Origin of the sequence: Kitasatospora sp. LaBMicrA B282, from assembly GCF_050325825.1 — a bacterium.
In the GTDB taxonomy this organism is placed as follows: domain Bacteria; phylum Actinomycetota; class Actinomycetes; order Streptomycetales; family Streptomycetaceae; genus Kitasatospora.
In genome coordinates this window covers 1-47,708 of the sequence record NZ_JBNQTI010000052.1, presented here as the reverse complement: position 1 = coordinate 47,708, position 47,708 = coordinate 1, and the positions used below count along the sequence as shown (strand labels likewise).

General features: G+C 72.3%; 39 protein-coding genes, 2 tRNA genes and 1 pseudogene. 34 read left to right on the top strand and 8 right to left on the bottom strand.

Annotated features, from left to right (window positions below):
• Positions 1-42: 42 nt before the first annotated feature.
• Together pepN and ACQRUO_RS16995 are read right to left on the bottom strand one after the other, a co-directional pair.
• The gene (gene pepN, locus ACQRUO_RS17000; RefSeq protein ID WP_428316763.1) at positions 43-2,613 is read right to left on the bottom strand and encodes an aminopeptidase N; all 2,571 of its coding nucleotides are present in this window, start codon (positions 2,611-2,613) and stop codon (positions 43-45) included.
• A 151-nt stretch (positions 2,614-2,764) separates the two neighbouring features.
• Positions 2,765-4,174 carry an amino acid permease gene (locus ACQRUO_RS16995; RefSeq protein WP_428316762.1) on the bottom strand — a complete coding sequence of 470 codons (1,410 nt, stop codon included), beginning with the start codon at positions 4,172-4,174 and terminating at the stop codon, positions 2,765-2,767.
• Positions 4,175-4,367: 193 nt separating this feature from the next.
• On the opposite strand from ACQRUO_RS16995, the gene ACQRUO_RS16990 reads away from it, so the two are divergent.
• Positions 4,368-4,967, top strand: a complete 600-nt coding sequence (locus ACQRUO_RS16990) for a biotin transporter BioY (RefSeq protein ID WP_428316761.1) — start codon at positions 4,368-4,370, stop codon at positions 4,965-4,967.
• Positions 4,968-5,077: 110 nt separating this feature from the next.
• Entirely contained in the window at positions 5,078-5,566 is a 489-nt protein-coding gene (locus tag ACQRUO_RS16985; protein WP_428316760.1) for a ribose-5-phosphate isomerase, read from the top strand.
• Positions 5,567-5,645: 79 nt separating this feature from the next.
• Here the strand turns inward: ACQRUO_RS16985 and ACQRUO_RS16980 are convergent, their stop codons facing one another.
• Positions 5,646-6,935 carry a GNAT family N-acetyltransferase gene (locus ACQRUO_RS16980; protein WP_428316759.1) on the bottom strand — a complete coding sequence of 430 codons (1,290 nt, stop codon included), beginning with the start codon at positions 6,933-6,935 and terminating at the stop codon, positions 5,646-5,648.
• Between the two features lie 231 nt (positions 6,936-7,166).
• Between ACQRUO_RS16980 and ACQRUO_RS16975 the strand changes: the two genes are divergently transcribed.
• Both ACQRUO_RS16975 and ACQRUO_RS16970 read left to right on the top strand, forming a co-directional pair.
• The gene (locus ACQRUO_RS16975; protein WP_428316758.1) at positions 7,167-8,399 is read left to right on the top strand and encodes a PP2C family protein-serine/threonine phosphatase; all 1,233 of its coding nucleotides are present in this window, start codon (positions 7,167-7,169) and stop codon (positions 8,397-8,399) included.
• 358 nt (positions 8,400-8,757) lie between these two features.
• Positions 8,758-8,952, top strand: a complete 195-nt coding sequence (locus ACQRUO_RS16970) for a hypothetical protein (RefSeq protein ID WP_428316757.1) — start codon at positions 8,758-8,760, stop codon at positions 8,950-8,952.
• A 58-nt stretch (positions 8,953-9,010) separates the two neighbouring features.
• Here ACQRUO_RS16970 and ACQRUO_RS16965 read toward each other — a convergent pair whose 3' ends face one another.
• Both ACQRUO_RS16965 and ACQRUO_RS16960 read right to left on the bottom strand, forming a co-directional pair.
• Complete coding sequence (locus ACQRUO_RS16965; protein WP_428316756.1) at positions 9,011-9,883, bottom strand: DUF6348 family protein; 873 nt, start codon at positions 9,881-9,883, stop codon at positions 9,011-9,013.
• Positions 9,884-10,053: 170 nt separating this feature from the next.
• Positions 10,054-10,124: transfer RNA gene (locus tag ACQRUO_RS16960), tRNA-Gly, on the bottom strand.
• A gap of 184 nt (positions 10,125-10,308) precedes the next feature.
• Here ACQRUO_RS16960 and ACQRUO_RS16955 point away from each other — a divergent pair.
• The 5 genes from ACQRUO_RS16955 to clpX all read left to right on the top strand — a co-directional run bounded on the left by ACQRUO_RS16955 (position 10,309) and on the right by clpX (position 15,292).
• Positions 10,309-10,385, top strand: a tRNA-Pro gene (locus ACQRUO_RS16955).
• Between the two features lie 294 nt (positions 10,386-10,679).
• On the top strand, positions 10,680-12,071 hold the full coding sequence (gene tig, locus ACQRUO_RS16950) for a trigger factor (RefSeq protein ID WP_428316755.1): 1,392 nt from the start codon (positions 10,680-10,682) through the stop codon (positions 12,069-12,071).
• A gap of 352 nt (positions 12,072-12,423) precedes the next feature.
• Entirely contained in the window at positions 12,424-13,041 is a 618-nt protein-coding gene (locus tag ACQRUO_RS16945) for an ATP-dependent Clp protease proteolytic subunit (RefSeq protein ID WP_428316765.1), read from the top strand.
• A 50-nt stretch (positions 13,042-13,091) separates the two neighbouring features.
• A complete protein-coding gene (locus ACQRUO_RS16940) occupies positions 13,092-13,748 on the top strand; it encodes an ATP-dependent Clp protease proteolytic subunit (RefSeq protein WP_428316754.1) in 657 nt (218 codons plus the stop codon).
• Positions 13,749-14,008: 260 nt separating this feature from the next.
• Positions 14,009-15,292, top strand: coding sequence for an ATP-dependent Clp protease ATP-binding subunit ClpX (gene clpX / locus ACQRUO_RS16935; protein ID WP_428316753.1), 1,284 nt, complete (start codon positions 14,009-14,011; stop codon positions 15,290-15,292).
• An 81-nt stretch (positions 15,293-15,373) separates the two neighbouring features.
• Here clpX and ACQRUO_RS16930 read toward each other — a convergent pair whose 3' ends face one another.
• Positions 15,374-16,159, bottom strand: coding sequence for a hypothetical protein (locus tag ACQRUO_RS16930; RefSeq protein ID WP_428316752.1), 786 nt, complete (start codon positions 16,157-16,159; stop codon positions 15,374-15,376).
• Positions 16,160-16,179: 20 nt separating this feature from the next.
• The gene (locus ACQRUO_RS16925; RefSeq protein ID WP_428316751.1) at positions 16,180-17,037 is read right to left on the bottom strand and encodes a hypothetical protein; all 858 of its coding nucleotides are present in this window, start codon (positions 17,035-17,037) and stop codon (positions 16,180-16,182) included.
• A 159-nt stretch (positions 17,038-17,196) separates the two neighbouring features.
• On the opposite strand from ACQRUO_RS16925, the gene ACQRUO_RS16920 reads away from it, so the two are divergent.
• The 21 genes from ACQRUO_RS16920 to ACQRUO_RS16820 all read left to right on the top strand — a co-directional run bounded on the left by ACQRUO_RS16920 (position 17,197) and on the right by ACQRUO_RS16820 (position 44,555).
• Positions 17,197-19,827, top strand: a complete 2,631-nt coding sequence (locus ACQRUO_RS16920) for a valine--tRNA ligase (protein ID WP_428316764.1) — start codon at positions 17,197-17,199, stop codon at positions 19,825-19,827.
• Positions 19,828-20,081: 254 nt separating this feature from the next.
• Positions 20,082-20,588, top strand: a complete 507-nt coding sequence (locus ACQRUO_RS16915) for a hypothetical protein (RefSeq protein ID WP_428316750.1) — start codon at positions 20,082-20,084, stop codon at positions 20,586-20,588.
• Positions 20,589-20,697: 109 nt separating this feature from the next.
• Positions 20,698-22,098 carry a bifunctional tetrahydrofolate synthase/dihydrofolate synthase gene (gene folC, locus ACQRUO_RS16910; RefSeq protein WP_428316749.1) on the top strand — a complete coding sequence of 467 codons (1,401 nt, stop codon included), beginning with the start codon at positions 20,698-20,700 and terminating at the stop codon, positions 22,096-22,098.
• Between the two features lie 2 nt (positions 22,099-22,100).
• On the top strand, positions 22,101-22,442 hold the full coding sequence (locus ACQRUO_RS16905) for a DUF4233 domain-containing protein (protein WP_428316748.1): 342 nt from the start codon (positions 22,101-22,103) through the stop codon (positions 22,440-22,442).
• Between the two features lie 85 nt (positions 22,443-22,527).
• Complete coding sequence (gene ndk, locus ACQRUO_RS16900) at positions 22,528-22,941, top strand: nucleoside-diphosphate kinase (RefSeq protein ID WP_428316747.1); 414 nt, start codon at positions 22,528-22,530, stop codon at positions 22,939-22,941.
• Between the two features lie 346 nt (positions 22,942-23,287).
• The gene (locus ACQRUO_RS16895) at positions 23,288-24,313 is read left to right on the top strand and encodes a rod shape-determining protein (protein WP_110671334.1); all 1,026 of its coding nucleotides are present in this window, start codon (positions 23,288-23,290) and stop codon (positions 24,311-24,313) included.
• A 47-nt stretch (positions 24,314-24,360) separates the two neighbouring features.
• Complete coding sequence (gene mreC / locus ACQRUO_RS16890) at positions 24,361-25,344, top strand: rod shape-determining protein MreC (protein ID WP_428316746.1); 984 nt, start codon at positions 24,361-24,363, stop codon at positions 25,342-25,344.
• A gap of 4 nt (positions 25,345-25,348) precedes the next feature.
• Positions 25,349-25,963, top strand: a complete 615-nt coding sequence (mreD, locus tag ACQRUO_RS16885) for a rod shape-determining protein MreD (protein ID WP_428316745.1) — start codon at positions 25,349-25,351, stop codon at positions 25,961-25,963.
• Positions 25,964-25,996: 33 nt separating this feature from the next.
• Complete coding sequence (gene mrdA, locus ACQRUO_RS16880) at positions 25,997-28,204, top strand: penicillin-binding protein 2 (RefSeq protein ID WP_428316744.1); 2,208 nt, start codon at positions 25,997-25,999, stop codon at positions 28,202-28,204.
• Complete coding sequence (gene rodA, locus ACQRUO_RS16875) at positions 28,201-29,406, top strand: rod shape-determining protein RodA (RefSeq protein ID WP_428316743.1); 1,206 nt, start codon at positions 28,201-28,203, stop codon at positions 29,404-29,406. Before mrdA ends, rodA begins: the two co-directional genes overlap by 4 nt.
• A 157-nt stretch (positions 29,407-29,563) precedes the next feature.
• Positions 29,564-31,522, top strand: coding sequence for a TIGR03960 family B12-binding radical SAM protein (locus tag ACQRUO_RS16870; RefSeq protein WP_428316742.1), 1,959 nt, complete (start codon positions 29,564-29,566; stop codon positions 31,520-31,522).
• Between the two features lie 890 nt (positions 31,523-32,412).
• Complete coding sequence (locus ACQRUO_RS16865; protein WP_428316741.1) at positions 32,413-33,216, top strand: TIGR03936 family radical SAM-associated protein; 804 nt, start codon at positions 32,413-32,415, stop codon at positions 33,214-33,216.
• 341 nt (positions 33,217-33,557) lie between these two features.
• Entirely contained in the window at positions 33,558-36,989 is a 3,432-nt protein-coding gene (locus ACQRUO_RS16860) for an Rne/Rng family ribonuclease (RefSeq protein ID WP_428316740.1), read from the top strand.
• A 243-nt stretch (positions 36,990-37,232) separates the two neighbouring features.
• Complete coding sequence (rplU, locus tag ACQRUO_RS16855; protein ID WP_145906222.1) at positions 37,233-37,547, top strand: 50S ribosomal protein L21; 315 nt, start codon at positions 37,233-37,235, stop codon at positions 37,545-37,547.
• A gap of 16 nt (positions 37,548-37,563) precedes the next feature.
• Positions 37,564-37,821, top strand: a complete 258-nt coding sequence (gene rpmA, locus ACQRUO_RS16850) for a 50S ribosomal protein L27 (RefSeq protein ID WP_030058248.1) — start codon at positions 37,564-37,566, stop codon at positions 37,819-37,821.
• Between the two features lie 97 nt (positions 37,822-37,918).
• Positions 37,919-39,397 (top strand): GTPase ObgE, encoded by a 1,479-nt coding sequence (obgE, locus tag ACQRUO_RS16845; RefSeq protein WP_428316739.1) that lies wholly within the window; start codon positions 37,919-37,921, stop codon positions 39,395-39,397.
• Positions 39,398-39,486: 89 nt separating this feature from the next.
• The gene (gene proB / locus ACQRUO_RS16840) at positions 39,487-40,623 is read left to right on the top strand and encodes a glutamate 5-kinase (RefSeq protein ID WP_428316738.1); all 1,137 of its coding nucleotides are present in this window, start codon (positions 39,487-39,489) and stop codon (positions 40,621-40,623) included.
• 55 nt (positions 40,624-40,678) lie between these two features.
• The gene (locus tag ACQRUO_RS16835) at positions 40,679-41,137 is read left to right on the top strand and encodes a hypothetical protein (RefSeq protein ID WP_428316737.1); all 459 of its coding nucleotides are present in this window, start codon (positions 40,679-40,681) and stop codon (positions 41,135-41,137) included.
• A 100-nt stretch (positions 41,138-41,237) separates the two neighbouring features.
• On the top strand, positions 41,238-42,506 hold the full coding sequence (locus ACQRUO_RS16830) for a glutamate-5-semialdehyde dehydrogenase (protein ID WP_428316736.1): 1,269 nt from the start codon (positions 41,238-41,240) through the stop codon (positions 42,504-42,506).
• A gap of 286 nt (positions 42,507-42,792) precedes the next feature.
• Positions 42,793-43,383: a hypothetical protein gene (locus tag ACQRUO_RS16825; protein WP_428316735.1), complete on the top strand. Its 591-nt coding sequence runs from the start codon at positions 42,793-42,795 to the stop codon at positions 43,381-43,383.
• Positions 43,384-43,478: 95 nt separating this feature from the next.
• Positions 43,479-44,555: a hypothetical protein gene (locus tag ACQRUO_RS16820; RefSeq protein WP_428316734.1), complete on the top strand. Its 1,077-nt coding sequence runs from the start codon at positions 43,479-43,481 to the stop codon at positions 44,553-44,555.
• A gap of 67 nt (positions 44,556-44,622) precedes the next feature.
• Here the strand turns inward: ACQRUO_RS16820 and ACQRUO_RS16815 are convergent, their stop codons facing one another.
• Positions 44,623-45,759: a M48 family metallopeptidase gene (locus tag ACQRUO_RS16815; protein ID WP_428316733.1), complete on the bottom strand. Its 1,137-nt coding sequence runs from the start codon at positions 45,757-45,759 to the stop codon at positions 44,623-44,625.
• Between the two features lie 210 nt (positions 45,760-45,969).
• Between ACQRUO_RS16815 and ACQRUO_RS16810 the strand changes: the two genes are divergently transcribed.
• From ACQRUO_RS16810 to ACQRUO_RS16795, 4 genes and pseudogenes are all read left to right on the top strand, one after another.
• Positions 45,970-46,113 (top strand): hypothetical protein, encoded by a 144-nt coding sequence (locus ACQRUO_RS16810; RefSeq protein ID WP_428316732.1) that lies wholly within the window; start codon positions 45,970-45,972, stop codon positions 46,111-46,113.
• A gap of 136 nt (positions 46,114-46,249) precedes the next feature.
• Positions 46,250-46,396 carry a hypothetical protein gene (locus ACQRUO_RS16805; RefSeq protein ID WP_428316731.1) on the top strand — a complete coding sequence of 49 codons (147 nt, stop codon included), beginning with the start codon at positions 46,250-46,252 and terminating at the stop codon, positions 46,394-46,396.
• A gap of 116 nt (positions 46,397-46,512) precedes the next feature.
• Complete coding sequence (nadD, locus tag ACQRUO_RS16800; protein WP_428316730.1) at positions 46,513-47,136, top strand: nicotinate-nucleotide adenylyltransferase; 624 nt, start codon at positions 46,513-46,515, stop codon at positions 47,134-47,136.
• 26 nt (positions 47,137-47,162) lie between these two features.
• Positions 47,163-47,708: pseudogene (locus tag ACQRUO_RS16795) on the top strand (hypothetical protein); the annotation flags it as partial.

Sequence of the window (47,708 nt, the reverse complement as noted above, 5' to 3'; positions counted from 1 at the left end):
GGTCCCGCGGCGGACCGCGGGACCGGCAGCGCCCCGGCGGCGTCAGCCCCGGTCGGCCGCCTGGGCGCGCAGCGCCCGGGCCAGCTCGTCGCGGCACTCCAGCACCAGCCGGCGCAGCGCCGGGGCCGCCTGCGGGCGGTCGGCCAGCCAGGCGTCGGTCGCGGCCAGGGTGGCGTCGTCGGTCTGCAGGCGGGGGAAGAAGCCGCCGACGAAGCGGATCGCGATCTCGATGCTGCGCTCGGCCCAGACGGTCTCCAGCAGCTCGAAGTACCGCGCGGTGTAGGGCGCGGTCAGCTCCCGCTGGTCGGGCTGGGCGAAGCCGGCGGTCTGCGCGCCGACCATCGCGTTGGGCAGCGAGTCGTCGTCCACCACCGCGGACCAGGCGGCGGCCTTGGCCTCGGCGGTCGGCCGGGCGGCCAGCGCCTGGGTGGCCTTCTGGCTGCCGCTGGCGGTGTTGTCCCGCTTGAGCTCGGCGTCCAGCTGCTCGACGGTGGCCCGGCCGGCGGCGGCCAGCGCGGTCCACAGCACCCAGCGCAGGTCCTGGTCCACGTCGAGGCCGTCGATCCTGGCGGTGCCGGCCAGCAGCCCCTCCAGCAGCTGGAGCTCCGAGTCCTGCACCGCGGTGTGGGCCAGGAAGCGGGCCCAGGCCAGCTGGTGGTCGCTGCCCGGGGCGGCCACCAGCAGCTCGCGCAGCGCGCAGTCGGCCAGCAGCCGCGCGCCCTCGGCCCGGTAGTCGGGGTCGACGAAGACGTCGAGGGCGCCCTTGGCCTGGGTGTGCAGGGTCTGCAGCACGCCGATGTCCGACTCCCGGCCGGCGAACTGCAGCACCAGGTCCAGGTAGTCGCGGGCGGGCAGCAGCCCGTCCCGGGTGAGGTTCCAGCAGGCCGACCAGACCAGCGCCCGGGCCAGGGTGTCCTCGATGTCGCCGAGCGAGCTGCGCAGGGTGGCCAGCGAGTCGGCGTCGAAGCGGATCTTGCAGTACGTCAGGTCGTCGTCGTTGACCAGGACCAGGGCCGGGCGGGGCCGGCCGGCCAGCTCGGCGACCGGGGTGCGGGCACCGGTGACGTCCAGCTCGGCCCGGGCGGTGCGCACCAGGGCGCCGTCGGGCTGCCGGTCGTAGAGGCCGACCGCGACCCGGTGCGGGCGCAATGTCTCCCCGTCCTGGAGGACGGCGAGTTCGGTGATCCGGCCCTCGGCGTCCACGGTCAGCTGCGGGGTGAGCGCGTTGACGCCCGCGGTCTGCAGCCAGGCCCGGGACCAGTCGGCCATCGCCTGCTCGCCGCGCCCGGAGGTGACCGCCAGCACCTCCAGCAGGTCGCCGAGCACGGTGTTGCCGAAGGCGTGCGCCTTGAAGTACCGGCGGGCGCCCTCGAAGAAGGCCTCCCGGCCGGCGTAGGCCACCAGCTGCTTGAGCACCGAGGCGCCCTTGGCGTAGGTGATGCCGTCGAAGTTGAGCTTGGCGTCCTCGACGTCGCGGATGTCCGCGGTGATCGGGTGGGTGGTGGGGTACTGGTCCTGGCGGTAGGCCCAGGCCTTGCGCTGGTTGGCGAAGGTCACCCAGGAGGCCTGGTACTTGGTGGCCTCGGCCAGCGCGAAGGAGCCCATGAAGTCGGCGAAGGACTCCTTGAGCCACAGGTCGTCCCACCACTTCATGGTGACCAGGTCGCCGAACCACATGTGCGCCATCTCGTGCAGGATGACGTTGGCCCGCGCCTCGTAGGCGGCCTCGGTGACCTTCGAGCGGAAGACGTACTCCTCGCGGAAGGTGACGCAGCCCGGGTTCTCCATGGCGCCGATGTTGTACTCCGGCACGAAGCACTGGTCGTACTTGCCGAACGGGTACGGGAAGTCGAACTCGTCGTGGAAGAAGTCCAGGCCCTGCTTGGTGACCGTGAAGATCTCGTCCGCGTCGAAGTACGGCGCCAGCGACTTGCGGCAGGTGGCGGCGAGCGGGATCTCCAGGGTGGAGCCGTCGGCCAGCTTGCGGCTCCACTGGTCCCGGGCCACGTGGTAGGGGCCGGCCACCACGGCGGTCAGGTAGGTGGAGATCGGCTTGGTCTCCAGGAAGCGCCAGACCTTGGCGGCGCCGTTCTCGGTCACCGAGTCGGTCGCCCCGTTGGCGTACACGTCCCAGGCCGCCGGGGCGGTCACGGTGAAGCGGTAGGGCGCCTTGAGGTCGGGCTGCTCGAAGTTGGCGAACACCCGGCGGGCCTCGGCGGGCTCGTAGTGGGTGTAGAGGTAGGTCTCGCCGTCCGCCGGGTCGGTGAACCGGTGCAGGCCCTCGCCGGTGCGGCTGTAGGCACAGTCGGCGTCCACCACCAGCAGGTTCTCGGCGGCCAGGTCGGGCAGGGCCACCCGGGCTCCGTCGAAGACCACGGCCGGGTCGAGCTCCCGGCCGTTCAGGGTGACCGCCCGCACGCCGGTCGCGAGCAGGTCGGCGAAGCTCGTCGCGCCGGGCTCGGTGCAGCGGAAGCGGATCGTGGTGGTGGAGCGGAAGGTCGGCTCGGCTGCATCCGGGGCGCCGGTGACGTCGAGGTGCACCTCGTAGGCGTCGACGCTGAGGATGCCGGCGCGTTCCTGCGCCTCGTCCCGGCTGAGGTTCTTGCCCGGCACGGCGGTACTCCTTTGTCCGGCTCGCACGGCGCTGTGCAGTTGGCTGTGCGGTGCGTGGGTCGGGGCAGGTCCTTGCCCCGGGGCATCCTTTCACGGAGACCCCGGGGCGTACCGGGCCACCTGCCCGTGTGCCGCTTACCGGTGCGACCGGTCAGCGGTCGTCGCGCACCGCCGAGCGGCGCTGGCGCCAGTAGCCGGCGCCGCTCAGCGCCGCGACAAGCACCCCGGCCGCGTACAGCTGGTCCCGGTTGGCCGGGGTGGTGGTCATCAGCCCCAGCACCACCACCACGCCGGCCAGCGCGACCCAGGTCAGGTACGGGAAGCCCCACATCCGCACGGTCAGCAGCTCGGGCGCCTCGCGCTCCAGCCGGCGCCGCATCCGCAGCTGGGCGGCGGCGATGAAGAGCCAGACCACCAGGATCGCCACGCCGGTGGTTTTCATCAGCCAGGTGAAGACGGTGTCCGGCCACCAGTAGCCGGCCAGCACCGCGGCGAAGCCGAAGCCGCAGGAGGCCAGCACCGCGAGCCGCGGCACCCCGCCGCTCACCTTGGCCAGCGCCCGCGGGCCCTGGCCGCGGGCGACCAGCGAGAAGGCCATCCGGGAGGAGCCGTAGATGTTCGCGTTCATCGCGCTGAGCAGCGCGATCAGCACCACGGCCTGCATCACCTGGGCGGCGCCGGGCACGTGCAGCAGCTGCAGCACCGTCACGTAGGGGCCCAGCTTGACCACGTCGGGGTCGTTCCACGGCACCAGGGTGACCACCAGGGCCATCGAGCCGATGTAGAAGACGGCGATCCGCCAGACCGCGGTGCGCACCGCGTTGGCCACGTTGCGGCGCGGGTCGTCGGACTCGGCGGCGGCGATGGTGACCGTCTCCAGGCCGCCGTAGGCGAAGACCGAGGCGAGCAGGCCGGTCGCCAGGCCGCTGCCGCCGTGCGGCAGGAAGCCGCCGTGGCCGGTCAGGTTGGCGGTGCCGGGCGCGTGGCCGACCAGGCCGAGGACCCCGAGCAGGCCGAGGGCCAGGAAGGCGACGATCGCGGCGATCTTGATCGCGGCGAACCAGAACTCGAACTCGCCGAAGTTCTTCACCGCGGTCAGGTTGCTGGCGCAGAAGAAGGCCATGAAGACGCCGACCCAGGCCCAGCCGGGCACCGAGGGCAGCCAGGAGTTCATGATCGAGCCGGCCGCGGTGGCCTCGGCGGCCACCCCGCAGCAGAGCATCACCCAGTACATCCAGCCCGCGGTCACCCCGGCCCAGGGGCCGATCTCGCGTTCGGCGTGCACCGAGAAGGAGCCGGAGGCGGGGTGCGCGGCGGACATCTCGCCGAGCATCCGCATGATCAGCATGACCAGCAGGCCGGAGAGGGTGAAGGCGAGGATCACCCCGGGGCCGGCGGCCGCGATCCCGGCGCCGGAGCCGACGAAGAGGCCGGCGCCGATCACGCCGCCGAGCGCGATCATCGACAGGTGACGCTGCTTCAGGCCGTGGGTCAGCTGCGGGCCGGCGGTGGCCGTCGCCTCGGAGTCGGCGCCTTGCGCCGACGGGGCGGTGGTGGTCATCGGGGGTGATCCAGTCGTTCGGGCGGACCGAGAACCGCTGTTCGGTGATCGGACTACCCGTCTCACTATCCGGTGCCCGACGAGCGGGCATCAACGGGTCGGCCGCTGGGCTCACCATCCGGAACGACTCGTGACGCACCGTGATGATATACGTTCGTCCCCGTAGATATTCGTCATACTTTCTGGAGCTTTCATGGCACTGGCCACCCCGCTTCCCACTTGGGCCGTGCTGGCCGACCTGCTGCCGGCCGCGGACAGCAGGCTCGGCGCCGCGCTGCGCGAACTCGCCCTGGTCGCCGGCGGTGCCGCACTGACCGGGCTGGCCGCACAGCTCTCGCTGCCGGTGCCGGGCTCCCCGGTGCCGGTCACCGGCCAGACCTTCGCCGCGCTGCTGGTCGGCACCGCGCTCGGGGCCCGCCGCGGTGCCGCCGCGCTCGGCCTCTACCTGCTGGCCGGGGCATCCGGCCTGCCCTGGTTCGCCGAGCACAGCTCCGGCTGGGCGCTGCCCACCCTGGGCTACGTGCTGGGCTTCGTGCTGGCCGCGGCGCTCACCGGCCTGCTGGCCCGCCGCGGCGGTGACCGCACCCCGCTGCGCACCGCCGGCGTGATGGTGCTGGGCAACCTGGCGATCTACGCGGTCGGCGTGCCCTACCTGGCCGCCTCGCTGCACGTCCCGCTGGCCCGGGCCGCCGACCTCGGCCTCTACCCCTACCTGCTGGGCGACGCGCTCAAGGTGCTGCTGGCGATGGGCGCCCTGCCGCTCGCCTGGAAGCTGCTGCGCGGCCGGTCCTGACCGCGCGTCGGCTGCTGTAGGCCTGAGGCCCCGCACCTGGCCGGACACCGCTCCGGCCGGGCGCGGGGCCTTCGCCGGTGCCGGGGCACCCGCATGCCAGACTTCTCCCCATGCGCGTCTACCTGGGATCCGACCATGCCGGATTCGAACTGAAGAACCACCTCGTCGAGTGGCTCACGTCGGCCGGCCACGAGCCGATCGACTGCGGCCCGCACATCTACGACGCGGTCGACGACTACCCGCCCTTCTGCCTGCGGGCCGCCGAGCGCACCGCCGCGGACCCCGAGGCGCTCGGCATCGTGATCGGCGGCTCGGGCAACGGCGAGCAGATCGCCGCCAACAAGGTCAAGGGCGTGCGCGCCGTGCTGGCCTGGAGCGAGCAGACCGCTGCGCTCGGCCGCGAGCACAACAACGCCAACGTGATCAGCGTCGGCGGGCGGATGCACACCCAGGAGGAGGCCACCAAGTTCGTCGAGGTCTTCCTCAACACCCCGTACAGCAACGAGGAGCGGCACACCCGCCGGATCGAGATGCTGAGCGCCTACGAGACCACCGGTGAGCTGCCGCCCATCCCGGCGCACCACCCGCAGCAGGGCTGACCCGCCCGCTCCTGCGCACGACGCCTCCCGGCCCTCGGCCGGGAGGCGTCCGCATGCCCGCCGGCTGCCGCGCCCGGTCTCAGAACTCGTGCGGCAGCCAGGGCGCCACCGGCCAGCCGAACGCGTGCGCCGCCTCCGCCAGCGCCCCCGCGCGCAGCTCGCGCACCAGCCCGGCACCCGCCAGCGCGGCCAGCGAGGACCCGCCGAGGTAGGCCGAGCCCAACTCTCGCACCGACAGTGCGAGGTCGGCCGGCGCGTCGGTCGGCTCGCAGGCCGCCGCCGCGTTCGGCCCGGCGGCGTGCAGGTGCCAGCGCCCGGTGTTCCACGGGCAGAACTCGTCCGCCACCTCCAGCACCAGGTCCACCGGCGCCGCGTAGTGCCGCGAGCGCAGCGCGTCGCCCACCTCCACCAGCCGCACGAAGAGCGCGTCCGAGACCCGCGGGCGCAGCCGGCGCGGGTCGGAGACCAGGTGCAGCAGCGGATCGTCCACCGGCAGGTTCTCCGCCACCACGGTGTCGGTCAGGTCCAGGTCCAGCAGGTAGGCCCAGAGCGCGGCGCAGCTCTCCGGATCGGCCGCCGTCACCTCCCGCACCCGCACCTCGCCGGCCGCCCCGCCCTCCCGCCAGACCACCTTGGTCGAGTAGCGCGCGTACCCGAGCAGTTCCCCGTCCCGCCGGTCCTCGGCCAGTACGCACTGCAGCGCGCCGTGCCCCTTGCGCTCGGCCGGCGGGTCCAGCAGCGGCAGCCGCTCCCAGCCGGGGCGCCGGGCCAGCATCCCGGGGCGCAGCGGCACCCGCCGGGCGTACAGCCGCTCGCAGGCGGCCGCGGCTCGCGCCGGGTCGGCCAGCCGCAGCCGGACCCGGTCCAGCTCCGTGCCGCGCTCCCGCTCCGCCGCCGAGCGCCGCACCGTCACCCGGGACCGCTCCACCCGCACCCCGAGCTGCCAGCTGGCCAGCCCGTAGCCGTACCGGCCGTAGATCGCCGGCTCCGAGGCGACCAGCACGGCCAGCGCCTCGCCGCGCTCGTGCACCTCGTCCAGCTGGTGGCGCATCAGCGCGGTGAGCACCCCGCGCCGCCGGTGGGTGGGCGCCACCCCGACCATGGTCACCCCGGCGGTGGGCAGCACCGCACCGCCCGGCACCGCCATCCGGAACGAGAAGGCGCCGGCCGAGCCGACCGGCACCGCGCCGTCCCAGACCCCCAGCGAACGGTCCACCTCGGTCAGGCCGCGCCACAGCGAGCGCCGCTCGGGCGCCTCCTGCTCGCCGAAGGCCACCTCCAGCGCGTCGTACCAGGCGTCCCAGTCCGCCGCCGCGAGCGGGCGCAGGCTCAGCGCGTCCTGGGGAGGGGTGTCGGCAGGCTGTGTCATATGCCACAGCTACCACCCGCGGCGCCACCGGGCGACCCGGTGGCGCCGGGCGGTCCGGCACGCGCCCGCGACAGGCGGCGCACGCTGCACGGACGCGCCCCGGGCTGCCTCGAGTGCGGCGACGGAGCGCCCCGGGCGCGGCTCTCCGCCCGGCCGAAATCGAGCGCCCGCGCCACGGGCCGGTGGACGCCCGTCGACGTGAACCGCCCGCGGTGGATAAGGTCGGGCCCCATGGCTGGCCGCACGCCGGGCTCACCGCCCCAGACGAGCGCGACGGGGACCGCCGCCACAGCGGCCGCGGATCCCCTGACGGCCCGGTTGCGCAAGCGCCTCTACCGGGCCCGGCGGACCCTGCGCCGGACCGGGGTGGACTACTTCCGCGGCGACGCGGCGGACTGGCTGGCCTTCGCGGTGCTGCTGATGCTGGTGCCGCTGCTGGTCGCGCTGAACGTCTGGATCCCGGCCTGGGTGCCGCCGACCGCGCTGGTGCTGCCGATCCTGGTCGGCTCGCTGCTGCTGCGCCCGGTCTCGCTGGTGCTGCTCTACGCCACCTCCGCGCTCGGCCTGTCCACCGAGTCGGTGATCCACACCGGCGAGCGGGCGGCCAGCGACCATCCGGCCGAGTACGTCTACGGGGTCACGCCCGGCGCGGCCCTGGTGGTCGGCGCGGTCGGGGTGGCCGGCCTGCTGCTCGCCCAGTTCCGCAGCCGGGTCGGGGTGCCCTGGCGCGGCGGCGGCTCGATGCTCTTCGACCTGCGCGAGCGGCTGAAGGTGCAGAGCCGGCTGCCGCAGCTGCCCGACGGCTGGCACGCCGACATGGCGCTGCGGCCGGCCGGCGGCCAGTCCTTCTCCGGCGACTTCGTGGTGGCCGCCCGCACCGGGCCGGGCCGGCGGATGCTGGAGGTGGTGCTGGCCGACGTCTCGGGCAAGGGCATGGACGCCGGCTCCCGGGCGCTGCTGCTCTCCGGCGCCTTCGGCGGGCTGCTCGGCTCGCTGCCGCCGCACGACTTCCTGCCGGCCGCCAACGGCTACCTGCTGCGCCAGGACTGGGACGAGGGCTTCGCCAGCTCGGTGCACCTCGCGCTGGACCTGGACACCGGCGAGTACGAGCTGCTCTCGGCCGGCCACCTGCCCGGGATGCAGCGGCTGGCCGGGGCCGGGTGCTGGGAGGTCAAGGAGGCCGCCGAGGGCCCGCTGCTGGGTCTCTACGACGGCGCCAAGTTCGAGGGCGTGCGCGGCCGGCTGGGCCCGGGCGACGTGCTGCTGCTCTGCACCGACGGGATGGTCGAGGCGCCCGGGCGGGACCTGTCCGAGGGGATGGACCGGCTGATGGGGGAGGCCGACCGGCTGGTGGCCGGCGCCCAGTTGGGCAAGGGCAGTTCGGGGGCGGCGGTGCGGCTGATCGAGACGGTGGCCAAGGACATCAACGACGACCGCGCGGTGCTGCTGCTCTGGCGGGCCTGACGGCGCCCCGGCGACCGGGGACCTGCCGGGCCGGGCTGTCAACGTCTGCGGAGATCTTCAGCCAATTCCCGCCGCCGGGCCCGGCGGGTCTTCGGTAGACGAACGGCCCAGCTGGGAGCCCCCGCCGACGCTCCGTCAACTCCAGTGGGCTATCGTCTCGTCCGGCGGAAACTCGTCTCACATCGCAGGATGTTCGGCACGGGTCAGCGGCAAGTCCTTTACGCACTCGGCACGGTCGACCACACTGAGTCGGGGCGGGACTGGCCGGATCTCGGGGGCACGGGGGTGGCGGGTTGCGCCTTGGGACCGTCGGACACGCCGGGGTCCGTACCGCCACGACACGAGGAAGTGAGTCCGGGTGGCCCTCTCCGTCTCCGCGCTGGTCCTGTTCGGCATCATTCTCATCATCTTCATCCGCAACAAGCAGATCAAGGTGCCGCACGCGATCCTGGCCGCACTGTTCGGCTTCATGCTGAACCAGTCCACTGCGGCCAAGCCGATCCAGGACTTCCTGACCCAGGTGGCCAAGACCCTCTCCAACATCGGGACCTGACCGGCCGACAGCAGATCCCGACCGCCCGGCGGCGCACCGCCGGACCCCTGGTGACGGCCTACTGGCCGGCCTGTCTGGTCCGCCACCAGCGGCCCAGTGCTGCCTTCCGCCGGCCGAGGGCCGCCCGTGCCGCTCGCCGGCGCGCCGCCGGCCAGGCGGCTGCGGCCGCCCGCGCGCCGTCCTGCTCGGGGGTCGACCGTGCTGCGCCGGGATATGCCGCCGGCAACGGCCGGATGCTCTCGCTCCGGCGCGCGGCCCCGGCCAGGTCCGCCTGCTCGGCCGCCAGCAGCACGAACAGCCGCGCCCAGCAGAACCGTTCGCCGCGCGGCCAGTCCAGCGCGCGCAGCGCCGCCGAGGCGGCGGGTGCCACCGTGCCGTTCACCCGGACCTCGGCCACCTCGTCACCGGCCCGGCCGCCGAAGAAGAGCTTGACGCCGTTCAGCCGCGCATCGGGCAGCTCCGCGGCCAGCGGCCCGGCGAGCTCGGCCATCAGCTCGCGCTCGCCCAGCCAGCCGGACAGCTGCGCGCTCCGGAAGCCGAAGACGGTGGCCGGCCCCTGCACCGCCTGCCAGCCGGGCAGTGCGGGCAGCCGGAGGTGGTCGCCGTGCCGGCCGGCCCCCTCCAGGAACTCCACCACCGCGGCCGCCGTGGTGCCCGCCCACATCCGCACGGCACTGTCCAGCTTCTCCTCCTCGGTGGTGCCGAGGCCGGCCGTGCAGTCCCAGAGCACCGGCGCCTCGTCGCTGCCCAGGGTGAGCACGTACCCCAGGTCGACGTGGCCGCCGTCCGGCCCCGGGTGCTCGCGCACCGCCACCGCGGTGCGGCCCGGCCCGCGCACCACGGCGCCGTCGAGGGAGAACTCGCGTCCGTAACGGGCCATTTCCCGCACCACCGCGCGCTGGATGACCGCCAGTCTCTGCTCGGGGTCCACCCGTCTGTCCTCCGCCCTGTGCCGGCCGCCGGCAGCGCACCCGCACCGGCCGTCCGTGTCCGAACCCGTGGCCCGGCCGGGGTGGCCGGGCATAGCGCCGGAGCTGCCGCCGAACAGACCACCGGACATACCAAAGGCCCCGGCTCGAAGAAGCCGGGGCCCTGGGACGGAGCGGGCGACGAGAATCGAACTCGCGTGACTAGTTTGGAAGACTAGGGCTCTACCATTGAGCTACGCCCGCGTGCGTGCCCGTACCCGGCCGCCGCCTGTGGGCACCGGCCGGTGTGGACGGGGATCAGCGTACCTGGTCGGGCCGTCGGCGCGCACGCGCCCTTTCCACCGGGGCCGCTCGGCGGGTCCGGTGGCATGTCCTGAATATCGGCGAGCCGTGCGGGCGCGGCGTGTACGCTTCCTCTCGCAAAGTGCGGGGTGTGGCGCAGTTTGGTAGCGCGTCCGCTTTGGGAGCGGAAGGCCGTCGGTTCGAATCCGGTCACCCCGACCACGATGAGCCCCATGAATTTTCGGGCGGGGCCCGGTGCGGTGCCGCGCCGGTGGTCCCCGGCGGGGCGACCGGCACGGCCGGAGCGATCGCGGCTTTGTGGTACCCGGTAGGATGGGCCGCTGGCGGAAGAGCCACCGCCCACACCCCGCGACCGGGGAACGGGCCGCTCGCCGTCCACCCCACACGGGAGATGCCGCACCAGGTGGCTCATCACCCGTCTGTCCGGCCCGCGGCCCGCAAGGGACACGGTTCGTTGGCAGACCAGCCGACCGCAAGCCCATAGGAGACCAAACCGTGAAGAGCGCCGTCGAGACTCTGAACCCGACCCGGGTTCGACTCACCGTCGAGGTGCCCTTCGAGGAGCTCAAGCCCAGCCTCGACGCGGCGTACCAGAAGATCAACCAGCAGGTCACGGTTCCCGGCTTCCGCAAGGGCAAGATCCCGGCCCGGGTCATCGACCAGCGCTTCGGCCGTGCCGCCGTGCTGGAGGAGACCGTCAACGACGCGCTGCCGCGCTTCTACACGCAGGCGGTCGACGAGAGCAAGATCGACGTCCTCGGCCAGCCGGACATCACCGACATCAAGGGCGTCGAGGACCTCGACAAGAACGGCCTGACCTTCATCGCCGAGGTCGACGTCCGCCCGGAGATCGTGCTGCCCTCGTTCGAGGACATCGAGGTCGAGGTCGACCCGATCGAGGTCACCGACGAGGACGTCGAGAAGTCGCTGGAGCAGCTGCGCGAGCGCTTCGCCTCGGTCAAGGACGTCGAGCGCGCCGCGGCCGCCGGCGACATCGTGGTGATCGACCTGGAGGCCAAGGTCGACGGCGAGGTCCCCGAGGACGGCACCGCCTCCGGCGTGAGCTACGAGATCGGCTCCGGCCGCCTGCTGGACGGCATCGACGAGGCCGTCGTCGGCCTGTCCGCCGGTGAGTCGAAGGCCTTCACCACCGAGCTCAAGGGCGGCACCCAGGCCGGCCAGAGCGCCGAGGTGACCGCCACCGTCACCACCGTCCAGGAGAAGGAGCTGCCCGCGCTGGACGACGAGTTCGCCCAGCTCGCCAGCGAGTTCGACACCCTGGACGCGCTCCGCGAGGACTCCCGCGGCCGCCTCGGCCGGATGAAGGAGTTCGACCAGGCCACCCAGGCCCAGGAGCGGGTGCTGGACGCGCTGCTCGCCAAGGTCGAGATCGAGTACCCGGAGAAGCTCCTCAAGGACGAGATCGAGACCCGCAAGCACAACCTGGAGCACCACCAGCTGCAGCCGATCGGTCAGACCCTCGAGACCTACCTCGCCGCCCAGGGCAAGTCCCGCGAGGAGTTCGACCAGGAGACCGAGGACGCGGCCAAGAAGGGCATCAAGACCCAGTTCGTGCTCGACGCGATCGTCGGCAAGGAGGAGGTCGGCGTCAGCCAGGAGGAGCTCACCGAGCACCTGATCCGCCGCGCCGCCGGTTCCGGCCTCACCCCGGACCAGTTCGCCCAGCAGCTCGTCCAGGGCGGCCAGGTGCCGATGCTGGTCGGCGAGGTCGCCCGCGGCAAGGCGCTGGCCCTGGTCGTCGAGGCCGCCACGGTCAAGGACACCACCGGCAAGGAGATCAACTTCGACGAGGAGGACGAGACGGCCGAGACCGTCGAGGCCGCCACGGAGGAGACCGTCGCCGAGACCGCCACCGACGAGGCCTGAGCCTCCCGGTAGCACCGCACCACCGAGCAGGCCCGGACGCGCACCGCGTCCGGGCCTGCGCGCGTTCCGGGCCCCGCCGTGGCCCCGTACGGGGCCCGTCGCGGCGACGTCCCGACGGGGTGCCGCCACCCTGCGCTCACAGCGAACAGTTCAGCGTGGGGGATGGTCGGGCCGGGCCTGCGCGTTAGGGTCGACGAAAGCAAGCTTTCAACAGCGTGGGCGGGGCGGCCCGATCACCGGCGCGTGTCCGGGAAGCCCGCCCCGGTCCCCGTATGTGACGTAGCGACGGTCAACCAGAGGGACCGTCCGAATCGACTGAGCAGGTGGCTAAGTGACGTTCCCGCAGATGCAGATGCCTGGCCTGATGACGCCGCGCGCCGCCGGTGGTGACGTGCTCGGCGGGCTTGGCGACCAGGTCTACAACCGGCTGCTCAACGAGCGCATCATCTTCCTCGGCCAGCAGGTCGACGACGACATCGCCAACAAGATCACCGCCCAGCTCCTCCTCCTGGCCGCCGAGCCGGAGAAGGACATCTTCCTGTACATCAACTCGCCGGGCGGCTCGATCACCGCGGGCATGGCGATCTACGACACCATGCAGTACATCAAGAACGACGTCGTCACCATCGCGATGGGCATGGCGGCCTCGATGGGCCAGTTCCTGCTGACCGCGGGCACCCCCGGCAAGCGCTTCGCGCTGCCGAACGCCGAGATCCTGATGCACCAGCCGTCCGCCGGCCTCGGCGGCTCGGCCACCGACATCCGGATCCAGGCGGAGCAGCTGCTCCGGATGAAGAAGCGGATGTCGGAGCTGATCTCGCACCACAGCGGCCAGACCTTCGAGCAGATCACTAAGGACTCCGACCGCGACCGCTGGTTCACCGCGGAGGAGGCCAAGAACTACGGCCTGATCGACGCCATCATGCACAGCGCCGCGGACGTCCCCGGCGGCGGTGGCACCGGCGCCTGAGCGCCGAGCCCCGCATCCCACCACAGGACAGCTTCCGGAGGACAACCGCAATGAACCTTCCCAACACCCCGCTGGGTGAGTACCTGGGCGCCCGGGCCGAGGGCCGCTACATCGTCCCGCGCTTCGTCGAGCGCACCTCCCAGGGCATCCGCGAGTACGACCCGTACGCCAAGCTGTTCGAGGAGCGGATCATCTTCCTGGGTTCCCAGGTGGACGACGTCTCGGCGAACGACATCATGGCCCAGCTGCTCTGCCTGGAGTCGATGGACCCGGACCGCGACATCCAGGTCTACATCAACTCGCCCGGCGGCTCGTTCACCGCGCTCACCGCGATCTACGACACGATGCAGTTCGTGAAGCCGGACATCCAGACCGTCTGCATGGGCCAGGCCGCCTCCGCGGCCGCCGTGCTGCTGGCCGCCGGCACCCCGGGCAAGCGCACCGCGCTGCCCAACTCGCGGATCCTGATCCACCAGCCGTACACCGAGACCGGCCGCGGCCAGGTCTCCGACCTGGAGATCCAGGCCAAGGAGATCTTCCGGATGCGCGACCAGCTGGAGGAGATGCTGGCCAAGCACTCCAACAAGTCGGTCGAGCAGGTGCGCGAGGACATCGAGCGCGACAAGATCCTCACCGCCGAGGAGGCCCTGGAGTACGGGCTGATCGACCAGATCATCACCTCCCGCAAGGCCTCGCTCAACGACTGAGCTCCGCGTGACCGGGCGGGGTGTACCAGCGCGTACGCCCCGCCCGCCGGGCTCCGGCCCACCCAGGCGCTGCCCGCCCGCGATGGCATCCGTTCGGTATCAATTCGCCCAGGGCGTAGGGCAGAGCTGTCGAAGTCGGCGGATTCTGCGGGTTGGCAGAGTACCGTCGGATACCGAGACCTGCCGCCGCGGTGGCGGCTGCGGTCCACAGCACCAGGCCCCGGACCCCCGCGGGGCCCCTGGCGAAGGGGAAGCACCTCGTGGCACGCATCGGAGACGGTGGCGACCTGCTCAAGTGCTCGTTCTGCGGCAAGTCGCAGAAGCAGGTGAAGAAGCTGATCGCCGGCCCAGGCGTGTACATCTGCGACGAGTGCATCGACCTGTGCAACGAGATCATCGAGGAGGAGCTCGCCGAGTCCTCCGAGGTGCGGTTCGAGGAGCTCCCGAAGCCGCGCGAGATCTACGAGTTCCTCGACCAGTACGTGGTCGGCCAGGACCTGGCCAAGAAGGCGCTCTCGGTGGCGGTCTACAACCACTACAAGCGCGTGCAGGCCGGTGAGGCGGGGCGCGGCAGCGGCCGGGACGACGCGATCGAGCTGGCCAAGTCCAACATCCTGCTGCTCGGCCCGACCGGCTCCGGCAAGACGCTGCTCGCGCAGACCCTGGCCCGGATGCTGAACGTGCCGTTCGCGATCGCCGACGCCACCGCGCTGACCGAGGCCGGTTACGTGGGCGAGGACGTCGAGAACATCCTGCTGAAGCTGATCCAGGCGGCCGACTACGACGTCAAGAAGGCCGAGACCGGGATCATCTACATCGACGAGATCGACAAGGTCGCCCGCAAGAGCGAGAACCCGTCGATCACCCGCGACGTCTCCGGCGAGGGCGTCCAGCAGGCGCTGCTGAAGATCCTGGAGGGCACCACCGCCTCGGTCCCGCCGCAGGGCGGCCGCAAGCACCCGCACCAGGAGTTCATCCAGATCGACACCACCAACGTGCTGTTCATCGTGGGCGGTGCCTTCGCGGGCCTTGAGCGGATCATCGAGGGCCGGGCCGGCGGCAAGGGCATCGGCTTCGGCGCCACCATCCGTTCCAAGCGGGACGTGGACGCCAGCGACCACTTCCGTCAGGTGATGCCGGAGGACCTGGTCAAGTTCGGCATGATCCCGGAGTTCATCGGCCGGCTGCCGGTGATCACCAGCGTGCACAACCTGGACCGCGAGGCGCTGCTGCAGATCCTCACCGAGCCGAAGAACGCGCTGGTCAAGCAGTACCGCAAGCTCTTCGAACTGGACGGCGTGGAGCTGGAGTTCAGCCGGGACGCGCTGGAGGCGATCGCCGACCAGGCGATCCTGCGCGGCACCGGCGCGCGCGGGCTGCGGGCCATCATGGAGGAGGTGCTGATGTCCGTGATGTACGAGGTGCCCTCGCGCCAGGACGTCGCCCGCGTGGTGGTCACCGGGGACGTGGTCTCCAAGCACGCCATCCCCACCCTGGTCCCGCGCGACATGATCAAGCGCGAGCGGCGCGACAAGAGCGCCTGAGCCCGGACGGCCGAAGGGCCCGCGACCTCCCTGGAACCCCAGGGGCCGGTCGCGGGCCCTTCCGCTTGCGCGAGTGCCCGGCTAGTTCGCCACCTCGGCCACCGCGCGCAGGTCACGGGCGTCCTGGGCGGCCTTGTCCAGCGAGGGCGCCTTGCCGCCGGCGGTGGTCTGCATCATCACCACCAGCGAGCTGTTGTCCACCCACATGCAGACCGCGTCGGTCTCGCTGCTGGTGGTCGCGTCCTCGCAGCTCAGCGACCCGCCCTGGGGGCCGGGGGAGGGGTGGGTGCGCGGGCTGAAGGTGGCGCCCGAGGCGGCGCCCTCGAAGCTGCTCCAGAACGCCGACTCCTCGGTGGCGGGGGAGATGATCTTCCCGTAGCCGCCGTAGACCACCACGGCCCGGTCCGAGGTGATCCCGTTGTAGACCGTGCTGACCGTGGCGGTCAGCTCCTTGGCCGAGGTGGCGTCGGCGTCCATGCTGCTCTGCAGGGTCTGGGCCAGCTTGTTGGTCGGGTCGCTGGTCAGGCCCTGGAAGGTCTGCGGCAGCACGACCTTGTGGGTGCCGAGCTTGGAGACCGTCTGGCCGACGGTGAAGACCAGCACCACGGTGGCGACCACGATCGCGCCGACCACCACGGCCAGGGTGATCCACAGGCCGCGGCGGGACTTCTTGGGCGGGGTCACGGGGTAGTAGGGCGCCGGCCAGGGCTGGCCGGGCTGGCCCTGCGGCGGCACCTGGGCGTACCCGGGCGCCGGCGGCGGCACCGAGCCGTAGCCGGGCGCCTGGGGCGGCACGGGGCCGTAGCCGGGCGGGCCGAAGCCCCCGGGCTGCGGGCCGGGCGGACCGTACGGATTCTGCTCGGACATGGCGTTCCCCTCCCGGGACGTCAGTTCGCCACCACCATGGCGTCGTGGATCTGCTCGGCCTCCTTGGCGGCGTCGGCCGGTGCGAAGGTCTGCAGGCCGGCGCGGCCCAACTTGCTGAAGCTCAGGGTGCCGAAGGTCGAGCTGCTGGACCAGACGCAGACCGTCTGCGGCACGTCCGGGGCGCCGGCCGCCTTGATCGTCATGACGCCGCACTCCAGGGTGGCGTGGTCCTTGTTGCTGCCGCCGGAGTAGGTGGTCAACGGGGTGGACCAGGTGGCGCCCTCGGCGGTGACGCTGGAGCTGTAGTCGCTGGTTGCCTTGCTCGGGTCGGTCAGCTTGCCGTAGTGACCGCCGAAGGTGATGGTGTCGCCGTTGTTCGCGTCGTTGGCCCAGTTGGCGATCAGTGCGGTGATGTCGGTGCCCGCGCCCTGGGTCTTGGCCGGGTCCACCGGCTGGCTCTTGCTGGTCTTCAGCTGGTAGCCCTTGCCGGTGCCCAGCGACAGCAGGTTGGGCGTGTCGAGCTTGTAGCTGCCCGGGGCGGACGAGCCGCCGCCGAACTTCTTGTAGGCGAAGAACCCGCCGCCGCCCAGCACCGCCAGCACCAGCAGGAGGACCAGGACGCCGCAGCCCTTGCCCTTCTTCGGCGCGGGGCCGGCCTGGCCCCAGCCGGCCTGCTGCATCGGCGGGGCGGGCGGCTGCCCCCAGGCCTGCTGCGGCGGCACGCCGTACGGCGGCTGGGGCTGCGGGGGGTACGGCTGCTGGCCGTACGCCGGAGCCGGCGGCTGGCCCCACCCCTGGGGCTGCGGCGGTCCGTACGGCGGCTGCCCCGGCGGCGGTCCGTAGGGAGGCTGTCCCTGGGGCTGTCCCTGGCCGTACATCGCTGCTCGCTCCCCCGCCGCGTCCGTGCGGCACCGCCCGCGCTCCACCGGTCTCGCCGGGCCCGGTCGACCAGCCGTCCGAGCATCGGGCACGCTACCGTACGCCATGGGCGCACAGGGCACGGCCTCTCGTTCCGTAAACTGTGCGTCGTGACCGACATGACGAACCAGCGCCCCGTCGACCACGCGTCCGGGGACAACGCAGCCGCTCTTTCCACCACCTACGCTCCGGGCGAGGTAGAGGGCGAGCTGTACGAGAGCTGGGTATCGCGCGGTTACTTCACCGCCGACGCCAAGAGCGACAAGCCGGCGTACACCATCGTGATCCCGCCGCCGAACGTGACCGGTGCGCTGCACCTCGGCCACGCCTTCCAGCACACCCTGATGGACGCCCTGACCCGCCGCAAGCGGATGCAGGGCTACGAGGCGCTCTGGCTGCCCGGCATGGACCACGCCGGCATCGCCACCCAGAACCGGGTCGAGCAGCAGCTCGCCGCCTCCGGCCAGTCCCGCCACGACCTGGGCCGCGAGGCCTTCGTCGAGAAGGTGTGGGAGTGGAAGGAGAACTACGGCGGCAAGATCCTCGGCCAGATGCGCCGCCTCGGCGACGGTGTGGACTGGTCGCGCGAGCGCTTCACCATGGACGAGGGCCTGTCCCACGCCGTCCAGACCATCTTCAAGAAGCTCTTCGACGACGGCCTGATCTACCGAGCCGAGCGCATCATCAACTGGTGCCCGCGCTGCCTGACCGCGCTCTCCGACATCGAGGTGGAGCACGAGGACAGCCCCGGCGAGCTGGTCTCGATCCGCTACGGCGACGGCGAGGACTCGATCGTGGTGGCCACCACCCGGGCCGAGACCCTGCTGGGCGACACCGCGGTGGCCGTCCACCCGGACGACGAGCGCTACCAGCACCTGATCGGGCGCACCATCGCGCTGCCGCTGACCGACCGTCGGATCCCGGTGGTCGCCGACACCCACGTGGACCCGGAGTTCGGCACCGGCGCGGTCAAGGTGACCCCCGCGCACGACCCCAACGACTTCGCCATCGGCCAGCGCCACGACCTGCCCAACCTGACCGTGATGGACGAGCACGGCACCATCACGGTGCACGGCCCGTTCCTCGGCCTGGACCGGCTGGAGGCCCGCTCGGCCGTGGTCGGCGAGCTGCGCGAGCAGGGCCGGATCGTCGCCGAGAAGCGCCCCTACATGCACGCGGTGGGCCACTGCTCGCGCTGCCACACCATCGTCGAGCCGCGGCTGTCGATGCAGTGGTGGGTCAAGGTCGAGCCGCTGGCCCAGGCGGCCGGCGACGCGGTCCGCGACGGCCGGGTCCAGATCCACCCGAAGGAGATGGAGCGCCGCTACTTCGACTGGGTCGACAACATGTACGACTGGTGCATCTCGCGCCAGCTCTGGTGGGGTCACCGGATCCCGGTCTGGTACGGCCCGGACGGCCAGATGGTCTGCGTCGGCCCGGACGAGCAGCCGCCGACCGGCGAGGGCTGGACCCAGGACTCCGACGTGCTGGACACCTGGTTCTCCAGCGGCCTGTGGCCCTTCTCCACCCTGGGCTGGCCGGAGCAGACCCCGGACCTGGAGAAGTTCTACTCGACCGACGTCCTGCTCACCGGCCACGACATCATCTTCTTCTGGGTCGCCCGGATGATGATGTTCGGCCTGTACGCGATGGACGGCCAGGTGCCGTTCCACACCATCGCGCTCACCGGCCTGGTTCGCGACCAGTTCGGCAAGAAGATGTCCAAGTCCAACCCCAACGCGGTGGACCCGCTGGACTGGATGGACGAGTTCGGCGCCGACGCCGTCCGCTTCACCCTGGCCAGCGGCGCCAACCCCGGCGCGGACGTGCCGATCGGCGAGGACTGGGTCAAGGCCTCGCGCAACTTCTGCAACAAGCTCTGGAACGCCACCCGGTTCGCGCTGATGAACGGCGCCACCGTGGAGGGCCCGTTGCCCGAGCCGGAGCAGATGACCGCGGCCGACCGCTGGATCCTGTCCCGGCTGAACGAGACCGTCGCCCAGGTGGACGCGCTCTACGAGGACTACCAGTTCGCCAAGCTCTCCGACGCGCTCTACCACTTCGCCTGGGACGAGGTCTTCGACTGGTACGTCGAGCTCTCCAAGACCACCCTGGCCAAGGGCGGCGCGCAGGCCGACGCCGTGCGCCGGGTGCTCGGCGAGGTGCTGGACGTGACGCTGCGGCTGCTGCACCCGGTGGTCCCGTTCGTCACCGACGCGCTGTGGACCACGCTGACCGGTGCCGAGTCGCTGGTGATCGCCGACTGGCCGAAGGACAGCGGTTTCCGCGACCAGGCTGCCGAGGCGGAGATCGCCGTCGTGCAGCAGGTGGTCACCGAGGTCCGCCGGTTCCGCTCCGACCAGGGCCTGAAGCCGGGTCAGAAGGTGCCCGCCGCACTCGAGTTGGCCGGCACCGCGCTGGTGCCGCACGAGGACGCGATCCGCTCGCTGCTCCGGCTGACGCTGCCGGAGGAGGGCTTCGCGGCCACCGCCTCGCTGCCGGTGGCCGGCGCCACCGTGGCGCTGGACCTGTCCGGCACCATCGACGTGGCCGCCGAGCGCAAGCGCCTGGAGAAGGACCGCGCGGCCGCCGAGAAGGAGAAGGCGCAGACCACCGCCAAGCTCGGCAACGAGGGCTTCCTGGCCAAGGCCCCGGAGGACGTGGTGGTGAAGATCCGGGCCCGCCAGGAGGCGGCCGAGGCCGACATCGCCCGGATCACCGCACAGCTGGCGGCGCTGCCGCAGGGCTGAGTGAAACAGCCGGACAAAAGCGGTAAAACTGATCGAAATACCGGCTGAACCGATCGGCCGCACCCCGCCCGGGGTGCGGCCGATCGGCGTTTTGCTCCGGAATCACGCGAGGAATTATCGATTTCTTGAATCCATGACCGGCTTTTTGCGTTCTTTCGCCAGTTGACGCGGCCAGGTCCGGTGACCTGCGAAGGCGTGCCGTATACCGTGTGCTGAAGTTCCGAGTACGGGCACTCGTGAAGGGAAGGCAAAGCATGGTGGCAGCGCACCAGTTGGCCGGCGAACTTCCTGCGCAGCGGGTCGAGGAGGCGAAGGGACAGGCCGCAGCTTTGCTGCTGGCGTTCCGGCACGGGAATCAGGTGGCATTCGACGCGACCCTGGACCGGGTGCTGCACGACCACGAGGAGCGCGAGGTGCTCACCCTGCTGGTCTGGATCGCGGCCGAGGCGGTCCGCAAGGCCTACGCGCCCGAGGTCGGCGACAAGGTGCTGCGGGCGCTGGCCCGGCGGGCGCCGCAGGGCGAGATCGGGGTGGTGGTGGACGAGGAGTCGGTGGCCGCCGGCGAGCTGATCGAGGCGGTCCGCGGCGGTCACGTCTCCGTCGTCCGCCGGCTGGTGGCCGCCACGCCGGACACCACCTTCCTGCTCGGCGGGCTGCTCCAGGGGGTGGCGATGATGCTGCCGCTGCTTGCCGAGGACGAGGTCGACGAGGTGCTCGCCGAGCTGCGGCTGCGGCACGCGCCGGTCCCGGCCGCGGTCTGAGCCCGCGACCGGCGGCCGGGCCGCGGGCTCGGACCGCGGTCCGCACCGGTCGGGGGCGCCGCGGCGCCCCGCTGCGGGTGGCGGGCCGCGACGCTCGTAGACTGGGCGGGTGAGCAGCAGCGCCGAGCCGAACCCGTACACCATGCGTCCCACCAGCGCGGACGGCCCCGAGGAGCCGTTCGGCCTGGCGGAGGTCGAGGCCGAGCTGGCCAAGCGTTGGCCCGAGAACAAGCTCGAACCCTCCCTGGACCGGATCCGTGCCCTGATGGACATCCTGGGCGAGCCACAGCGCTCCTACCCGTCCATCCACATCACCGGGACCAACGGCAAGACCTCCACCGCGCGGATGGTCGAGCAGCTCCTGAACACCTTCGAGCTGCGCACCGGCCGCTACACCAGCCCGCACGTGGAGTCGGTGACCGAGCGGATCAGCCTCGACGGCCGACCGATCACCCCGGAGAAGTTCGTCGAGACCTACCGGGACATCGAGCCCTACATCCGGATGGTCGACGAGCAGCAGCCGATCGCGCTCTCCTTCTTCGAGGTGCTCACCGGCATGGCCTACGCCGCCTTCGCCGACGCGCCGGTGGACGTGGCGGTGGTCGAGGTCGGCATGGGCGGCAGCTGGGACGCCACCAACGTGATCGACGCGGACGTCGCGGTGATCACCCCGATCTCGCTGGACCACACCGACAAGCTGGGCGACACGCCCGGCGAGATCGCGGTGGAGAAGTCCGGCGTGATCAAGGCCGGTGCCCTCGCCGTGGTGGCCCAGCAACCGCTCGACGCCGCCCAGACCATCCTGGCCCGCTCGGTCGAGGTGGGCGCCACGGTGGCCCGCGAGGGCATGGAGTTCGGCGTGCTCAGCCGGGAGGTCGCGGTCGGCGGCCAGCTGCTGACGCTGCGCGGGCTGGGCGCGGCGGAGTACCCCGACGTCTTCGTGCCGCTGCACGGCGAGCACCAGGCGCACAACGCCTCGCTGGCGCTGGCCGCGGTGGAGGCCTTCTTCGGGGTCGGCGCCGCGCGCGAGGGCTCGCTGGACCTGGACAAGGTCCGGGCCGCCTTCGCCGGCGTCAGCTCGCCGGGCCGGCTGGAGGTGGTCCGGCGCAGTCCGACCATCCTGCTGGACGCGGCCCACAACCCGGCCGGTGCCCGGGTCACCGCCGCCGCGCTGACCGAGGCCTTCGGCTTCACCAAGCTGGTCGGCGTGATCGCGACCAGCGGCGACAAGGACGTCACCGGCCTGCTGGAGGCCTTCGAGCCGGTCCTGGACGAGGTCGTGGTGACCCAGAACTCCACCCACCGGGCGATGCCGGTGGACCAGCTGGCCGCGCAGGCGGTCGAGGTGTTCGGCGAGGACCGGGTGCAGGTGGAGCCCCGGCTGGACGATGCGATCGACGCCGCCGTCACCCTCGCGGAGGAAGAGGGCGACCTGGCCGGCGTCGGCGTGCTGGTCACCGGATCGGTGATCACCGCGGGCGAGGCCCGCCTGCTGCTCGGGAGGAAGTGACGATGCGTACGCTCTGCTCGTCCACGCTGATCGGCGAGGTCTTCGTGGTGCTCTTCGCGGCCTGCGTCGCGATGCAGATGACCCATGTCTCCGCGGGGGTGATCTGGTCGGTCAGCGGGGCGGCGATGCTGCTCTGCGTGCTGCTCTGCGGCGTGATCACCCGGCCCGGTGCGGTCGCGGTGGGTTGGGCGCTGCAGCTGGGCCTGATCGCCTCGGGGGTGCTGCTGCCGACCATGTACGGGCTGGGCGTGATCTTCGCCGGCCTGTGGTGGTGCTCGGTGCACTACGGCCGCAAGATCGACGTCATCAAGGCGGAACGCGAGCGTCAGGCAGCGGCTGCCTGAAGGTCTGTTCACCCAAGGTAACCTCTGCTGCAGTGGTGCACACCCTTATGCCACCGACCTCCCCATTTATCACTGGAGCCGTACCGTGACCCAGCGCACTCTCGTCCTGCTCAAGCCCGACGCCGTCCGCCGCGGCCTGGCCGGCGAGATCATCAGCCGGATCGAGCGCAAGGCCGGCTGGCAGCTGGCCGCCATGGAGCTGCGCACCTTTGAGCGGCCGACGCTGGAGCAGCACTACGCCGAGCACGTGGGCCGCGAGTTCTACGAGCCGCTGCTGCACTTCATGACCTCGGGTCCGTCGGTCGCGCTGATCGTCGAGGGCGAGAACGTGATCGCCGGCATCCGGATGCTGGCCGGCGCGACCAACCCGCTGGAGGCCGGTGCCGGCACCATCCGCGGCGACTACGCGACGATCACCCGGGAGAACCTGATCCACGCCTCCGACTCGGAGGCCTCGGCCGAGCGCGAGATCAAGATCTTCTTCCCCGACCACGCCTGACCGACCGGTCCCGGGGCCGCCACGGTTGGCCGAGGCGGCTCCCTGACCTGCTCAGCCAACCGTGGGAATCTGATCGTCAAATATGGAACTGGGTGGCTCGACACGGCGTCCCAATCCAGTGAGATCCGGTCCTTCCACGCAGAATGGACGCCGTGTCCACCCCCGCGTCCCTTGGCGGCCCGTCCACCCGACCCGCTCGCCGGGCGTGGCTACGATGGAGACACCTCGCGGGTCGAAGCGGCCCGCCGCGCTCTCCGCGCGCCGCTGTGCGGGTCTCATGCGAGGCTCAACTACCTGCCCATGACGTCCAGTTCGGGAAGGCGTTCCACACCCCATGGCGAACAACCTGTCGTTCATCGGCCGTGACCTGGCGATCGACCTCGGCACTGCCAACACGCTGGTGTACGTCAGGGGCAAGGGCATCGTCCTGAACGAACCGTCAGTCGTGGCGGTCAACACCAACACCGGTGGCATCCTCGCGGTCGGCTCCGAGGCCAAGAAGATGATCGGGCGCACGCCCGGCAACATCATCGCCATCCGCCCGCTCAAGGACGGCGTGATCGCCGACTTCGAGATCACCCAGCGGATGCTGCGCTACTTCATCCAGAAGATCCACCGCCGCCGCTACCTGGCCCGCCCCCGCGTGGTGGTCTGCGTGCCCAGCGGCATCACCGGCGTCGAGCGCCGCGCCGTGGTCGAGGCCAGCCACCTGGCCGGCGCCCGCCAGGTGCACATCATCGAGGAGCCGATGGCCGCCGCGATCGGCGCCGGCCTGCCGGTCCACGAGGCCACCGGCAACATGGTGGTCGACATCGGCGGCGGCACCACCGAGGTCGCGGTGATCTCGCTCGGCGGCATCGTCACCGCCCAGTCCATCCGGGTGGCCGGCGACGAGCTGGACAACGCGATCGTCCAGCACATCAAGAAGGAGTACTCGCTGCTGCTCGGCGAGCGCAGCGCCGAGCAGATCAAGATGAGCATCGGGTCGGCCTACGGCTCGGAGAACGAGAAGGACGAGCACGCCGAGATCCGCGGCCGCGACCTGGTCAGCGGCCTGCCCAAGACCGTGGTGATCTCCGCGGCCGAGGTCCGCGAGGCGATCGACGAGCCGGTCAACTCGATCATCGATGCGGTCAAGACCACGCTGGACCAGTGCCCGCCGGAGCTGGCCGGCGACGTGATGGACCGCGGGGTGGTGCTCACCGGCGGCGGCGCGCTGCTGCGCGGCCTGGACGAGCGGCTGCGCCGCGAGACCGGCATGCCGATCCACATCGCGGAGAACCCGCTGGACTCGGTGGCGCTCGGGTCCGGGCGCTGTGTCGAGGAGTTCGAGGCCCTGCAGCAGGTACTGGACGCTCAGCCGCGTCGTTAGACCAACCGTCAAGACCCGACACTTCCAGAAGGGGCAGCCCCGCCGCCGTGAGGGACACACGAGAGAGCCGACTGCTGCTCATCCTGCTGGTGGCGGTGGCCTTCGCCCTGATCACCGTGGACATCAAGGGGGGCGAGAGCTCCCCGCTGAACGGCGCCCGGCGCACCGCGGCCGACGTCTTCGGCCCGATCGAGCGCGGTGCCGCGGGCTCCGTCGACCCGATAGCCCGCACGGTGCGGGCGATCCGCGACTCGGGCACCGAGGAATCGCGGCTCAACCAGATCAACGCGGAGAACACCGAGCTGCGCCAGAAGCTCGCCTCCTCCGACGCCGCCACCGGCCGGACCAAGCAGCTGGACGACCTGCTGCGCACCGCCGGCACCGGTGGCTACACCATCAAGGCCGCGCAGGTGATCGCCATCGGCGCGGCCCAGGGCTTCTCCTGGACCGTCACCATCGACGCCGGCAGCGACGACGGGCTGCAGCGCGACATGACCGTGATCAACGGCCAGGGCCTGGTCGGCCGGGTCACCACGGTGGCCCCGACCACCGCCACCGTGCTGCTCGCCACCGACCCCGGCTTCACCGCCGGCACCCGGATGGAGGGCAGCGGCGAGATCGGCTTCGCCGCCGGCCAGGGCCAGGGCCCGCTCAAGGTGGAGCTGCTCAACGGCAAGGCGCAGGTCAAGCCGGGCGACCGGCTGGTGACCTTCGGCTCGCAGAGCGGCCGCCCGTTCGTGCCCGGCGTCCCGGTCGGCGCCGTCACCCAGGTGGAGGCGACCCCCGGCGAGCTGACCAAGACGGTGCTGGTCCAGCCCTTCGTCTCGTTCACCAGCCTCGACCTGGTCGGGGTCGTCGTGGTGCCGCCGCGCACCGACCCGCGGGACTCGGTGCTGCCCCCGTCGCCGAGCCCGAGCCCCACCCCGGCGCCCAGCCAGCCGCCCGCTCCGCCGGCCGTCGCCGCGGCCCAGCCCTCCGGTGCGCCGCAGGCCCAGCCCGCCCAGCCCGCCGCCTCGCCGTCAGGGGACTGATCCGATGGTCGTCAAGCGCGTCCTGCTCTCCGCCCTGCTGGTCCTGTTCGCCCTGGTCGTCCAGGTCAGCGTGCTGGGCCGGCTGGAGCTGCCCGGTGCCACCCCGGACCTGCTGCTGCTCGTGGTGGTCGCGCTCGGGCTGGTCTTCGGCCCCACCGGCGGATGCCTGACCGGCTTCGCCGCCGGTCTGCTGGCCGACCTGGCCCCGCCCTCCGACCACGCGATCGGCCGCTACGCGCTGGTGCTCTGCCTGATGGGCTACGCGGCCGGGCTGCTGCGCGCCGAGCCGGGCCGGCAGCGCTCGGTCCTGGCGCCGCTGCTGGTGGTGGCCGGCGCCGCGGTGGTCTCCACCCTGCTGTACGCCGGCGTCGGCGCCCTGGTCGGCGACACCGCCGCCCGGCACGTCGGGCTGCCCTCGCTGGCCGGCACCGCGCTGCTCTACGACCTGCTGCTCGCGCCCTTCGTGGTGCCGGCGGTGATGCTGCTGGCCCGCCGGGTCGACCCGGAGGCGGCCGGCGGCGAGGTGTCCGGGCCGGGCCTGGGCACCGTCGCCCGCTACCGCACCACCCGGGAGGCCTCCTCCGTTCCGACGGGTCGCAAGTTCCGCGTGAAGTCCTGACCCGAGCTGCTTGGCCGGAGGGGAGTCCTAGAGGTGAGCAACATCCCGCAGACCGGGCGCACCCGCCGGGTGACGATCCGCCTGGTCGTGCTGCAGATCCTGGTGCTGTCACTGCTCGGCACGCTGGGCGGGCGGCTCTGGTACCTGCAGATCCGCAACGGCAGCCAGTACACCGCCCAGGCGTCCAACAACCACATCCGCGAGGTGGTCTCATCGGCCATCCGCGGCGAGATCCTGGACGCCAACGGGCAGGTGCTGGCCGGCAACCAGACCAAACTCGTGGTCTCGGTCAGCCGCACCTCGCTGCTGGAGCAGAAGGACCACGGCAAGGCGGTGCTCACCCGGCTGGCCCAGGTGCTCGGGATGAACCCCAAGGACGTCCAGGACAAGGTCCGGCTCTGCGACGCCAAGACCCCGCAGCCCTGCTGGAACGGCTCGCCCTACCAGCCGATCCCGGTCACCGAGTCGGCCAACACCCAGCAGGCGCTGGAGATCATGGAGCGCCGCGAGGACTTCCCCGGCATCACCGCCCAGCCCACCGCGGTGCGCCAGTACCCCGGCCCGGACGGCGCCAACATGGCCCAGGTGCTGGGCTACCTCTCGCCGGTCACCGACGACGAGGTCACCAGGACGGCCAACCAGACCGGCAAGAACAAGTACCTGCCGAGCGACCAGATCGGCCGCGCCGGCCTGGAGTCGGTCTACGACAGCGACCTGCGCGGCACCACCGGCGTGGACCGGCTGGAGGTGGACAACCTCGGCCGGGTGATCGGCACGGCCGGCTCCACCCCCGCCCAGCCCGGCGACAACGTGGTGACCAGCATCGACGCCCGGGTACAGAAGGTGGTCGAGGACAACCTCAACCAGGCGATGACCGACGCCCGCAACACCTTCGACACGGTGACCAACCAGAACTTCATCGCCGACTCCGGGGCGGCCATAGTGATGGACGTGCACACCGGGCGGATCGTCGCCATGGCCAGCGCGCCGACCTACGACCCCAACCTCTGGGTCGGCGGCATCTCGGCCAAGGACTACGGCAACCTGACCAACCAGGCCTCGAACTACCCGCTGCTCAACCGGGCGATCCAGGGCCAGTGGGCACCCGGCTCGACCTTCAAGGTGGTCTCCACCAGCGCCGCCGTGCAGGCCGGCTACTCGCTGGACGGCCACTACCCGTGCCCGTCGAGCCTGACCATCGGCGGCCGCGAGTTCAAGAACTTCGAGGGCGAGTCCGCCGGTGACATCTCGCTGGAGAAGGCGCTGGAGATCTCCTGCGACACCGTCTTCTACGGCCTCTCCTACGACCAGTGGATGAAGGACGGCGGCATCCACCCCAAGAACCCGGCCGACTGGTTCTACAAGACCGCCCACCAGTTCGGCCTCGGCGCCAAGACCGGCATCGACCTGCCGGCCGAGGTGCCGGGCCGGGTCCCCGACCGCCAGTGGAAGCAGGACTTCTACAACGCCAACAAGGACGCCTGGTGCAAGCAGGCGGCCGGCGGCGGCACCGACTACGCCACCGAGATCGCCCGCGAGAACTGCGTGGACGGCAACGTGATGCGCGCCGGTGACTCGGTCAACTACGCCATCGGCCAGGGCGACACGCTGGTCACCCCGCTGCAGGAGGCCACCATCTACTCGGCGTTGGCCAACGGCGGCACGCTCTACAAGCCCTCGGTGGTCAAGGCCGTCGTCACCCCCAGCGGCCAGCTGGTCCAGGACATCGCGCCGCAGGTCAACGGCAAGCTGCCGGACGACCAGAAGACCCTGCAGTACATCAACGAGGCCACCGCCGGCGTCATCACCGAGGGCACCGCGGCCTGGAAGTTCACCGGCGCCGGCTGGCCGCAGGACAAGATCCAGCTGCACGCCAAGACCGGTACCGCCGAGGTCTACGGCAAGCAGACCACCTCCTGGCTGGCCACCTACAGCAACGACTACGCGGTGATCATGACCATCAGCCAGGCCGGTACCGGCTCCGGCGGTTCCGGTGACGCGGTGCGGCGGATCTACCAGGCGCTGTACGGCGTGGACGACAAGGGCACCATCGACCCGACCAAGGCGCTGCTGCCCACCCCGCAGACCCAGCTGCCCAAGTTCAACCCGGACGGCACCGCGGTGCTGCCGGCGGCCTCCTACACCCTCGACTACCCGCCGGCCCCGGCCAGGCCAGCGGTCTACACCGACCTGGTCGCGGTCGAACCCGCGCTGCGCACCAGCGGAAGGAGCCGGGCGTGACCTCCTCCTCGTACGGCTCCTACCGGCAGCTGCGGTTCTCCCCCGAGCGCGGCCCGCTCGCCCGGGCGCTGGCCAAGGACGGCCCGCTGCGCCGGCTGGACTGGGTGATAATCCTCGCCGCGCTGGTGCTGTCGCTGGGCAGCTCGCTGCTGGTCTGGTCGGCCACCCGCGGCCGCGACTCGCTGACCCACGGCGACCCGCAGTACTTCCTCTACCGCCACCTGACCAACATGGTGATCGGCGTGCTGCTCTGCGCCGGCGCGATCGCGATAGGGCACCACCGGATCCGGGCCGCGGTGCCGGTGCTCTACGTGCTGGCCATCCTGATGCTGCTGGCCACCCTCAGCCCGCTCGGCTCGACCATCAACGGCGCGCACTCCTGGATCCAGTTCGGCGGCGGCTTCTCCATCCAGCCGGCCGAGTTCGCCAAGCTGGCGATCGTGCTCGGGATGGCCCTGGTGCTCTCCTCCCGGGTGGACACCGGCGAGCGGGACCAGCCTCCCAGCCGGACCGTGGTGCAGGCGCTGGCGCTGGGCGCGATCCCGATAGGGATCGTGCTGCTGATGCCCGACCTCGGCTCGGTGATGGTGATGGCGGTGACCATCCTGGGCATCCTGCTCGCCTCCGGGGTGGCCAACCGCTGGCTCTTCGCCCTGATGAGCGCGGGTGGCCTCGGCGCCACCGCGGTCTGGAAGCTCGGGGTGCTGAGCAAGTACCAGATCGACCGCTTCGCCGCCTTCGCCAACCCGGCGCTGGACCCCGCGGGCGTCGGCTACAACACCGCCCAGGCCCGGATCGCCATCGGCTCCGGCGGCCTGACCGGCAAGGGCCTCTTCCACGGCACCCAGACCATAGGGCAGTTCGTGCCCGAGCAGCAGACCGACTTCGTCTTCACCGTGGCGGGGGAGGAGCTCGGCTTCGTCGGCGGCCTGGCCATCATCGGGCTGGTCGGGATCATCCTCTGGCGGGCCTGCCGGATCGCCCGGCAGGCGACCGACCTGTTCGGGACCGTGGTGGCCGGCGGGGTGATCACCTGGTTCGCCTTCCAGTCCTTCGAGAACATCGGGATGACGCTGGGCATCATGCCGGTGGCCGGCATCCCGCTGCCGTTCGTCAGTTACGGCGGCTCCTCGATGTTCGCCGGGTGGATCGCGATCGGGCTGCTCCAGGCGGTCCGGACCCAGCGGCCGATAGCGGGCTGATCGGCGGCGGCCCGGCCGACTCGCGGCGACCCAACTGGTTGGCGGCGACCCTACTGGCCGGCGGCGACCCGGCTGACCTGCGGCGTTCCGGGTCGCCCCGCGCGTCACGCTACCCTTGAGGGTCGCCCCCGCCACTCGAACCAAAGGGTTTCGCCGCATGCCAGTCGAATCGGTCTTCCCACGCCTGGAGGCCCTCCTCCCGCACGTCCAGAAGCCGATCCAGTACGTCGGCGGCGAGCTCAACTCGACCGTCAAGGAGTGGGACTCCTGTGACGTGCGGTGGGCCCTGATGTACCCGGACGCCTACGAGGTCGGCCTGCCCAACCAGGGCGTCATGATCCTCTACGAGGTGCTGAACGAGCGCGAGGGCGTGCTCGCCGAGCGGACCTACAGCGTCTGGCCGGACCTGGAAGCGCTGATGCGCGAGCACGGCGTGCCCCAGTTCACCGTCGACGCGCACCGCCCGGTGCGGTCCTTCGACGTGTTCGGGCTCTCCTTCTCCACCGAGCTCGGCTACACCAACATGCTGACCGCGCTCGACCTGGCCGGCATCCCGCTGGCCGCCGCCGACCGCACCGACGAGGACCCGATCGTGCTGGCCGGCGGCCACGCGGCCTTCAACCCCGAGCCGATCGCGGACTTCATCGACTGCGCGGTGATCGGCGACGGCGAGCAGGCCGTGCTGGACATCACCGAGATCGTCCGGGCCTGGAAGGCCGAGGGCCGCCCCGGCGGTCGCGACGAGCTGCTGCTCCGGCTGGCCAAGACCGGCGGGGTCTACGTCCCGCGGTTCTTCGACGTCGAGTACCTGCCGGACGGCCGGATCGCCCGCGTGGTGCCGAACGCGCCCGGCGTGCCGTGGCGGGTCTCCAAGCACACCGTGATGGACCTCGACGAGTGGCCCTACCCCAAGCAGCCGCTGGTGCCGCTCGCCGAGACGGTGCACGAGCGGATGTCGGTGGAGATCTTCCGCGGCTGCACCCGCGGCTGCCGCTTCTGCCAGGCCGGCATGATCACGCGCCCCGTGCGGGAGCGAAGCATCACCGGCATCGGCGAGATGGTGGAGCGCGGGCTCAAGGCCACCGGCTTCGAGGAGGTCGGCCTGCTCTCGCTCTCCTCGGCCGACCACACCGAGATCGGTGACATCGCCAAGGGCCTGGCCGACCGCTACACCGAGGACAAGATCGGCCTCTCGCTGCCCTCCACCCGGGTCGACGCCTTCAACATCGACCTGGCCAACGAGCTGACCCGCAACGGCCGCCGCTCCGGCCTCACCTTCGCCCCCGAGGGCGGCAGCGAGCGGATCCGCAAGGTGATCAACAAGATGGTGTCGGAGGAGGACCTGATCCGCACCGTCGCCACCGCCTACGGCAACGGCTGGCGCCAGGTGAAGCTGTACTTCATGTGCGGCCTGCCCACCGAGACCGACGAGGACGTGCTGCAGATCGGCACCATGGCCAAGAACGTGATCCAGAAGGGTCGCGAGGTCACCGGCCAGAACGACATCCGCTGCACCGTCTCGATCGGCGGCTTCGTGCCCAAGCCGCACACCCCGTTCCAGTGGGCCCCGCAGCTCTCCGCCGAGGAGACCGACGCCCGCCTCGCCAAGCTGCGCGACTCGATCCGCGGCGACCGCAAGTACGGCAAGAACATCGGCTTCCGCTACCACGACGGCAAGCCCGGCATCGTCGAGGGCCTGCTCTCCCGCGGCGACCGCCGGATCGGCGCCGTCATCCGCGCCGTCTACGAGGACGGCGGCCGCTTCGACGGCTGGCGCGAGCACTTCTCCTACGACCGCTGGATGGACAGCGCGGAGAAGGCCCTGGCCGGCACCGGCGTCGACGTCGCCTGGTACACCACCCGCGAGCGCAGCTACGAGGAGGTCCTGCCCTGGGACCACCTGGACAGCGGCCTCGACAAGGACTGGCTCTGGGAGGACTGGCAGGACGCCCTCGAGGAGGTCGAGGTGGACGACTGCCGCTGGACGCCGTGCTTCGACTGCGGGGTGTGCCCGCAGCTGGACACCCATATCCAGATCGGCCCCACCGGGCAGAAGCTGCTGCCGCTGACGGTGGTCAAGACCGGCGCTGACCAGGGCGAAGGCGCTGGGGTGTGACCGAGGCTGAGAGGTTCGCTCTTCTGGGTGAACTCGGGGTCGGTCTGAACTTCGTCAGCGTCTGACGGCAACAGGTCGGCCTCCCCCCTTCCGGGTAAGGGGGGAGGCCGACCTGCTTTTCGGGCTCAGTTGCCGCGGTGTACTTAGAAGTCCAGGTGCTGCGGTTGAAGCGGGTCCACCAGAGGCTGGCGCCGGCGCTTCCGCCGCGGTGGACGCAGTACAGGTGGTTGTTGAAGACCGCGAGGGCGGGGCCCTCCTTGCTGTGGTGGTTGGGGAATGCGGTGTCCGGGGACCAGCCGTTGTCCGGGTCGTAGACGGTCCACCACAGCTTGCCCTACGTCTCCGCGGCGGGTTCGCCTCCCGGGGGCGGCGCCGGCCGTACCTCGGCCGTTCCACGTCCCGCATATGACAATGACAAGCAGCATCTGTGCGGTCACACAGTGCTGCCGAGAGGGAGGGGTCTGCGGAGGGGCGGAACCGGCCGGAGTCGCGCTCCGCTTGGGGGTGAAGGGGGAGTTCAGCCCCCCACGTGGGGGCTGTCGGGTGTCCTGGGTGGGGTAACTCTTCTGGGAGCGGCTGGAGTTGGGGTGGCGGGGCGGGTGGGCGTCGGCGGATTCGGTGGCGGTGTGGAGTCGGGCGACTTCCGCGGGTGATCGCTGGCTGAACGCTCGCGCGGGCGGGTCGAGTTGGGGCGGCGCAGGTCGGTCGGCGGAAGCGGGGCGGCGTGAGCAGGTCAGGGGTGGACCCGCCCCGGGTAGGCTTGCTGATTGACAGAGTCCGGAACCGGTGACACGCGACCGCGGATGACCCGGCCCCGGAGCAGGCTTCTCACGAAGGACTGAGCGACCCTGGCACGCCGCACGCCCGACGGCCCGCCTCCCGCACCGACGGTGCAGCGCATCCGTCTGCGCTACACCAAGCGGGGCCGTCTGCGCTTCACCAGTCACCGCGACTTCCAGCGGGCCTTCGAGCGGGCCCTGCGCCGCTCCGCCGTACCCATGGCGTACTCGGCCGGTTTCACCCCGCACCCGAAGGTGTCCTACGCCAATGCCGCTCCCACCGGGGTGGCCAGTGAGGCTGAGTACCTGGAGATCGGCCTGGCCGACTTCCGCGACCCGCAGCTGCTGCGGGCGCAGCTGGACGAGTCGCTGCCCACCGGGCTGGACATCGTGGACGCGGTCGAGGTGCGCACCCCGAACTTCGTCGAGCGGCTGGAGGCCTCGCTCTGGGAGCTGCGGCTGCCGGGCGTGACCGAGGAGGAGGCGCGGCGCGCGGTCGAGATCTTCCTCGCGGCCGAGCAGGTCGAGGTGCAGCGGCAGACCAAGAACGGGCTGCGGGTCTTCGACGCGCGCGGGGCCGTGGCCCGGCTGGAAGCGGCCTCGGCGCCGTCCGGCGTTGGTCCGGTCGGGGAATCGTCGGGCACCTCCGATGTTCGTACCGGTCAGGCCTGTGCGATACTGCGCCTGGTAGTACGACATGCCACACCCGCCGTACGACCAGACGACGTCTTGTCCGGTCTCCGTGCGACGGCCGACCTGGCGCTGCCGGTCCCCGCTGAGGTGACCAGGCTGGCGCAGGGGCCGCTCGATGAGGAGTCCGGCACGGTGACCGACCCGCTGGCGCTCGACCGCGCTGCGGCCCCGGCCGTCCCATCGGAGACGGCCGTCGAGCCGCAGGCCGCAGCGTCCGCCTAGCGGGCGGAGGCGAGAGCCGGATTAACCGCCCGGCTCTGCGCGCTCCAGGTTCCCGCAGCTCCCAAGGGGAGCGAGCGTCGTCGCGCACAGGCCCTGGGAGCCACCTGGGTTGTGGGGCCGCGCAGCTTGGGAAAACCTGAGAAGACTGGTCAGACCAGAAGACTTTCGACTCCCCGCACCAGGCGGGGCGCCGAGCGAGACTACGAGCCCCTGTGCGGCCTCGCGTCCGTACGGCGGCACGGTGGAGAGTCGGCCCGGGCGCCGAAGCGCCCGCGGCCGGCCACCGGTGCCCGGCCGTGCCTGGGTGCGGAGCCCGGGGGCCTGACGGGAGATCCACCCGCATGCCTGAGAACGAGAACAACGATTCGCAGCAGGCCCCGATCGGGGATGCTGCCCCGCCGCGCCGCCGTCGCCGCGCGGTGTCCCGCCCGGCCGGCACCCCGCAGGGGGTCGAGACCGCGGAGACCGTGATCCCGGCGGCCGAGCCCGCCGCGGAGCCGGCCGAGGCCGCTGCCGAGCCGGCCGAGGCGCCGGCGGAGAAGCCGGTGCGGGCGCGCCGGACCCGTAAGCGGGTCGAGGCCCCGGCGACCACTGCGGTGGCCGAGGAGACCCCGGCTGAGGAGCCGGCGGCTGAGCCCGTCGCTGAGGTGGCCGAGGCGCCGGCGGAGAAGCCGGTGCGGGCGCGTCGCACCCGTAAGCGGGTCGAGGCGCCGGAGACCACCCCGGTGGTCGAGGAGACCCCCGCCGAGGAGCCGGTGGCCGAGGCGCCCGCCGAGAAGCCGGTGCGGGCGCGCCGGACCCGTAAGCGGGTCGAGGCCCCGGCGACCACCCCGGCGGCCGAGGAGACCCCCGCCGAGGAGCCCGCCGCCGAGGAGGAGGAGCAGCCCGCCGCCGAGCAGCCGGCCGCCCCCGCCCCGGAGCAGCCCGCCCCGGAGCAGCCCGCCGAGGAGCACCCGGTCGAGGCCCCCCGGGCCCGCCGCCGCGCCGTGCGCCCGGCCACCGCCGTCTTCCAGGCCCCGGTCTTCCAGGAGCCCAGCGCCTACGTCGCCCCCGCCGCCGCCTCGGCCGCCGCCGCCGAGAAGGTGGAGAAGGCGCCCGCCGCCCCCGCGCCGGCTGCTGCCGCCGCCGAGGAGGAGGACGAGTTCGAGTACAGCGGTGTCGGCCGTCGCCGTCGCACGGGCCGCGCCGCGGTCCGGGTGACCACCGCGCCGAGCCGTCCGGCCGCCGCGAGGGTCGCGAAGGCCGCGAAGGTCGAGAACGTCGAGAAGGTCGAGAAGGCGCCCGCCGTCGAGGAGACCCCCGCCGAGCCCGCGGTCGCCCGCGGCCCGGAGCAGGAGGGCGAGTGGGAGGAGGACGGCCGGCCGTCCTCGCGCCGCCGTCGTCGTGGTGGGCGCCGTCGCCGCCGTGGTGAGGCGGAGGAGTTCGAGGCCGAGACCCAGGAGCTGGAGCCCGCCGCCGCGGCTGCCGAGCAGGCCGCCGAGGAGCAGCAGGTCGAGGACGAGGGTGTCGAGGAGGAGGACGAGGACGACCTGGCCGGTGGCCTGGCCTCGTCCCGCCGGCGCCGCCGTCGGCGTCGCCGCAGCGGCGACACCGGCCCCGAGGCGCCCGAGGGCGTCTCCGAGGACGGTGTCCGCACGGTCGTGAAGGTGCGCGAGCCGCGCCGCCGTTCCACCGAGCCGGCCTTCGACCCGGACGAGGTGCAGTCGATCAAGGGCTCGACCCGCCTGGAGGCCAAGAAGCAGCGCCGCCGCGAGGGCCGCGAGCTGGGCCGCCGCCGGGTGCCGATCATCACCGAGGCCGAGTTCCTGGCCCGCCGCGAGTCGGTCGAGCGGGTCATGGTGGTCCGCCAGAACGGCCAGCGCACCCAGATCGGCGTCCTGGAGGACGGCGTCCTGGTCGAGCACTACGTCAACAAGGAGCAGGCCACCTCCTACGTCGGCAACGTCTACCTGGGCAAGGTCCAGAACGTGCTGCCGTCGATGGAGGCCGCCTTCGTCGACATCGGCAAGGGCCGCAACGCGGTGCTGTACGCCGGTGAGGTGAACTTCGGCCAGCTCGGTCACAGTGGCCCGCGCCGCATCGAGTCGGTGCTGAAGTCGGGGCAGTCGGTGCTGGTCCAGGTCTCCAAGGACCCGATCGGCCACAAGGGCGCCCGCCTGACCAGCCAGATCTCGCTGCCCGGCCGTTACCTGGTCTACGTGCCCGAGGGCTCGATGACCGGCATCAGCCGCAAGCTGCCGGAGAACGAGCGGGCCCGGCTGAAGCAGATCCTCAAGAAGATCGTCCCGGACGACGCGGGCGTGATCGTGCGCACCGCCGCCGAGGGCGCCAGCGAGGAGGAGCTCACCCGCGACGTGCAGCGCCTGCAGTCGCAGTGGGAGGAGATCCAGAAGAAGGCCGCCACCGGCAACGCGCCGACCCTGCTCTACGGCGAGCCGGACATGACCGTCCGGGTGGTGCGCGACATCTTCAACGAGGACTTCACCAAGGTCATCGTCTCCGGCAACGACGCGTGGAACACCATCCACGAGTACGTCTCCTCGGTGGCCCCGGACCTGGCCGGCCGGCTGCAGAAGTGGACCTCGGACGTCGACGTCTTCGCCACCTACCGGATCGACGAGCAGCTGATGAAGGCGCTGGACCGCAAGGTCTGGCTGCCCAGCGGCGGTTCGCTGGTGATCGACCGGACCGAGGCGATGGTCGTCATCGACGTCAACACCGGCAAGTTCGTCGGTCAGGGCGGCAACCTCGAGGAGACCGTCACCCGTAACAACATCGAGGCGGCCGAGGAGATCGTCCGCCAGCTGCGGCTGCGCGACCTCGGCGGCATCATCGTGATCGACTTCATCGACATGGTGCTGGAGTCCAACCGCGACCTGGTGCTGCGCCGCCTGCTGGAGTGCCTGGGCCGGGACCGGACCAAGCACCAGGTGGCCGAGGTCACCTCGCTGGGCCTGGTGCAGATGACCCGCAAGCGGGTCGGCCAGGGCCTGCTGGAGTCCTTCTCCGAGGCCTGCGTGCACTGCAACGGGCGCGGCGTGATCGTGCACATGGAGCAGCCGACCGCCCCCGGTGGCGGTGGCGGCCCGGTCGGCACCGCCGGCGAGGCGGGCACCGGCAAGCGCCGGCGCCGCGGCAAGGGCGGTGCCGGGGCGGAGGAGCAGCCGGCGGCGGTCACCGCGGTCGACGAGGCGGAGCCGCACGAGCACGAGGAGTTCGAGCTGGTCTCCCGCGACGAGCCGGCGGTCGAGGTCGTCGAGGCCCCGGTTGCCGAGGTCGCGCAGGCCCCGGTTGCGGTCGCCGAGGCCGCCCCGGTCGCGGAGCCGGTGGCCGAGGCCCCCGCCGCCGCGCCGGCCGGTCGCACCCGCCGCCGTGCGGTGCGCAAGGCCACCGCGCCGGCCGGTGCGCCGGGCGAGGCCGAGATCGTGGTGCTGCAGTCGCGGGCCGAGGCCGTGGTGGAGGCCGCGCTGGCCGCTGCCGCGGAAGGGGCCGCCGAGGCCGCTGCCGTGGTCGAGGAGGCCGCGGAGCCCGTCACCGAGCAGCCCTCCGCCGAGGCCGTCGAGGCGCCGGCCGAGGAGGCCGCTGCCGAGGAGGCGCCGGCGCCGAAGAAGCGGGCCGTCCGCAAGACGGCGGCCAAGAAGACCACCACCGCCGCCAAGAAGACGACGGCGACGGCGGCCAAGAAGACCACCGCGCGCAAGACCGCGACCAAGCGGGCCAGCGCGGCGGCCAAGAAGGCGGTCGCGGCCGAGGGCGACTCGGCCGCGGAGTGACCGGAGGGGTGCGGGACGGCTCGTGGCCGTCCCGCACCCCGTCGGCTCACCCGGTCCGGTTTGCCCCAGCGGCACCCGATCCGTATTCTTGACCCTCGGCGTGTCTACGCCACGCTCCCGAGCACTTCACCTCCTGGTGCCGCGACAGCCCAGCTGCCGACGGTCCGGGGGAGGCCCCTGTGTCCGTACCCAGGTGGCTGGCATCGGCGAGTTCCGAACCGAGTAGTGGAAAGCAGGTACCGCATGTACGCGATCGTTCGCGCCGGCGGCCGCCAGCACAAGGTCGCCGTCGGCGACGTGCTGGAGATCGACCGTGTCGACGTCAAGCCGGGTGACTCGGTGGAGCTCGCGACCATCCTGGTCGTCGACGGTGAGGCCGTCACCTCCGACCCGTGGGTTCTGGCCGGTGTGAAGGTCCACGCCGAGGTCGTCGACCACACCAAGGGCGAGAAGATCACGATCCTCCGCTACAAGAACAAGACCGGCTACCGTCGGCGCCAGGGTCACCGCCAGCGCCACACCGCCGTCCGCATCACGAGCATCGACTCCGCGAAGTAAGTAAGGGGATAGCGAGATGGCACACAAGAAGGGCGCAAGCTCTACCCGCAACGGCCGTGACTCGAACGCCCAGCGCCTCGGCGTCAAGCGCTTCGGCGGCCAGGTCGTCAGCGCCGGCGAGATCCTCGTCCGCCAGCGCGGCACCCACTTCCACCCGGGTGCCGGTGTCGGTCGCGGTGGCGACGACACCCTGTTCGCGCTGACCGCCGGTGCGGTCCAGTTCGGCAACCGTCGCGGCCGCAAGGTCGTCAACATCGTGGCCGTCGAGGCCTGATCCAGCTCACTCGCTGGATCCTTGCAGGGTGGATCGGGTTTCTCCGGTCCACCCTGCACGTTTTTCCCCACCCCGTCGCCAATGGGAGGCACCGCTCATGACCACCTTCGTGGACCGCGTCGAACTGCACGTCGCCGCGGGTAACGGAGGCCACGGCTGCGCCTCCGTGCACCGGGAGAAGTTCAAGCCGCTGGGCGGCCCGGACGGCGGCAACGGCGGCGAGGGCGGCAGCGTGACCCTGGTGGTGGACGCCAACATCACCACCCTGCTGGAGTACCACCACTCGCCCAAGCGCAAGGCCGGCAACGGCAAGCCGGGGGCCGGCGGCCACCGCACCGGTGCGGACGGCGAGAACCTGGTGCTCCCGGTGCCGGACGGCACCGTGGTGCTGGACAAGCGCGGCAACGTGCTGGCCGACCTGGTGGGCCACGGCACCGCCTTCGTGGCCGCCGCGGGCGGCCGTGGCGGCCTCGGCAACTCGGCGCTGGCCTCGGCCCGCCGCAAGGCCCCCGGCTTCGCGCTGCTCGGCGAGCCCGGCGAGGTCCGCGACATCGTCATGGAGCTCAAGTCGGTCGCCGACGTCGCCCTGGTGGGTTACCCGAGCGCCGGCAAGTCGTCCCTCATCTCGGTGCTCTCGGCGGCCAAGCCGAAGATCGCGGACTACCCCTTCACCACCCTGATCCCCAACCTCGGCGTGGTCACCGCCGGCGAGACGGTCTACACCGTCGCCGACGTGCCCGGGCTGATCCCCGGGGCCAGCCAGGGCAAGGGCCTGGGCCTGGAGTTCCTGCGGCACGTCGAGCGCTGCTCCGTGCTGGTGCACGTGCTGGACTGCGCGACCCTGGAGCCGGGCCGCGACCCGCTCACCGACCTGGAGACCATCGAGGCCGAGCTCACCGAGTACGGCGGCCTGGACGACCGGCCGCGCCTGGTCGCCCTGAACAAGGTCGACGTCCCGGACGGCCAGGACATCGCCGACCTCACCCGCGCCTCGCTGGAGGAGCGCGGCTACCGGGTCTTCGAGGTCTCCGCGGCCTCCCGCCAGGGCCTGCGCGAGCTGAGCTTCGCGCTCGCCCAGATCGTCGCCGAGGCCCGGGCGGCCAAGCCGATCCAGGAGTCCACCCGGATCGTGCTGCGCCCGACGGCGGTCGACGACGCCGGCTTCACCGTCACCGAGGAGGACGGCGCCTACCGGGTGCGCGGCGTCAAGCCGGAGCGCTGGGTGCGCCAGACCGACTTCAACAACGACGAGGCCGTCGGCTACCTGGCCGACCGCCTGGCCCGCCTCGGGGTCGAGGACAAGCTGTGGAAGGTCGGCGCCCACGAGGGTGACACCGTCATCATCGGCCCCGACGAGAACGCGGTGGTCTTCGACTGGGAGCCGACCATGGCCGCCGGTGCCGAGATGCTCGGCCGCCGCGGCGAGGACCACCGGATGGAGACCCAGCGTCCGGCCGTCGACCGGCGCCGCGAGCGGCAGAAGGGCCGGGACGCCGCCGAGGCCGAGTACCTGGCCTTCGAGGCGCTCTCCTCGGGCCGGCCCGCCGCCCTCGACGAGGGCGACGACGAGGACTGACAGTCCATCCGGTGAAACCCGCTACGGGCCGGTCCGCGAAGTCGCGTAGATTGCGCGCAGGACCGGCCCCGGCACAGCGAGGAAGAGCGATGAGCGACCAGACACTGCGTCAGGACGTCCTGACCGCCCGGCGGATCGTCGTGAAGGTCGGCTCCTCCTCGCTCACCACCGCGGCCGGCGGTCTGGACGCCGACCGGGTGGACGCGCTGGTCGACGCGCTCGCCAAGGCGCTCGACCGGCCGGACGCGCCGGAGATCGTGCTGGTCTCCTCCGGCGCCATCGCGGCCGGGCTGGCCCCGCTCGGCCTGGACCGGCGGCCCAAGGACCTGGCCCGCCAGCAGGCCGCGGCCAGCGTCGGCCAGGGGCTCCTGGTGGCCCGCTACACCGCCTCCTTCGCGCGCTACGGCCGCCGGGTCGGCCAGGTGCTGCTCACCGCCGAGGACGCCAGCCGCCGCGCCCACTACCGCAACGCCTACCGGACCCTGGACCAGCTGCTCGCGATGGGCGCGATCCCGGTGGTCAACGAGAACGACACGGTGGCCACCGCCGAGATCAAGTTCGGCGACAACGACCGGCTCGCCGCCCTGGTCGCCCACCTGGTCCGGGCCGACCTGCTGATCCTGCTCTCCGACGTGGACGGCCTCTACGACGGCGACCCGAGCAAGCCCGCCAGCCGGCGGATCGCCGAGGTGCACGGCCCCCAGGACCTGGCCGGCGTCGAGATCGGCAGTGCGGGCAAGGCGGGGGTCGGCACCGGCGGCATGGTGACCAAGGTCGAGGCGGCCCGGATCGCCACCGGCGCCGGCATCCCGGTGGTGCTCACCGCCGCCCGGCACGCGGCCGACGCGCTGGCCGGCCGGCCCACCGGCACCCTCTTCGCCCGGACCGGCGCGCGCACCGCCGACCGCCTGCTCTGGCTGGCCCACGCGAGCAGCCCGCGCGGTGCGCTGCACCTGGACGAGGGTGCGGTGCGGGCGGTGGTGGATGGCGGCAAGTCGCTGCTGCCGGCCGGGGTCACCAAGGTGGACGGGGAGTTCACGGCCGGCGATCCGGTCGACCTTCTTGCGGAAAACGGTCACATCGTCGCCCGTGGCCTGGTCAACTTTGATGCGAGGGAGCTGCCGCGCCTGCTCGGCCGGTCGACCCGGGAGCTGGCTCAGGAGCTCGGCGCCGCGTACGAGCGCGAGGTCATCCACCGGGACGACCTGGTGGTGCTGCGCGGCTGACGGCCCGTCCGGTCGCGGCGGGGCCGGGACGACCGCGTCGAACAGGAGGCCGCCGGTGGGACGTCGGGGCGACCGAGTGCTGCCCGGGGCGGCTGTCGAGGGCGGCGCCACCGTCCGGCAGCTGCGGCCGTCGGCGGAGCCGGGGGAGTCGGGGGAGCCCGGCGATGTCGAGCAGGGCCGGCTCTGGCACGTGGTGCTGAGCGTGGCCGGCCAGGTGACCCCGCTGGGCACGCTGCGGGCCGGGCTGGAGCGCCTGGCCCACGACCACTCGTTCTTCCTGACCGCCCGGTACGCCGCCGACCACGCCGAGATCCGCTACTGGGAGCAGGCCCGCGACCTGCACGACGCGGCGGCGATCGCGCTGCGGCTGTGGGGCGAGCACAAGGCCAGCGCCAAGCTGCCGCCGTGGGAGATCGTCGGGCTGGAGGTGATCGACCGGGCCACCTACCAGCAGCGGATCGCCGAGGGCTTCGGCCGCCCGCCGGCCCAGCTGGGCGGGGTGCACCCGTACTGAGCGGGGGCACGGCCGGTCGGGCGCTCATCCGATCGGGTGAGCATCTCAGTGGGTGACGGGCCGCCCGGGCCGCCCCCGGCGAGTCGTTACCCTTCAGGACATGACCATCGACAGCCCCGTCCTCGCCACCGCCCGCCGCGCCAAGGCCGCCGCCGCCGAGCTCGCCCCGCTGCCGCGCGCGGCCAAGGACGCCGCGCTGCTGGCGATCGCCGACGCCCTGGAGGCCCGCGCCGCCGAGCTCACCGCCGCCAACGCCGAGGACGTCGCCCGGGCCGAGCAGGCCGGCACCCCGGCCTCGGTGGTCGACCGGCTCACCCTGACCGGGGAGCGGATCGCCGCCATCGCCGCCGACGTGCGCAAGGTGGCCGGGCTGCCCGACCCGGTCGGCGAGGTGATCCGCGGCTACACGCTGCCCAACGGCCTGGACGTCCGTCAGGTCCGGGTCCCGCTCGGGGTGGTGGGCATCATCTACGAGGCCCGCCCGAACGTCACGGTGGACGCCGCCGCGCTCTGCCTGAAGTCCGGCAACGCGGTGCTGCTGCGCGGTTCGGCCTCCGCCTACCGGTCGAACACCGCGCTGGTGGCCGTGCTGCGCGACGCGGTGGCCGCCGCCGGGCTGCCGGCCGACGCGGTGCAGCTGGTCCCCGGGGAGGGGCGGGAGTCGGTGACCGAGCTGATGCGGGCCCGCGGCCTGGTCGACGTGCTGATCCCGCGCGGCGGGGCCTCGCTGATCAAGACGGTGGTGGAGGGCTCCACCGTGCCGGTGATCGAGACCGGGACCGGCAACTGCCACGTCTACGTGGACGCGCAGACCGACCTGGCGATGGCGGTGGGCATCCTGCTCAACTCCAAGGCGCAGCGGGTCAGCGTCTGCAACTCGGCCGAGACCCTGCTGGTCCACCAGGAGGTGGCCGAGGAGTTCCTGCCGCTCGCGCTGGCCGCGCTGGCCGAGGCCGGCGTCACGGTGCACGGCGACGAGGCGGTGTGCAAGCTGGCGGCGGGCTCGCCGGCCACCGTGCTGCCGGCCACCGACGAGGACTGGGCGGCGGAGTACCTCTCGCTGGACCTGGCCGCCGCCGTGGTGCCCTCGCTGGAGGCCGCGGTCGAGCACATCCGGCGCTGGTCCTCGGGCCACACCGAGGCGATCGTGACCACCTCGCAGGCCGCCGCCCGCCGCTTCACCCAGCTGGTCGACTCGACCACGGTGGCCGTCAACGCCTCCACCCGGTTCACCGACGGCGGCGAGTTCGGCTTCGGGGCCGAGATCGGGATCTCGACCCAGAAGCTGCACGCCCGCGGCCCGATGGGGCTGCCGGAGCTGACCTCCACCAAGTACATCGTCACCGGCGACGGCCACCTGCGCGGCTAGGGCCTCTCTTATGGATCTTGTCGGATCAGCGCGCGGCGGTGGGCGCCCGGCTGGGCGTGCCGGCGGATCGTCCTCGTACTGGGTCGTACTTGGATGGTCCGCCGGTGCGTCCAGGCGGGATGCCCGGCGTCGCGCGCCCGGCAAGATCCGTAAGAGAGGCCCTGGCCGACAGGGCCCGGGCCCAGGGGCCCGCGGCCCGACGAACGGTCCAGGGCGGCTCGACGCCGCGTCAGCCCAAGTGCCGGGAGCCACAGACAAATCGCGCCCCCGGTAATACGCTGATTCCGTGGCTGAGGAAGCGGGGGACTCGCCGTACTTCGACGGCGCCGACCACGGTGGAGCGGACGACGAGTTCGCCACCGTGGTCCTTGACGAGGCCTTCGTCAGATCCGCCGCAGTGCACGAGCCCAGCGCCCGGGAGCGGCTGCTGGCCGCCGCCGAGGCCCGCAGCGAGCCCGAGCCGGGCACCGCGAGCCGGGCGGTCGAGTACGGCGACCGCTTCGAGGGCCTGCCGCTGGAGCTGCGTCCGCACCCCGCCGGGGTGGAGGACGACCGGATCTACACCGAGCCCTGGGTGGGCTCGAACCGCGAGCCGGTCCGCCGGCGCGCGGTCCGCTGGCCCGGCTACGGGTCGCGGGCGGACGGCCGCGGGCAGGTCGCGCAGCAGCGCTGGCACCGGCCGCTGGCCTGGATCCTGGTGATCGTGATGGGGGTCAGCCTGGTGGCGGTCGCGGTCGCGGCGGTCTACCGGGGTACCGGCGGTGCCCCCGGACGGCGTCCCGAGGTCGGCACCAGCCGTCCGGCCTCCCCGGCGCCGCCCGGTGCCGAGGCCAGCGTCGGGCCGAGCACGGTCGCCGTGCCGCAGCCGACCCGATGAGGCGGCCGGGCCGGCGTCCGGCCGGCAGGTCACCGCTCGGAAACGTTGGTTCCGGGGCCTCGTTCCGGGCCGCCCCCCGGCTCTACCCTTGATGCATGGGTGACCCGGGTGAGCCTCCGGAGGGTGCGCCCGAGGGCGGTTCCGGAAGCGATGACGAGTACCGATCCGTCGTTTTCGACGAGTCCTTCATCCGGGCTGCCCGGATCACCGAGCTGTCGGCCGAGGAGCGGCTCGGCGGCGGCGCCCGGGCGATCCGGCACAAGCTCGGGGTCGGCCCGTTCTCCTCGCTGCCCCGGCAGGCGCTGACCCTGCTGCTGCTCATCGTGCTGGCCTTCGGGGCGGCGGTGTACTTCGGCGTGACCAGTCCGCAGCGCGAGCCGCTCGGCACCGGCGGCAGCCAGCTGACCGCCGAGCTGACCGCGCTGAGCCCGGCCGGCGGCACCGTGCCGGCGGCCGACCCGAGCAGCCCGTTCGCCTCCCTCACGGCCGCGGCGGGCTACGCGGACGGCAGCGCGGGCTTCGGCCTGCCTGCCGCCCGTGCCGCCACCGCGCACTTCAGCCAGGCCCAGGTGGCGGCCGCGGTGGACACCGTGCGCCGCTACCTGGAGGCCTCCTCGCTCGCCCCGGCGGTGCTGGTGCAGGGCGACACCACCTCGGTGCGGGCCCTGCTGGCGCCGGACGAGCAGAGCCAGTTCGACGCCGGTCTGACCGCCCCGACGGACGACCAGCACCACAGCCTGACCGGCTGGATGGTCCGCTTCGACCCGCTGCGGGTCGGGCTGGCCAGCCCGACCGTGAAGGTGGCCGGCAGCGTCACGGTGACCGAGCTGAACCCGGGCACCCTGGAGCTGGTCAGCGACCACACCCTGGTGTACGCGCTGCGCCCGGCCGGCGCGGTGACCAACGGCCCGGTCAGCCTCTACACGGTCCGCCGCGAGCTGCGCTTCGACCTCGGCCCGACCGACATCGCCAACGGTCAGGTGCACCTGGTCGACTCGGTGGAGCAGGCCGGCCCGAGCGCCTGCACGGCGGACCAGGCCGAGTACCTGCAGCCGCTGCCGGTCGGCCCGACCGGTCCGCTGGGCGGCCTGCCCGGCGCGGTGAACCCGGCCGACCGGGCGCAGCCGGCCTGGCAGAGCTGCGCGGTGCTGGCCACCCCGGGCGGGCACTGAGACCCGTCCGGCAAGCGGTCCGGGCCGCCCGGCCGGCGCGGGGCGGTGTGCCCCGCGCCGGCCTCGATCACTTCTCGCCGGAGCCCGAGCCCGAGCCCGAACCGGAGCCGGAGCCCGCACCGGCCTCCGAGCCCGCCTCGCCGTCCTCGCCGCCGTCGCGGGGGCCGCTGCGGGCACCGGTGAAGGTGTCGCGCAGCTTGCCGCCGACCGAGCCGGCGCCGTCCGCGATGTCGCGCAGCAGCGAGAAGAGCGGGTCCTTGCTCTCCTTGATCGACTTGCCGTAGGAGTCGGCCGCCGCCTTCCACTGCTCGGAGACGCTGGTGTCCGGGTCGTCCGCGCGGCGCGGGTAGGCGCCGGCCAGGATCGAGCGGTACTCCTCGCTCTCCGACCACTTCTTCAGCTTGGCCACCCGGACCACCGCGAACGGGTGGGTCTGCGGCAGCACCTGGAGCAGCTTCAGCACGCCGTCCCGCAGGTCGCCGGCCTTCTCGTACTCCTCGGCCTGCTCCAGGAAGGCGTCCACGTTCATCTCGCCCAGGTTGTGGCCGCCGGCGAGCTTCATCAGGCCGCGCATCGAGGCCTGCGGGTCCTGCCCGGCCAGCAGGCCGGCCCGGTCGCAGGAGAGCTCGGCCTTGCGGAACCACTCCTTGAGCGCGGTGACCAGCGCCATGATGGCGAGGTTGCCGAGCGGGATCCAGCCGAGCCGGGTGGCCAGGTTGGTCAGGATCAGCAGCATGGTGCGGTAGACCGCGTGGCCGGACATCGCGTGGCCGACCTCGTGGCCGATCACCGCCCGCAGCTCCTCCTCGTCGAGCAGCTCGACCAGGCCGGTGGTCACCACGATGACCGGGGTGTCCATCCCGATGCACATCGCGTTGACGTTCGGGTCCTGGGTGACGTAGAGGTCGGGCACCTGCTCCAGGTCGAGGATGTAGGCCGCGTCCCGGACCATGTTGAAGAGCTCCGGGTACTGGCGCTCGGAGGTCTTCACGGCGGTGGCCAGGAACATCAGCCGCACGCTGCGCTCGGAGACCAGGCCGGCGAGCTTCTTCAGGACGTCGTCGAAGCCCGAGAGCTTGCGCAGCGCGACCAGGGCGGACCGGTCCGCCGGGTGCTCCCAGGCCCGGGTGGAGATCCCGGGGAAGCGCTGGCGACGGCGACTGGGCGTGCCGGCGGTGCCGCCCGGCTGGGTGGAATCGGTCATGTGCTGAGTACCTCCTGCTCGACGCCGGTCCCGGCCTTCGCCGGCCCCCGCTGGATCCGTCCTTGGCTCAACGCCCGCGTGCGCGTACTCGTCCCCGGGCTCAGCGTAGCCGCCGGGCGGCACCGCACCGGGGGCGGTGCCGCGCACCCGGGTGAGGCGGGTCTACGCTGGCTGTCCCGACGTTTCACAGCCTCTCCGAGGAGCTCGCCCATGTCCCCCGACCACCTGCTGAACCTGGCCGCCATCTCCAACGGCCCCGGCCCGGGTCTCTTCCTTCGGCTGGTGGTGGTCGGGTCGATCATCGGCGTCTGCCTGCTCGCCTGGATCCTGGTCCGGGCCGGCCGCGACAACTGACGTCTCACCGCTAGTCAGACGCGGGGAGCCGCCGAGCGGTTGCGGATAAAGGCCTCGTAAGATGAGGAGTGCGGGCCGCTCTGGCTCGCCGGGACCCGTGTCCTGGCCCCACCGAGTCGAGAAGGCCCAGCCGATCATGACCGCTAGCGCCCTGCCCGCCCTCACCCGTATCGCCGAGGGTGGCGGCCACAACAGCCTGAACCCGCTGCTCACCGGCGGCAGCGCGCTCTTCATCCTGCTGCTGCTGCTCTTCCTGGTCACCCGTTTCAACAAGGACCGCTGAGTCGGCCCCTGGCAGTCGTGCGGAGGGAGCGCCCCGGCAGCGGGTCGCTCCCTTCGGCGTGCTCCGGCGCGGGTGGCTGGACCGCTCCGGCACCACGTCGCGTAAGGTGTTCCGCCATGGGAGAGAGCAGGCCGACGGCGCGGCCCGACCGGCGCAGGCGGCTCGGTGTGATGGGTGGAACCTTCGACCCGATCCACCACGGGCACCTGGTCGCCGCCAGTGAGGTGGCCAGTGCCTTCCACCTGGACGAGGTGGTCTTCGTCCCGACCGGTCAGCCCTGGCAGAAGAGCGGCAGCAGCGTCTCCTCCGCCGAGGACCGGTACCTGATGACGGTGATCGCCACCGCGGAGAACCCGCAGTTCTCGGTCAGCCGGATCGACATCGACCGGGCCGGACCGACGTACACCGTCGACACCCTGCGCGAGCTGCGCGCCCAGCACCCGGACTCCGACCTCTTCTTCATCACCGGCGCGGACGCCCTGGCCCAGATCCTCTCCTGGCGCGACGCCGAGGAGCTCTTCGCGCTCGCCCACTTCATCGGCTGCACCCGTCCTGGTCACACGCTCACCGACGCCGGGCTGCCGGCCGGCGGGGTCTCGCTGGTCGAGGTGCCCGCACTGGCCATCTCCTCGACCGACTGCCGGCTGCGGGTGGCCAAGGGCGAGCCGGTCTGGTATCTCGTCCCGGACGGCGTGGTGCGGTACATCGACAAGCGGGCGCTCTACCTGGACGCCGGCTGAGCCGGAGGAAGACCTTGAGGGATGGCGTGACGGCAGACCACCAAGGGGCCGAGGGCGGCGACTGGTCCACGGGACAGTACCCGCAGCAGGCGTACCAACAGCAGCCGTACGAGTCGTACCCGCAGGGGTACGGGTCCTACGAGCAGCAGCCCTACGAGCAGTCGTACGAGCCGGGCGGCTACGCCCAGCCCTACCAGGAGCCGGCCTACCAGGAGCAGGCCCACCAGCAGCCGGGCTACCCGCAGCAGCAGGCCTACCAGCAGCCGGGCTACCCGGCGCAGGCGTACGCCGGGGGCTACCAGCAGCCGGTCGCGCCGCCGCAGCAGCCGGTGCACCCGCAGCAGTCGCCGTACGAGGCCGCGCCGTACGCGCAGCCGTACGAGCAGCCGTACGAGCAGGGTGTCTACGCCCAGCCCTACCAGCAGCCGGGCTACCCGCAGCAGACCGTGCCGGCGCAGCAGGCGCCCGCCCCGCCGATCCCACCCCAGCAGAGCGTCCGGCAGGCCGCGCCGCCGCAGGCCGCCCCCCGGCCGGCCCCGCCGCGCCCGCGCCCGGCGAGATCGGAAGAGCAC

Coding starts and splice junctions, on each gene's coding strand:
- ACQRUO_RS16905 (WP_428316748.1), top strand. CDS start 22,101: ATGCGTACGCTCTGCTCGTCCACGCTGATCGGCGAGGTCTTCGTGGTG.
- ACQRUO_RS16860 (WP_428316740.1), top strand. CDS start 33,558: ATGCCTGAGAACGAGAACAACGATTCGCAGCAGGCCCCGATCGGGGAT.
- ACQRUO_RS16985 (WP_428316760.1), top strand. CDS start 5,078: ATGCGCGTCTACCTGGGATCCGACCATGCCGGATTCGAACTGAAGAAC.
- ACQRUO_RS16830 (WP_428316736.1), top strand. CDS start 41,238: ATGACCATCGACAGCCCCGTCCTCGCCACCGCCCGCCGCGCCAAGGCC.
- ACQRUO_RS16920 (WP_428316764.1), top strand. CDS start 17,197: ATGACGAACCAGCGCCCCGTCGACCACGCGTCCGGGGACAACGCAGCC.
- ACQRUO_RS16990 (WP_428316761.1), top strand. CDS start 4,368: ATGGCACTGGCCACCCCGCTTCCCACTTGGGCCGTGCTGGCCGACCTG.
- rpmA (WP_030058248.1), top strand. CDS start 37,564: ATGGCACACAAGAAGGGCGCAAGCTCTACCCGCAACGGCCGTGACTCG.
- ACQRUO_RS16870 (WP_428316742.1), top strand. CDS start 29,564: ATGCCAGTCGAATCGGTCTTCCCACGCCTGGAGGCCCTCCTCCCGCAC.
- nadD (WP_428316730.1), top strand. CDS start 46,513: ATGGGAGAGAGCAGGCCGACGGCGCGGCCCGACCGGCGCAGGCGGCTC.
- proB (WP_428316738.1), top strand. CDS start 39,487: ATGAGCGACCAGACACTGCGTCAGGACGTCCTGACCGCCCGGCGGATC.
- obgE (WP_428316739.1), top strand. CDS start 37,919: ATGACCACCTTCGTGGACCGCGTCGAACTGCACGTCGCCGCGGGTAAC.
- mreD (WP_428316745.1), top strand. CDS start 25,349: ATGGTCGTCAAGCGCGTCCTGCTCTCCGCCCTGCTGGTCCTGTTCGCC.
- ACQRUO_RS16945 (WP_428316765.1), top strand. CDS start 12,424: ATGCCTGGCCTGATGACGCCGCGCGCCGCCGGTGGTGACGTGCTCGGC.
- ACQRUO_RS16995 (WP_428316762.1), bottom strand. CDS start 4,174: ATGACCACCACCGCCCCGTCGGCGCAAGGCGCCGACTCCGAGGCGACG.
- ACQRUO_RS16815 (WP_428316733.1), bottom strand. CDS start 45,759: ATGACCGATTCCACCCAGCCGGGCGGCACCGCCGGCACGCCCAGTCGC.
- ACQRUO_RS16810 (WP_428316732.1), top strand. CDS start 45,970: ATGTCCCCCGACCACCTGCTGAACCTGGCCGCCATCTCCAACGGCCCC.
- ACQRUO_RS16980 (WP_428316759.1), bottom strand. CDS start 6,935: ATGACACAGCCTGCCGACACCCCTCCCCAGGACGCGCTGAGCCTGCGC.
- ACQRUO_RS16975 (WP_428316758.1), top strand. CDS start 7,167: ATGGCTGGCCGCACGCCGGGCTCACCGCCCCAGACGAGCGCGACGGGG.
- ACQRUO_RS16915 (WP_428316750.1), top strand. CDS start 20,082: ATGGTGGCAGCGCACCAGTTGGCCGGCGAACTTCCTGCGCAGCGGGTC.
- ACQRUO_RS16930 (WP_428316752.1), bottom strand. CDS start 16,159: ATGTCCGAGCAGAATCCGTACGGTCCGCCCGGCCCGCAGCCCGGGGGC.
- ACQRUO_RS16820 (WP_428316734.1), top strand. CDS start 43,479: ATGGGTGACCCGGGTGAGCCTCCGGAGGGTGCGCCCGAGGGCGGTTCC.
- ACQRUO_RS16805 (WP_428316731.1), top strand. CDS start 46,250: ATGACCGCTAGCGCCCTGCCCGCCCTCACCCGTATCGCCGAGGGTGGC.
- ACQRUO_RS16925 (WP_428316751.1), bottom strand. CDS start 17,037: ATGTACGGCCAGGGACAGCCCCAGGGACAGCCTCCCTACGGACCGCCG.
- ACQRUO_RS16940 (WP_428316754.1), top strand. CDS start 13,092: ATGAACCTTCCCAACACCCCGCTGGGTGAGTACCTGGGCGCCCGGGCC.
- rplU (WP_145906222.1), top strand. CDS start 37,233: ATGTACGCGATCGTTCGCGCCGGCGGCCGCCAGCACAAGGTCGCCGTC.